We start from the raw sequence: 57671 nt of genomic DNA, 5'->3' as shown, positions 1-57671 counted from the left end.
TTCAGCCACAACATCACTTTCCACTGTGACATCAAAAGCTTCCCCTGATTTAATCCGGACCAGTTCCCCTACAGCCGTATGCGGGATGAAATCTTCCCCGATAAATTCAGAGGATCCATCTTTCGGATTTTCTTTATATAATTTAAATCTTCCTCGGGGCAGTGGAAAACCGAGTCCGTTTGCGGCATCATTTCGGAACGTAAAGTACACGGTTGGATGATCACTGTACGCGTTTACTTCATACACCGTTTGGGATTTAATCTGATATGCAGAAAAAAGCTGAATTTGCTTTTGTTGACGATTAGTCAGCGTCAGTCTTTCAGGCAGCGTATATAAGTAATACTCACCGAATGCTTGACGTTCAGGTTCTATCTCAGACACATTCTGCTCAAAAGCCATCGTTTTTTGCCTAAGCATTGGTGCTCGACTCACCGTACCAGCCATTAATTTTACTTTTGCTTCGTCAAACGTCATGCCCGAATTGTTCGTCATCGTGACCCATCCAGTTAGGTCGAAATCATTTTCCCTGATTTGTGCCACATAGTCCGCATCCCAGCTAAGTCCTGGGGTTAAATACGTAACGCGTACATCTTCTGCTGTCTGTTCTTTAAATCGCCAGACGAGTGTAGGTTTTAACATCACTTCTTCCGGACCATCCGGCAAACGGATTTCGCCTTCGGCATCGAGAACAATTTCTCTTGTCACCATATCCGCAAGAACCAGACCATTTTGGACATCTAATAAAAGATAGGTCTTTTCCTCGCCAGTTTTTTTGTTGACGAGTCTGATTTCATGACCGACATACTTTTCCAGCAGTTTCATTCGATCCATCAAATCATATTCATACGTGAGCTCGACGACTTTGAGGCCTTTTACCTGTACGGAATTTGACTCAATTCGTTCTGGCACGTCCGTATAATAAACGATGTGATCGTCTGAAAGTGGAGGAATGGAACGGATTTCTTGAACTAACGCAAATCCATCATTGTAAACTGTCAGCGCCAAGTCTTTCCTCCGGCTCGCCGGGATATTGGTCGGCATAAGCGGCACCCCCTCATTGTTTTTCGAAAGTATATCATGATATGCGACGTTTAACATTTGGATTCGCCACTGTTGGTCCGAGCGTGATTATAAATAAAGTGTAGGGATATCGCGAAAAGTTAAGATGATTTCAAGACAAGTCCTTTACATATCAAGACAAGCCATGTCGATATCAAGAAAAGTCCTTCACATATCAAGAAAAGCCATGTCGATATCAAGAAAAACCCTTCACATATCAAGAAAACCTAAAAAACCCGCTTCTCAATAGAAAGAAGCGGACAATGTTTACAATCCCATTTTCTTCGCGACAATCACTTTCATGATTTCATTGCTACCGGCATAGATCGCAGCAACGGGAATATCGCGGTATCGACGGGCAATTTTATACTCTTCCATATAGCCGTATCCCCCGTGCAATTGCAGGCATTCCCCGGAAATTTTCTTGGCAGTATCCGTCAGCCAATACTTCGCCATCGACACTTTTGAGACAATGTCTTTCCCGGCCATATGATCTTCAATCAACGATTCAAGGAATGAATGACCCAGTTCGACTTCCGTGCTCATTTCCACTAACTTAAATTGTGTATTTTGGAACGCTCCGATTGGCTTGCCGAATGCTTTGCGGGACTTCACATAATCCAACGTCATCTCGACCATATCTTCTGAAGCAGTTTGAGCGGAAATGGCTACCATGAGTCGTTCTTGTTGCAGCTTCTCCATTAAATAAGTAAACCCTTTTCCTTCTTCGCCTAGCAGATTTTTAGCTGGTACCCGGCAATCTTCAAAATACAATTCAGCTGTATCCTGCGCGTGCATGCCGACTTTGTTCAGTTTGCGTCCACGGGTAAATCCAGCCATGCCTTCTTCAATCACGAGCAAACTGATCCCCCGGTGCTTCGGCTCAATTTGCGTATCGGTTTTCACAACGACTACAACAAGATTCGCATTGATGCCATTCGTAATAAAGGTTTTGGAACCATTCACGATATAGGAATCGCCATCACGAACCGCAGTAGTTTGAATTGCTGCGAGATCAGATCCCGCTCCAGGTTCTGTCATAGCAATGGCCGTGATATGTTCGCCTGTGACGCAACCTGGTAGCCAACGCGCTTTCTGTTCGTCATTCGCGTAAGCTTCTATATAAGGAACCACAATATCATTGTGCAGTCCAACACCCGTCAAGCTAGCACCAACTCGTTCCATTTCTTCACCGATAATGACCGCATAGCGAAAATCAACTTCAAGTCCGCCATATTGTTCTTCCACTTGCGGACTTAAATAGCCCATTTCCCCGAGCTTGCGCCAAAACGATTTAGGAATCATACGATCTTCTTCCCACTGTTCGTAATGAGGAACAGCTTCTTTTTCCAAGAACTTGCGAAGGGACTTACGGAACATCACGTGCTCATCTTTCTCAAAACGATATTTCCCCATTATGATTCCTCCTTATTTTGGCTGCATGCGAATGGCACCATCTAAACGGATCACTTCGCCGTTAAGCATTGGATTAATTAAAATGCTTTCTACTAATTGCGCATATTCACTCGGTTTTCCTAGACGATTCGGGAACGGTACAGAACTTGCCAAGGAAACTCGTGCAGGTTCCGGCAATCCTTCAAACAACGGCGTTTCGATCAATCCAGGGGCAATCGCCATGACACGGATGCCGTCTCTAGCAAATTCACGCGCAATCGGTAACGTCATGCCAACGACACCGCCTTTAGATGCACTGTATGCCACTTGGCCGATCTGTCCTTCAAAAGCTGCGACGGAAGCGGTGTTAATAATAACGCCACGCTCCCCTTCTTCATTCGGTTCATTTTGTTGCATCGCATGAGCAGCAACGCGCAATACGTTAAACGTCCCAATCAAATTCACTTGAATGACTTGTTCGAAACGGTCCAGTGCTAGCGGACCTTTTTGCGATACTACTTTGCCTGGTGTCGCAATCCCAGCGCAGCTGATTAATGTATTCACTTTCCCATAATGAGCTATTACTTCTGCTACTTGTTGTTCAACTTGCTGAGCATCCGTAACATTCGTTTGAAAGTACACTACATGTTCATGACCCAATTCTTCAACCAACGCTCTCCCACGTTGTTCATTCAAATCAAAAATGGCGACTTTCCCACCTTGAGCGACCAGCCTTCTCGTGGTAGCTTCTCCGAGTCCAGATGCACCACCAGTTACGATTGCAATGACTTCAGCTGTTTTCATGAACGTTCCTCCGATTCTGGCAATCTCTCAATAATGGTTGCGTTCGCCATACCCATTCCTTCACAAATCGCCAGCAGTCCATAACGGCCATTTGTGCGTTCTAACTCATGAAGCAACGTGACAAGAAGTTTCGTTCCAGATGCACCAAGTGGATGACCAAGTGCAATGGCACCACCATTTCGATTTAACTTAGCCGGATCAGCACCAATATCTTTTAACCATGCAAGCGGCACAGGCGCAAACGCTTCATTAACTTCGTAAACATCCATGTCTTCAATGGTTAAATTCGCTTTTTCCAATACTTTTTGTGTTGCGGCAATAGGACCCGTCAGCATAAGCGTTGGGTCGGATCCAACAACCACTCTGGTATGAATGCGTGCGCGTGGTTTTAACCCTAATTGCCGGGCTTTCTCAAGCGACATCAACAGTACTGCTGATGCACCGTCACTCATCTGACTCGCATTACCAGCTGTAATTCGTCCATTTTCATCAAACACTGTTTTTAATCCGCCCAGTGTTTCAATTGTAGTTCCTGCTCTTGGACCTTCATCAATAGAGAACAACTCCGTTGAACCGTCTTCATTAGTCACTTCAATTCGCACAATTTCTTTTTCGAAGCGGCCCTCTGCAATCGCCTGAATGCACGTTCATGACTTTGAACCGAAAAGGCATCCAATTGTTCCCGCGATAAATTCCATTTTTCTGCAATTCGTTCGGCCGACAATCCTTGATTGATGATTTCGTATTGCTCCGTTAACTTCTTGCTTGGTTTGGCATCTCCCATGTTTGAAAACATTGGCACGCGTGTCATGCTTTCCACACCACCTGCAATGACGATGTCCATATCACCTGAAGCGATTGCCTGTGCAGCAAAATGGACCGCTTGCTGACTTGAACCACATTGACGATCAATCGTAGTGCCAGGCACCTTTGTAGGAAAGCCAGCAATCAATCCTGCTGTTCGGGCAATATTTCCTCCTTGCTCACCAGCCTGTGAGACACAACCTAATATGATATCCTCTACGTCCCCTTTATCAATTCCGGCACGTTCGATTAATTTCTCTAAAACAATTGCGGCCAATTCATCCGGTCGCATTTGGGCAAACTTTCCTTTTCTCCGACCAACTGCAGTTCGTATTCCTTCTATAATCACGACTTCTTTCATCGTCACACCTCTTTAATCGGAATTGAATGAATATTCACTCACTATTATTTTACATAACTATCCCTAAATTTTCTACTCTCTTCTTAGAACCTTCTACGTCTCTGGTCTTAGTAAAAAATGCATTCCAAGCCCGTTTGGTGAATCACGTTCAGTTGGTACGATTAACTTACAATTTGAAAGGAGAGACAAACACATGAAAAAATTTGGATTAATCGTAGTTGGCGTAATCGCAGGCATCGTGGCACTGGTCAATTTGGGACCACTTTTAGGTCTTGCATTATCTGCACTGCTTGTGTTCGCAGGAATGCATTTCTATTTAAAGGGAGGATCAAAACTGGCTAAAATTTCTTGGATTGCCGTTGGACTGATCGGATTACTGACAGCTGTAGCAAATGTGCCCGGTTTCTTCGGTATTCTAGCGATTGCCGGTTTATGGTATGTCATTCGCGAATGGAAACAACAACCGATTGCTTTCCCTACACAACTGACTGCAGCATCTTCAGACCCGTTTATTAACTTTGAAAAACAGTGGAACGAACTAAACAAATAGGAGGCACTACACATGACAACATTATGGAAACGATTCAAGCATGCATTTGAAGCAGATCTTCACAACGTATTCGACAAAAAAGAACAGAAAAATCCCATCGCTATGTTAAATCAATACATTCGTGAAGCAGAAAAACAAACCGAACAAACAGGTAAATGGATTGAGCGCCAAGCACAACTTAAAGCCCAACTTGAAAAAGAATTGCAAGAAGCAATAGACATGCAGGCTAAACGCACCTCACAACTGGAGCTTGCCCGTCAGACAAATGAAGGTGAATTAATTGTTTTTGCCGAAGCAGAAGTTACAGCCTACACGAACCGTAAAGACGTATTACAAGCGAGCATATCTCGCACAACTGAGGAGTTATTTGGGCTTGAACAAAAGTTCGAAGAAATGAAACACAAACTGAAAGATATGAAAGTTCGCCAACTACAGCTTATGGGCAAAGAAAATGTTACTCGTGCCCATCACCAAATGGACCGAGTCCTTCAACCTGAAGCATCAAAAAACGGTGAAAAAAGATTATTGGCCTTTGAAGAAATGGAACAATACATCGAACGTCTAGGTCAACGCATTGAAAAACAACATGATTTATCATCCATGGAACGCAGATTAGACATGCTAGAAAAAAATGCACAACCGCAACAAGAAATTGTGTAATATTAATAGAAAAGCACTGCTCTAGCACTGTTACTGAAAAGTCACTGTTAAGTGCTTGAAAGTAAAAACCAAAATAAAGGAGAAGGCACTTGTCTTCTCCTTTTAACTAAGATTAATTACAACAGTGGTTACTTGTTAGTCGAGGAATCCGTTACGAAAAAGGAGGAATAGCTTTGCAACGATTTTCAACTGAGCGAATTACATTTTGGCTATTGGCTGCCTTGCTACTTATATTTATCGAAGCGATGTTCTTCCATAATGGAAGTGTGTTATTCGTTCTTTTTGGTATCGGGTTAATTTATATCAGTCTTCGGAAAAGAAGCCGCTTGTTTTTCTGGAGCGGCATTGCTTTCTTAGGGGTTGCCTTACTTTCCATGTGGAGCTTGCGCTTATTAATCGCAGCTACAATGGTCTATATTTTAGTGCGACTTTGGAAAGGCGATGAAACACAACAAGTAATTGAACCATTTCTCGGTGACGTAGAAACACCGAATGCCATCATTCAAAACAAACTCTTTTCTGTTCAAACTACACCTTTTCAGGCATATGAATGGCAAGATGTGCACGTTCAAGGGATTTACGGAAACATCACCATAGATGCGACTCAAACGGTGTTGCCAAAAGGAACTTCTTTTGTTTCCGTTCGCCAGGGAATCGGGAAAATCAGCGTGCTTGTTCCTTATGAAATTCCTGTTCGTATCCATTACACGACGTTACTTGGAGATGCCCGACTTTTTAGTGCCAGTAAAAAACGTTTATGGAATCAATCGATTGTCCTTCAAAATGGGTATGCAGAAGCTCAAGGTAGTGCCACTTCCGAATTAGTCATTGCTGTATCAACATGGCTTGGAGATGTTGAGGTGATTCGCAAATGAGTGGATTTATCGGACGTACAATCCTATTATTCATAATTCTTACTGCTTTCCTCATGGGGTTATTAACGTATCTTATAGGATGGCCATCATACGATAACTGGTACCTTCTCCTATCAGAAGAAGGCGATTTGCCTATAGCGATTTGGATCGCTATTTCATTACTTAGTATTAGTATGGGAACAGCTATTTCCAGCACGACTCTGGCGAGAAAAAGAGAGCGAGCGGTCGACAACTATTTACAGGCAGTCACAAATACCGATCAACAAATTGATGGATTGTCCGCTCCAAAAGTATCGTCGAAATTACATAAAACTCTAGGTGATGTTTCGACGCTGATCACTACACAAAAAAGAAGTTTGCAACGAATGTCAGACGAACGGGCTGAAGGCGAAGACAAGCGGATTCAGGAACGCATTATTCAGGAACGCCAGCGACTAGCAAGAGAACTTCACGATTCTGTGTCGCAGCAGTTATTTGCTGCCTCCATGTTGCTATCAGCAATCACGGAACAGCAGGAGAATGAAGTCCCGAAACCATTGGCTCAAGCTGAAAAAATGGTGCAGCAAGCACAACTTGAAATGCGTGCCCTCCTTCTCCACTTACGTCCTGCAGCACTTCATAACAAATCTTTGGCTCAAGGTCTTGAAGAATTACTGTTTGAATTGCAACAAAAAGTACACTTCACCATCCGCTTCCGACTGGAGGATATCTCTCTTTCCAAAGGTGCGGAAGACCATTTATTCCGCATTGCACAAGAAACGCTATCCAACACATTGCGTCATGCAAATGCAAGTGAAGTCGACATTCTATTTGTGGAGAGAGATGGACTCGCTATTTTCCGTGTACAGGATAATGGCATTGGATTTATGAATGATGAAGGAAAAACAGGTTCTTACGGGTTACATCACATACAAGAACGGGCAGTCGAAATGGGTGGCACCAGCAAAGTGGTCTCCGTCCCATCACAAGGAACGATCGTGGAAGTAAAAGTACCGGTTGAGAAAGGATTGGAAATTGATGATTCGAATCGTACTCGTTGATGATCATGAAATGGTCCGGATAGGCGTGTCCGCTTACTTACAAGCACAGCCTGATATGGATGTAATCGGAGAAGCCGTCAACGGCAAGGAAGCTGTTGATCTGGTATTATCACTGCGTCCGGATATCGTGCTGATGGATATGGTGATGCCCATTATGAATGGCGCAGAAGCCACAAAAGAAATCATTTCCAAATGGCCTCAAGCAAAAATCATGATTGTCACCAGTTTCCTTGATGATGATAAAGTGTACCCAGCCCTTGAAGCTGGTGCTGTCAGTTATGTACTGAAAACATCTAATGCGAAACAAATCGCAACTGCGATTCGCGATACATTGTCTGGGCAAGCTGTTTTGGAGCCAGAAGTCACGAACAAAATGATGAAACGGATGCGCCAAGGTCAAACTCGTCCGCTTCACGATGAGTTGACTGAACGCGAGCACGAAATCCTAATGTTAATGGCGAAAGGTCGTAGCAACCAGGACATTGCTGATGAATTGTTTATTGCATTGAAGACCGTTAAAACACATGTCAGCAACATCCTTTCCAAACTCGAGGTGCAAGACCGCACACAAGCCGTTGTGTATGCGTTTCAACAAGATTTAGTGCCTAAAACATAAAACAACCTTCCAATTGGGAGGTTGTTTTTTAGTGGTTTTCTCTATTTCTTGATACGTTATTGGAGATTCATTAGAACTACGTCTAAATATATCCATATTTTATTAATATTCGTTAAAAATTTGATTCTAGTGAAATTTTGTACAACCTGGAATGCGAAACTGTCTACCTGGAGGACCAATCTGTCTACCTGGAACCGTGCTTTGTCTACCTGGACCACAAAAATGTCTACCTGGACATAAAAGCTCATATTTTCTACGCGGGCCATCACATCTTCACATATTGAACGTGCAAAAAAGTGGCTTTGACATGTTTTCAGTCAAAGCCACTCCTATCTTGCTTTTTTTACTCTAAACCAGCCGTCATTTTATTCAAAGCAAAAATGATGCCTGCATGAATTCCTTCATGCCATATCACAAATTGAATCACTGCCTCAACCGTTGCCATGTCGTGGAATTTCCCAATCGACATAACATCAGGCATTTGTTGATCTAGTTTACCTGTCAGGAATTCTTTGACCCGTGCAGGTTGTTCTGCCAAAGCAGTCAGTAACTGTTCGTTCGTTGGAGGGTCAACTGTCCAATCAGAGGGTTTTGTTCCTGGCGCGAACAAAGACATCCATTCGGGATGAGAAATCTCGTATTCAGGTACTCCACGATGGATTAAACTCTCCATCGATACAAATATATGACCGACATTCCATCGGATTGTATTGTGAAACCCTTCCGGTTGGATATCCCATTGCTCATCTTTTACTGATTGCAATCTCCCTTGCGTATATATTCGCGCAAAGTTTAATTGACCTAATGTCTCCATGTTTTAATCCCCTTATCGATACTTGATAAATTAAGGGTAGCTGAATCTATTATAAAAAGAAACAGAAAAATCGAAAATATATTATTCAAACGCCACATTATATCGGGCTAAATCTTGATTTGTCCTTGTGTTATTTTATTTGTTTGAAAATAGTTTCATACTGATTCACGTTTTTCACTATAAAACATGGTGTTATGAAAACACGGAATGGGGCTGCCGATGAAACTAGCAGCCTTTTCTGTTGGCATACGGCTTTTTTTCAGACGTGCACGACAATTTTTCAGACGTGAAGACAATTTTTTCAGACGTCATCCCCCGTTTTTCAGACGTGAACGGCTTAAAGTCAGACTGAGCCGTCATTCACTCAATAAATCCATTTTCTTCACACAAAAAAACAGCAACTCCAATAGATGGGAGTTGCTGCTTTCAAAACTTAATTAAGGTCTAAATGGATCGTCTTTAGGTTTCGTGCTATTCCAACTGTCGTGTGCATCTTTGTTAAATGAAGACCCTTCATTTGGTGGAACTTCATCATATGGATGAACTTCGTCTGGTGAAGGTGTGTTGAAGCCCTCATCAACTGGTCTCACAGAGTTAGCTGGATTCACTTCGTCTACATGTGCATTGAATCCACGTAAACTTTGTTCTTTTGCTTGTTCAGGCTTAAAAGATTCTTTTAAAGATTCTTTAATCGATTCTTTTTCAGCTTTATAGTTTTCTTTTGACACTTCAGCATTTTGCAAACTCTTTTCCATCTTGCTTAAATAACGAGAAGCATGTTCGCGTCCGCCTAAACCGAATGCTAGACCGAATGCTAATGCTACGCCACCTAAGATAAGGATGAACGCAGAGTTAATAATTGAAGCTGCAATGCCTAGTTGATCTAATGCCATAAAGAATGCGAATGCAAGAATTGCATATTTCGCAACATAACGTAATACATGTGGTGTACCTGAAGAATGGCTCATCACACTGCCCACTAATTGTTCTGCCATATTTGCTAACCAGAAACCAACTGCAAGAATGATGATAGCAGCAATAACTGATGGCAAGTAAGCAAAAATACCTGTTGCTAGTGTAACCATAAATTCAAGTTCAAGTAATTGTAGCGCTTCTACAACAAACAATAAGATGATGATAACTTGTACGACTGTACCTAATAGTGAAGCGAAAGATGGAGCTGATCCAGCACCTGATTTGAAGCCCATTTTACCGAAAATTGAGTTGACACCCATTTTTTCAAGCAATGACACAACAATATCTTTCACCCATCTAGCTGCAACAATCCCTACTAAGATAAGGATGATCGCAATTGCAATTTTTGGCAACATAGCTAAAATGTCATTCAACATACCTACTGCTGGACCAGAAATTCCATCTAAATCTAAAATTTCAAGTGCAGTAATCGATACTGGAATCATGATTAAAATAAACGCGATAATTCCTACAACTTTTGAAAGGCTAGTCCCTTCAAAGAAAGAAGAAATATTTAAACGTTCTGCCAAGCGGTCTGCTCCTGCAGATTGTAAAAACTTCTCAAGTAGGTTACGAACCAGTTTCGCAACAAACCAACCGATGAAGAATACTAATGCTGCAGATACTAGTTTAGGAATGAAGTTAAAGAAGCTTGCAAGCATTCCTTCAAACGGTCCACTTAGTCCATCAATTCCAAGAGCGTTTAATACGGCTGGAATGAATAATAAGAAAATAAGATAATACGCAACGTTAGCTGCTGTATCTGTCCATTTTGCTTGATCGGCAGGATTTGCATCCATACCTGTTTTCGACACATATTTGTTCAAGTTCAGCTTGTTGCCAGCCATTTGGATGACTTTTTTAACAACCGTAGCTAACACCCAAGCAAATAGTAAGATTAAACCTGCTTTCAAAATGTTAAGGAAAGCACCCGTTAAGCCTGAATACATGGAAACAAAAGGCATTGCCATAGAATTCAAGTTTAAGATATTAAAGAATAGTACAAATGCAAGAATCAACACGACGAAGAAGACTACTTTACTGATAATCTTTTCGACTGTCCACTTTTCATTTTTGTTTCCTAGTCGTTCATTAACACGTGCTTTACGTAACATTTTGTACGTAAGGTTTTCCAGGAACTTTGCCACAAAAAATCCGATTAATAATACCAACAAAGCTAGCAAAAGTTCTGGTAAAAAAGAGAGAGTGTCTCTCCAATAGTACTGATCCATCATAGCGTATCCTCCTTAGACAATTCATAATTATTTGTATTTCATAACAATCTTCATTTACCCTTTGCATTTCTTTTTAAACGCTTCGCTCGTATCTTTCTCCCCATATATGATTAAAACATCTTCCTTCTTCAACACTTCATCTGAGGAGGGATTGCTAATGAGTTCCTCTCCACGACGGATTGCCAGAACAGTTACACCCATCTCATTACGTATCGCGGATTCTTTTAAAGATTTCCCGATGTATGTACAGGCTTCCTCAAGCGACACTTCTTCGAGGGACTGCTTTTTTTCTTTTGTATGAATTAGAAGATTCACTAAATCTGTACCTTCTGGACGTAGTACGGAACTTACTAATTCCCGGCCACCAATTGTAGAGGGATTGATTACTCGACTGGCACCCGCACGCAACAATACTTCTTCAGAGCCTGCGTTTTCCGCTCTTGCCACCACTTCAATCTTTTCATTTAAGGCTTTCGCTTTGATGGTGATAAACACATTATCTGAGTCACTCGGTAACGTCGCAATCAAGCCTCGAGCTTTTGCCACATTCGCTTCTTTCAAGATATTTTCCTGCAATGGACTGCCAACGATACGAAGCGTTCCTTCCGCTAAGTGCTCCACCATTTCTTCTTCGGAGTCATGGATGTAAATGACAGGGACATCTTCTTCTTTTAATTGCTCATAAACCTGTCTTCCCACTCGCCCTAATCCACATACGACAATATGATCTTCCAAATGTTTAATTGCATGTTCCATACGTTTATTCCACACCTTTACGGATAGTTGATGTTCAATGAAATAAGAAGCCACTGCTCCCATTGCGTACGTGACAAATGCCACACCTAATGGAATAAGTAATAATGCGAATTTTTGCCCCGCTTCCGTTTCGGGAACTATGTCACCATAGCCCACCGTCATCAGCGATATAATTGTTAAATAAAAGGCATCAAAGAATTTGAGATTTTCCAATGCCATGAAACCAGCTGTGGCAACTGCGACCAAGACAATTAAACCGATAATGGCAAAGAGTATATGACGGAAACGAATGCGAAGATCCATCCATTTTGATGTGTTCATTGATTCACCTGCTTCATTTGATTGATTCATTACTATATCTACCCCTTCGCAAACCTTTTAACACGAATTTCGTCTATTTAGTGAGGTGGAAAAAACATGAAAAAATGGACTGTACTATTTCCCTTGTTCTCGATTTTGTTTCTACTGTGGATTGAACAAGGTATTGAAGTTTCTTATGTATGGAAAACACTTGCTAAAGTATTAGTTTTTGTTGTGTTTCCTGTACTTTTATTGAGAAGTTTCACATTTGATTTTCTGCAAATACGAAAAACACAAAAAAAGAGTATTTATATAGCACTAGGGCTAGGCTTATTAGTCGCAGGTACAATTTTAAGTACTTATATGTTGTTGAATGACTTGATTGACTTGGTCGCTTTACAAGAAGATTTGGAAAAGCGTGTTGGCGTTACAGCTTCAGTATTCCCATTTGTTGCAGTTTACATATTGTTGGGTAATTCTTTTTTGGAGGAATTTTTCTTTCGTGGCTTATTAGTGGATTTATTAAAAGAATCGAGATTGAAATGGTTTCTGCCAAGCCTCTTTTTTGCCATTTACCACATCGCGATTTTCTTGCCATGGTTCGAGTGGCCAATTTTACTGTTAGCAGTCGCGGGTCTCTTTATTGGCGGTCTTGTATTTCAATGGATTAATGAGAAGAGTGGAACCATTTATCCTTCCTGGATCATTCATATATTTGCGGATATAGGGGTTTTACTAATTGGTGTTTATATGTTTTATATCAAGTAGGTTTTGTAGACTATTTCTGAACACAGGTATTCGAAAATTCTCTACATCCCTAAACAATAAAAACGTCTAAGCATGGGCTTAGACGTTTTCTTTGGTTTGACTGACAACCTGGTTAAGTTCCGCAGTCAATTTAGTATATGCAACTTGAAGAATTTGATTACGGATTTGACCTGTATGTTTCGCAAAAGGTGAGGGGAAAAATCCCTTTCATATTATCAATCCGTTTTTATCGATACAGTGACTTTGAATAAGTCACCATCTACGTTTATGCGTAGTGAGCCACCGTGTAAGTCGACAATGGACTGCGCAATTGCCAATCCAAGACCAGAGCCTTCCGTATGACGGGATGTATCGGCTCGTTTGAAGCGTTCAAATAATTCGTCCACGTTTTCACCAAGTTCGTATTTTGTGACATTTTTCACGATAAATTGTGCATACCCACCCGCTTCTTTCAATGTCACATAGACGCGTGTGCCGGGCAATGTATATTTGATCGCATTTACAATTAAGTTATCCAGCATTCTCCACCATTTCTGTCCATCCACCACAGCATATAGTGGCTTTTCTGAAGAGTCTATGCGGAAATCAAGACCAGATGCTTTAATATCTTCTTCGTGTTCTGCAAGTGCTTGTTGCATCAGCTGTGTTAAATCCACCCGTTGCTTGTGCAGTTCCATATTGCCACTCGCCATTTTGGATACTTCGAACAAATCTTCAATTAATGTTTTCAATCTCTGAGATTTACGATCTAAGATTGCCACGTATGACAGACGTTCTTCATCTGTTAAATCAACCTTTTTCAGTAAATCTGTATAGGTAATAATCGATGTCAGAGGTGTTCGTAAATCATGACTGACGTTAGTGATTAATTCAGTTTTTAGCCTTTCACTTTTTGCCTGTTCTGATTGCGACATCCTTACGCCTTCACGAAGCATGTTCAAGTTTTTGGCATGTTCTGCTAACACCGATTTTCCGCTGATATGAACATCACTAATCAAACGCCCCTGTGCTAATTGTTCCGTAGCAATCGCGACTTGATTGTACTCTCCTACTCGTTTGAACAGAAGGTACAGAACTGGCAGTAACACTACCACAAAGAGTGGTGCATATGCAACAATCAGAACTGGCGCTATAATTACGCCTCCCAACCCTAATCCCGCTAAAAATATGACCATTATTAAGATTAACAGTTGAATGCCTGAAGAACGTTTTAAAAATGTATCTTGCATCCTGCTCATGATTCTTTCAATCCAACTATTCTTCCATAAAAGATGAATGCCATCATTTCGAATATCTCTTATTAACCAAATGACTTGAACGATGATTAATGTTAAAAACACCACTGCCAAAATAAACAGCCCAATTGTATTTACAATATTTTCGCCCAAGTTAAAATGGTATGTCATCCCGTTAATATGGCTTCTAAAAGAATAATACGTGTTTAGATAGCAGATGAAGACTACAATAATCCCAATCAGTCGCACTTCTAGCTTCATTTCTTTTAGTTTTTGAGGAATGGGTAGATTTAGCACTTGCTCTTTTCTGGTTCTGAATAGCCAGTAAGCTCCTGCTACCGACAGCAATCCCAATAGACACGTTAGTACGTAGAACCATTTACTTTGTTCGAACGCATGAATTTGACGTAATTCATGATTGCTTACCATGTTTTTAGGTATCGTAATCGTTCCAGTAAATTGCGAGGTTGTGTCCCCGACCATGTCATGCAATGTAGGTAATGGGAAGTACTGCATCTTCTCGCTATACATATACTCTTCTTCAAAATGCGGGTCCAATGACGAAATGGTCAAGTAACCTTCACGATCGTCGTACACTTTCTTGTAGGCGTTGTCATCCGTAATATCCCCAAACTCAAAAGTTTCTCCTGTTTCAACATTAGTCAAAACATACGCCAATGATTTTTGTTGTGCTTTCACAGATGACTCAGTTTTCTTGAGATACGCATCATAGCTTTGCAGTACTTCTTTTTTGTCATTCAATATTTTCTCACTGACAGCTTCGTCATCGGAAAAACTTTCGCGAATATCTTTAATTTTGGTGTCGCGAGCTGTTTCTAGTTCAGCCTTAAGCGCAGTATCGTTATCGCGCACTGCATTTTCAATTAAATCCCGGTATTGGTCTTGGATAGACATGATTTGATCAAGTTCAGACCCTTGTGAATTGCGATATTGTTCGATTTCGTATGGTTCCACTTGAAGATTTTCAATCGCCTCTTCCACATCTAATCGACTCAGTAATACTGGACCTATTTCTTGTAGTCTGTTCTCAATGGACCATTGAAAATCTTCTGATTCATAATACGATATCCCTATATTTCCCGTTCCAACTGACAAGAAAATCGCAACGGCTAGAGTTGCACTACTAATCAAAGCAATAAAAAGCCATGAAAATCTATTCATCGATTAAGCCCCTCCTTTTATCATGCGAGTCAATTGCACAAGCATTCGGCTCGTTGAAAAGTAATCATTTATCAACTCTGCGATAAAAGAATAGCAATACATCAGACTGAGCATGGCAAGTGCAAGTGCGACAATGGAGAACCAATGAGTAGCTTTACTTTTCGATTTTGTAGCCAATGCCCCACACCACCTTTACATATCTCGGATTTTTCGGATCCGTTTCAATTTTTTCCCGAATTTTACGTATGTGTACAGCGACGATATTTTCGGCATTGTACGCAGGCTCGTTCCATACACGTTCATAAATTTCCCCAATGGAAAACACTCGACCAGCATTGGTCATCAGCAATTCAGTAATTTTGTATTCAATCGGCGTCAGTTTCACCCATTCGCCATCAAGCGTCACTACTTTTGCTTCCATATCCAGAACAAGTCCACCGATTGCGACTGTGGCATTCTGTTCTTTGAACGTACCGAGATGGACATACCGACGCAACTGCGACTTCACTCGAGCCATCAGTTCCATCGGATGAAACGGCTTCGTTACATAGTCATCAGCTCCCACGGATAAACCGTGAATTTTATCCGAGTCTTCCGCTTTTGCACTTAACATAATGATTGGGATATTACGTTCCGAGCGAATTTTGAACGTTGCTTGTATGCCGTCCATATTTGGCATCATAATATCGAGTATGATTAAATGAACTTCATTCATTTCAAGTAGTGTCAATGCTTCGAGTCCATCTGCTGCTTTCAGTACGCGGTACCCTTCATTTTTCAGGTAGATCTCAATCCCATCACGAATGTCCTGGTCGTCATCCGTTACAAGAACCGTAAATTGTGTCATCCGTTGCACCTCATTTCTACTTCTTATGATACCAATTATATCTGCCAATTCTTAACAAACTCTTAGGATAAAAATGAAGAATTTCTTAAGAAAATGTTTTATTCATCCATAACCCGGCCGAGCCTTGGTATCACAAGCCCGAAGATTCAATCGATAAATCAGCAAAGAAACTGCACTCTCGCCGTCAGAAGTGAATTTTAATGTAATTCCTACGTGGATGCCGATTTTTCCTACGTGGACAGCGATAATTCCTACGTCACCTACGTTTTTTCCTACGTGATGGTCAATTATTACAACTGAGCAATCGCTCAGCACATAAAATGATATTATTTAGATTTATAATCATGGTGTATTAATCGGCATCACCTAAGTTTCACTCCGTTTTCAACACAAAAAAAGCATCTCTAGTTAAAGAGACGCTTTCCAATTACTCAATATGCTTTACTCTTCTTCTCCCACTAAACGTGAGGACGATAATCCCACCGAGCAATAGTAAAACGCCAACCCAGGAAACAGGACTTAATACTTCTCCTACGATAAAGACGCTCAACACTGCAGCCGTTAATGGTTCTCCTAAAGATAACGTTACAGCTGAAGAGGAAGGGACTTTTTGAAGCCCAAATAAATATAGGATGTAGGCTACACTCGTCGTCATAAACCCTAAATACAAAATCGTCCATATATTAGACGGTTCCGTCACCCATGAGCTGTCGAAGATAAACAAGAATGGCATCAACATTAATGCGCTCATTGAAAATGTCATGGCAACTGCCGGGATGGCTTCTACTTTAGAAAGCAAAGCTTTACTGACAATGGTATAAATAGCAAAAACAAATCCGGCAATTAACGACAATGTAACTCCTAATGGATTGACTGTAAGTGAGTCTTTATTGAGAAATAACAGGCCGCATCCAATGACCGAAAGAGTTGTCGCCAATACCCATGCACGAGATGGCTTCATTTTAAGAAACAGCCATTCTATCAAACCCGAAAATATCGGCGCACTGCCAATGGCAACAACTGTGCCAATCGCAATACCTGTTACACGCACGGAAGTGAAAAATAACGGTTGGAATAAAGCCATACACAATGCACAAATTAACGTGATCAGCCATGGCCATGTTTTGAAATTAATTTTTTTCATCGCAATCATGATTATTAATAAGGAAAATCCACCAATCGCTAACCGTGACGCACCGATTGTCAAAGGTTGCGCATTTTGTGGCAAATAGGTTTGAGCTGTTCCAGTCGTGCCCCATAACACAGCAGCTAATAACACAAGGAAGTAAGGGATCACCGTTTTCATATCGTCACCTCTAGTAGTTGTTGACTGTACTTTACCATATTTTATACATATTGAGATACAACATTTCGTCATCTATACTGAAGAAAAAGGAGTGTTGCTCTGTGTATTTAACAATAGAAGAAACTGCTGAATTTTTGAGCATGCCTGAACAACAAGTGCGCCGATATGTTTTAGAAGGTCGAATTAAATCTGTACATGACGGAGAACAATATTTAATTAATCAAACTCAATTTGATCGCCACCTAGAACAAGTAGAAGACGTGAAACGCCAAATTGACGAATGGCGAAATACACCTATTCCAGAAGACATAGATGTCAAAGATGAAGACTGAACTGGTCCAACATTGATCTTATTTCAAGCCATTATGCAAAAAAGTTTAATTCCCTTAATTTTCAAGGTTTAAAACCCCTGAAAACAGGTATTAATATCTAGTCGGCTTTTAGTTGGAAATGACTAAAACCATTGATTTTTACGCACACTTTTAGAAGCTGGTCATTTGACATCGTCTAAGAACTTGCGTAAGGTGAAACATTGTGTCACAAAATCCACTAGAGACTTGAGGGGGAAACATGAAGAAAATTACAAATGTATTTTGGTTTGCACTCGCTTTGGTAGTGTTGGCCGTAGGGTATGGTGCACTCGCACCTACTAGTTTTGAAACAGTTATGGGGAAATGGCAATCATTTATTACGACCTCTTTTGGTTGGTATTATTTAAGTGTTGTATCAATTATGGTTTTATTCACGATTATTGTCATTATCAGCCCATTTGGCAAAATTCGTTTGGGTAAAGATACCGATCGACCAGAGTATTCAAGAATTTCTTGGTTCTCTATGTTATTTTCAGCCGGTATGGGTATCGGTCTTGTTTTTTGGGGTGCTGCTGAACCGCTTTCTCATTATGCAATTGATCCAGCAAGTGCAGAACCAAATACAAGAGAAGCCTTCCGTCAATCTATGCGCTACACGTTTTTCCATTGGGGATTACATGCATGGGCCATTTATGCGATTGTCGCTTTAGCACTCGCTTATTTCCAGTTCCGCAAAGGCGAACCTGGGTTAATTTCCGCAACATTGAAGCCGATTTTCGGAGACAAAATGAACGGTCCTTGGGGCGTTTTGGTAGATGTTTTCGCCGTTTTTGCAACAGTAGTAGGTGTTGCTACAACACTTGGCTTCGGTGCTGTTCAAATTAACGGTGGATTATCTTACATTTTTGGCATTCCGAATGAGTACTGGGTACAAGTTGTGATTATTGCTGTAGTGACTGTCCTGTTCCTTATGTCGGCTTGGTCTGGCTTAAGTAAAGGAATCAAGTATCTATCCAATGCCAACATGGTTTTGGCTGTTGCGCTTTTGGTTTTGGTCGTTATTTTAGGACCGACATTATTGATTTTCAATATGTTTACTGATTCATTAGGTGCATATTTACAAAATATCGTTCGCATGAGTTTCAGTTCTGCTCCACTTAATAAAGAAAATCGTGAATGGATTAATGGTTGGACCATTTTCTACTGGGCATGGTGGATTTCTTGGTCACCATTCGTTGGTATCTTCATTGCCCGCGTGTCAAAAGGACGTACCATTCGTGAATTCTTGATTGGTGTTCTCATGCTTCCATCTTTAGTGAGCTTCTTCTGGTTCGCTACATTTGGTTCAACGGCAATTAACGTTCAACAGAAGTTCGCTGATTTAACTGGCTTAAAAACGGAAGAGACGTTGTTCGCTGTATTCAATGAATTACCTCTTTCGATGCTTCTATCAATTATTGCGGTTATTTTGATCAGTACATTCTTCATTACTTCTGCTGATTCCGCTACATTCGTGTTAGGTATGCAAACCACGAACGGTTCATTGGATCCATCCAATATGGTAAAAGTCATTTGGGGACTTGCACAATCCGCCATCGCAGTTATCCTATTATCTGCAGACGGTCTAGATGCTTTACAAAGCATGCTTATTGTAGCAGCCTTCCCATTCTCCTTTATCATGTTGCTGATGATGATTTCCTTGTATAAATCTTTATCCGATGAAGCGAAAAAAATGAAAATCAATAAATCATAAAGAAAATCCAAGCATTCTGTTATTACAGAGTGCTTGGATTTTTTATTTATATCAGTATGCATTTCCTCGATTTCTTAATTCAATGGCTCTTTCAAGTGTAATTAACGTTGCTGGAGATACCATTACAAGAAACAACCCTATGAAGAAAGTAAGAATGGCTACTGTTACCCATGGTGCAGCTTCTGTGGCAAGCATATAAGCCCATAAAACACTGGCTTGGGGTTTCAAACAAATAATATTTTGAAACTTTTACCAACACTAAAACGTTTAAAGAGTGAGAGAAAAAAGGGGTTGGGGATATGAATCTTGCATTGTGGGTGCTCGGCGTCTTATTGTCAGGGTATTTAATTGGTTGTCTCCACGGTTCTTATGTGGCGCAACGGCTTTCTGGGGTGAATGTAAAGGAACAGGGAATAAAAAATGCAGGGGCATCGAATGCCACTATTGTATTGGGTAAGAAATACGGGGCACTCGTCGCGTTTATTGACATTGGTAAAGGCATACTTGCTATTGGTCTTTTGCGCCTTATATTAGGATCTACTGCTCTTTCCTTTGAGGTTCAATGGATTCTTTTATTTCTGATGGGGGCATCTGTGGTTATTGGTCACAATTATCCATTTTGGATGGACTTTGATGGCGGCAAAGGAACAGCGTCTGTTATTGGCGTGATGTTAGTACTGGATTGGAGAATTGGATTGGCAGGACTTCTCTTACTAATTGTCATTTCATTGGTGACAGACTACTTATTAATCGGTGTACTGTTTTTATATATTACATTTTTCATTTTGGCCGTATGGGTTACAAACAGTACTTTGCCACTTGTTATAACCAGCGCACTATTCTTACTCGCCTTATGGAAACATCGCGAGAATATACAACGTTTGAAAATCGGGACGGAACCACGAGTTTCTTCGGTTTTTAAAAAGAAAAAAGCGGTATCCACACAGTAATTTCGAGTGGGTACCGCTTTTCTTATTTTGTCTCTAGATGTAATGTCATCTTCTTCAGACGTTTTGAATACTTCATCATTTCAATTCTTTCTGGATTGTTGCGTTTGTTTTTAGTAGTGATATAGTTTTTATCGCCTGATTCTGTACAAGCTAAAGTGATGTTCACTCTCATAATAGTAAGTCCCCCTCCCGTAAATAGTAATGATTACTATTTATAATACCATATTTTATTTTTAATGGTCAATCACCCATGATCTATATTCCTAGATGATTCTGAAAATGATATATTAATACTAGATTCATTGAAATTAAGGGAGTGGACTGTCATGCAAGAAATATTAATTGAACGTCTTGTGCGCTACGCAAAAATCGATACACAATCTGATGCAAACAGTACAACTTGCCCATCAACGCCGGGACAGTGGGATTTATTGCATGAACTTGAAAAAGAGTTGGCTTCTATCGGAATGGAAGACATTTCACTCGATGACAATGGTTATTTATTTGCCACATTGCCTTCAAATACAGAACGTGAACTGCCGACAATCGGCTTCCTAGCCCATGTTGATACAGCTACTGACTACACTGGTAAAAATGTAAACCCACAGCGTATTGATTGCTATGAAGGAGGCGATATTCGTTTAAATGAAGAAACGGTCATGTCTCCTAACGATTTTCCAGAGCTTAATAATTACATCGGTCATACTTTAATTACAACCGATGGCACGACTTTACTGGGTGCCGATAACAAAGCAGGAATCGCTGAAATTATGACAGCTATGGAATTCCTCATTAAAAACCCTGACATTAAACATGGTAAACTTCGAGTTGCCTTTACTCCGGATGAAGAAATTGGTCGTGGTCCACATAAATTTGATGTGGAAAAATTTGATGCCAAGTATGCTTATACAATGGATGGCGGACCGCTTGGAGAACTTCAGTTTGAAAGTTTCAATGCAGCTGGAGCTAAAGTAATCACACGTGGGACGAGTGTTCATCCCGGTTCTGCTAAAAACAAAATGGTCAATGCTTTGACAATCGCAATGAAGTTTCAATCTTATATGCCTGCTGATGAAGTACCAGAGAAAACTGAAGGCTATGAAGGTTTCATCCATTTGATGAATTTCAACGGGCATGTAGAAGAAGCAAAATTGTCTTACATCATTCGTGACTTCGATCGAGAAAAATTCGAAGCGAAAAAATCATTATTTGAAGAAGCTGCTGCGAAAATTAAAGCTGAATATGGATCAAATGCTATTTCATTAGAATTAAATGATCAATATTACAACATGGGTGAAAAAATTGAACCTGTAAAAGAAATTGTCGACATTGCACATGAAGCGATGACGAATCTTTCTATTAATCCATTAGTCATTCCAATTCGTGGAGGCACAGACGGTTCCCAACTATCGTATATGGGCATGCCTACACCTAATATTTTTACGGGTGGAGAAAACTATCACGGAAAATATGAATACATTTCAGTCGATAACATGGAAAAAGCAACAAAAGTCATGATCGAAATGATTCAACTGTTTGAAAGACAAGCTCAATAAAACAAAACAAGCACGGACTGTCCTCCTGACAGACTGTGCTTGTTTTTTATGGAGTTTCCACTGGTATTGAATTTGGAAAAACACGAACTAATTTTATTTCCTTCTGCATATATTCTATAGGTTGCTGATAACACCTTCTCTAGGGCTCGATGTTTCTTGTCCCCACTAACTTCACAATTTTGTAAAGATTCCCTTGATAAACAATGAAAATCATTCTCATTGATTGGTGAATATGTGGTATGATGTTCTGAGTGAGAATACCTATCAGTTAGTTGGAGGTTACAATAATGCATACTGCTGTTAAAGCTGAGTCCCTGTCAATTGGATATACTGATCATTTACTATTCGAGAATTTAAATTTACATATACCCCGTGGGGAAATTTCTGTTTTTGTTGGCAGTAACGGATGCGGTAAGTCCACTCTTCTTCGTTCAATTGCCCGATTGTTAAAACCGACGACCGGTTCTGTTCTATTGGAAGGAAAAGATGTACACCGCATGTCTTCGAAAGAAGTAGCAAAAAAGATGGGCATACTGCCTCAATCTCCCGTATCACCAGAAGGATTGACGGTTTATGATTTGGTTAAGCAAGGCCGTTATCCCCACCAATCATGGTTAAAACGCTGGACGGAAGAAGATACGGAAAAAGTAGAAGCTGCAATGGAAGCAACGCGCATTAGCGATCTACGAGACCGAGCAGTTGATACATTGTCAGGTGGCCAACGTCAACGCGCATGGATTGCCATGACACTTGCTCAAGATACAGATGTCATCCTACTTGATGAACCAACCACTTATTTGGACATGACGCACCAAATTGAAATCTTGGATTTGCTTTTTGAATTAAATGAGAAAAAAGATCGCACCATCGTCATGGTATTGCATGATTTGAACTTAGCTTCCCGTTATGCACACAATATCATTGCCATTAAAAATGGTGAAGTACATGCTCAAGGAAAACCGGAAGATATCATTACATGCGATTTAGTACGGTCGGTATTTGGGATGGAATGCCAAGTCTCGAAAGATCCGATGTTCGGCACTCCGCATTGTATTCCTTATGGTCGAGGGCGCTGTGTAGTTCCAGAATTGCGTGTCTCTACGGGTGCATAAGGTATGAAGAATTCACTCAACCGACTTTCTGTTTTTGTCGATGATGAACGTCCACCCCTTTTGACACTTGATGAAGTTCAGACAGTACACGGACTCACAAGATTCCTTCAAACCGTTCGAGACTTAACGGATGCACCGACGGATACCGTGGCTGCGTCTGTTTTTTTTCGTCGAATCGGATTTTTACTAGCTGCTCAATTCCATATCATTGCTGTACACAAGAAACTGTTTGCCGGACCTTTAAGTCAAGTTGGCATTATTTACGAAGACTATACATTTAAGTTCACTGTACCGAGTGAAGGTTTTATCGAAGTGCAAGAAGAAGAGCAAGCCTTGCGATTCGTACTGGAAACCTATGGTCATCCCCTTGTAGAGTTCTTTAGCTTACACGCGAAGATTCCAAAGTTGATTTTATTGGAAAACATCTGGGGCTATGTCATATGGGCTTACAGTCAGTTAATCCAGGATGGTATTTTAAGTGCCTCCGAGAATTTGGAGTTTTTATTGCTCGACAGCACCTGGAAACCGCAAATGAGACGCTCTCCTTTTAAGCAATTTTTGCAAAACCAATCTGCACTGGAAGCGATGATAAACTATAAACGGGTCACATGTTGTTTATTAAAAGAAATGCCAAATACCCATAAATGTTCTTATTGCCCACACGCTGAATAAGCGTGTTTTTTTATTTTGTCAGAAAATTATGGGTCTACCCCCACAAGTTATGAATATATTTCGAAAAGTATATTAGCATCTTTGAGATGCAAATTTATTAAGAGGTGACGAAAATGAAAAATTGGAAAAAAGCAAGCGCTGCTATATTAGCCGCAGGACTTATTACGACTTCTGCAGGACAAGTTTGGGCCAACGAAACTGAGAAAGTAGATTCTCCTGATGTAGAAGCTGTTCAAGTAACTCCTGTTACAGCTGAAGATTTAGAAAATGCTTCACTAGTTCCAACTGGTTATACTGCCAACAATATTTTTGCCCTTTCTAAAAACATTGAGAAAATTAGTAATCCAACAGCAAAAGCTGCATTACAAAAGAACATTGACAAAGCATTAGCTAAATGGGCTGAGAAAAACGCTGAAACACCAGAAGCTCCTGAAGTAGAACTTCCTGAAACACCAGAAGCTGAGCTTCCTGAATCTCCAGAGACAGAAGTTCCTGAAGTTCCTGAAACTCTTGAAGTAGAAAATCCTGAGTCAGAAGTTGTAGTTCCTGAGACAGAAGATGAAACTCCAGAAGTTGAAACTCCTGAAACTGAAGTTGAAGATGAGAATGAACTAAACGAAAAAGCTGCAGCTGCTCTAGCTAAAGCTGAAGAGAAGAAGGCTGCTGCTCTTGCTAAAGCTGATGAGAAAAAAGCTAAAGCTCTAGCTAAGGCTGAAGCTGCTAAAGCTAAAGCTGATGAGAAAAAAGCTGCTGCTCTAGCTAAAGCTGATGAGAAAAAAGCTAAAGCTGAAGAGAAGAAAGCCGCTGCTCTTGCTAAGGCTGAAGAGAAGAAAGCTGCCGCTCTAGCTAAGGCTGAAGAGAAGAAAGCTAAAGCCGAAGAGAAGAAAGCTGCTAAAGCTAAAGATGGTAAAGAATAATACGCTGTAATTAAGTTGCATCATTGCAATCGAATATAGTAAAAGCCGGAAAGAATTGAATGAATTCTTTCCGGCTTTTTTTGTGTAATTATATATTCAATTTTGTAGTTTGTTTTTCATCTACTCAAAGTGATTTTTCAACCCTTCAATGCACGTTTTCGTCCACTCACCTACCGTATTTATCCATGCGCATACACGATTTTTCTGGAGAAAGACATTGGATCCTATATTAGATTGGTTTGGGTAATGTTCTGGCATGTTAAGCTATTTTATTTTCCATTGATAGTATCACTGTGAAACCAAAATATATCACAAAAAAAACCCATGCACGAGTGCATGGATCACGTAATTTTGACTAACACAACTTAACGGTGAGGGGGGTTAAGTATGTGTTTTAGAATCAGCGTCGATTTGGAGAAAAGTCGCTGACATGGCTTCTTCCCTGATTTTCAGAAAGAATATGTTCTGTATACGATAATGATAATCATTATCACTTAATATGTCAACGCATTCTCTGTTAATTTTTTGTATACTACATTTATGACTACTTTAACGAACGATCAAATCCGACAATTAAATATGTATAGCACGTATATCACACCTCCTGCTCATCCCTTGTTTACACGTAAACAAATGGAAAACATCGATTTCCTGGCAGTGGTACAAACGATAACAGGCATTAGCAATAAAACAGTTGCTGCTTCCTACCTTATGCGTCGCTTTGGAATGTTTGTATCCACTCAATTTGTTATGTTGGCTACTTACGATGAATTATGGATGGGTCAGCATGAAGACTTGATGTTTGCCGCAAATGTTGAATACGGGGTTAAAGGTATTAGTATGTATATCGATAAAAATGATTATTGTGATGTGGAAAATCTTCCCCGTGAAGCGATCATTCAAAAAATATTAAATGAACATATTTATTCGTTGATACTTGAGATCCGAAAGCACTCCTCTGTCTCTCCTTTAACATTGTGGGAAAACGTTTTTGGATTTCTGTTATGGCATTATGCCGTTCTTCTTGGAAATCCAGCTACTGAAAAGCAAGCTAGAATCGATTTCGAGATTTTAAAATCTCCAACTGTGTGGCAAGGAATCTCCAGGCATTCATTGTTCCAAGTCTATCTAAAAAATCTTGAACCTGCTCAATTACTGAATTCTCCAGTACGGACAACTTGCTGTTTTTCTAAGGATGTACCTGGATTGCAGAAGTGTGGTTTTTGTCCTCTTTAATAGTTAAAAATACCCATTTGCACATTGGCATGTTTTAGCAATGCGTAAATAGGATAAACCTATCATTAAGAAGATGAAAAGGAGCGTGTCAATGACATGGAAAACATTCAAGGTAAAGTTCAAGAGGAATTAAACAACGTGAGTCCAGAAAAGAAAGAAGAAATTTTAGCGAATTTTTCAACCTTTAAATCTTATTTAGGCGATAAAGTAGCATTGGGAGAAAAATTAGGTCTTGGTGAAGAGCAATTAGCGAAGACAGCTGAAAAAGTTGCAGGCTATTTAGCAAATAATGAAGAGCCTCGTAACAGCGAAGAAAACTTATTACAAGAACTTTGGAAGTCTGGCGATAAAGACCAGCAACATGCTTTAGCTCACATGTTAGTCAATATGGTGAGAAAATAAGCATTTGAAAGGTGTGGATTCGTATGACGAACAAACCTTTTGAGGATAAAGAACGTGAAAATCAAAAAGGTCGTAAATTAGACAATCCAGATGTTGTGGAAACAGATAAGGAAAGCCTTTTCGATATGCATGAAGACATGCAAACCGTTGATGCTGTTCCTGTCGAAGAACTGAACCAAAAAGTAAAAGATGAAGAAAACAAACGTCACTCAAAAGATACTTCTTCTAGCGAAGAACGTTATCCAGAGTAAAAAAAATCCGGATTCTCCCTTTGGAGAACCCGGATTTTTTCACGTTTATTTAATTACTCTTCTTCAACTGTTGATGTTGCAGCTTCTTTAATTTCAGATCGTCTTGCATAAGCATTTTTTAAGATGGTCTTAATCACTGCGTAGGTCGGAATCGCTAAGATAATTCCCCATAAACCTGCGATATTTCCTGCAGCCATAATGATTGTAATAACAGTCAATGGATGAATATCAAGAGCTCTTCCCATTACATTTGGTGAAATGAGGTTACTTTCAATTTGTTGGGCAATTAGCATAATCACTGCAACGTAAATGACCATTTGAGGCTCTTGCACATATCCGATGATTAAAGCAGGTATGACCGCTATAAATGGTCCTAAAAATGGAATGACATTCGTTAACATACCGAAAAATGCCAATAGCAGAGCATAGTCCAAATCAATAATCATATAACCGATTAGTAGCATTATCCCTACAGCCACACTCACTAGAAGCTGACCTTGAATATATGCCTTCAATGTCAGATCAATATCATGCAATGTTTTGCGAATCCAAGTCTTGCGTTCGCCACTGAAAAAATTTGCAATAAACGGGGCAAATTTTTCATGATCTTTCAAAATATAAAAAAGGAAGAATGGCACTAAAATTAATGCAAATAACCCCGAGGCAAAACTTTGCACAAATAATACTACCCAGTTACTGAAACCTTTAGCAAAATCGCCGACTTTACTAGACTGGTCATCAATTGATTGTTCAATCGCTTCAGGAAGTCTGTTTTTTTGATCCAGTACATACTTCACCATGTTTTCAACATCCTGTGTAAGAGCAGGAGCATCCTCAACTAAAGAGTTAACTTGTTTTGTAATGGCAGGTCCGATTATTGCAGAGAAAATCCAAAAAACGAATGCCAGCAAAACAAAAATGGCCGATAAGCTTGTCCATCTTTTCCATCCTCTTTTATCCAAAATATTAAGTAATGGTCGAGTTAAATAGAAAAGGACGCCACCTAATAGTAACGGGAGGAATATGGTTTGGCCGATAATTAGTAACGGAGAGAAAATCCCTTTTACTTCGATAAACATTCTTATAATTAATAAGGCCAACAAAATTCCGACCCCTACTTGAAACCAAAGCTTTTTCGTCAATAAATTCACGTCCTTGAATATGTTTGTTTTTCCTTATTATAAGTTATTTTTGGTAATAACGGGTATACATACTTAAAAATGGCTAAGAGAGGACGTTAGTAATGGAATTTTACCAAGAACTTCGACAACAAGTAGACCATCGTCCCCTTATTTTACCGGGAGCAGTTGTCATTATTCTTAATGATAAAAATGAAATACTTTTACAAGAACGTAAACCTGGCTTATTTGGGTTGCCCGGTGGATTAATGGACTTAGGTGAAAGCTTGGAAGAAACCGCTAGACGAGAAGTATTCGAGGAAACAGGGCTGAACATAATGAATTTGGAATTATGTCAGGTTTTTTCTGGACCAGACTACTATTTTAAAATTGATAATGGCGATGAATTTTATTCGGTTACTGTCGTCTATCAATCGAAGAATTTCACTGGAAATCTTCAAATACGTGAAGATGAGACACTGAGTTTAGGATTCTACCCTTTAGATCAGTTACCAACCCAACTTTTGGCGTCAAACAAGAATTTTTTAGAAAAATGTTTAAAAATATGATTTTAGGGTATTTATAATACGGAGGATTTTCTCGCCTAATTTGTTCCTCTTATTATTCTGCAACAAACAAAAACTCCAGGCAAAATTCTATTTTGGAAGGAGACTGTTTAATTGAATTGGTATGAAAAATTAAATCAATATTTCCCAGTCGAAGAAATGAAATCAAAAGAGCATATGGAAACTCTGCTTGCTGAAAAAGGCAATGTTTATATAAAAGATGAGGGTCCTAAACACGTGCTTATGTATGTTGAGTTTGAAAATTTTGTATTTGTGGATTATCTATTTGTTTCGAAGGAAGCCCGTGGTGAAGGATTAGGCCGCAAACTTCTGAACAAATTAAAAGAAAAGAACAAAGCAATTCTACTTGAAGTAGAACCCGTAAATTATGAAGATACCGATACAGAAAAACGCCTAAAATTCTACGCTCGTGAAGACTTCAAACACGCATCCCGCATTGGGTATACACGCCGATCTTTAGCTACCGGCGAAAATACCGTTCTTGAAATACTCTACTGGTCACCAAACGATCAAGATGAAGAAGAAATTTATAATGCAATGAAGTGGACTTACGAAAACATCCATACATTTAAAGATGAGCAGTTTTATGGTGATTCATACGACCCTTCAAGTGAAGTTCTTGTCTTTAAGACTGACAAAAAACCGAATATGCTTAAATCTTATTAAGTACAAAAAGACGAAAGAACCGCTTATGGCGGTCATTTCGTCTTTTTTTGAATCTGCTTATTTAACTAACCTGACCTGTTTATTGAATATGAGAAGGGCTTTACCCCCTTGAAGTAATGCCCCCTTTAGTTAAATAGCACCTTATTTATAAATTCTGTTTTTGCTTCTGTATAGCTCTCACGGTCATTATTAAATTCTTGTGCTAAATGGCATTTAATTGTAGCGTATTCCTCTGCAAGGTGTGCATTAGTTCTTAATTTATTACGAAATTTTAGTTGTTGTTCCCAACGTTCTTCTCCTTCTTGCATTAAATGTAAATGTGCTACTCGTTTGTCGTTCTTCACTTTAACAAAAAATCTTCTCCAAGGCTGTTTGTCTAATTCGGGAGGAACATAATGCCATTCGTGTAAAGATAGGTTTTCAACTATTTCGTGGATAAGCTCTAATGAAGGAATAGAAGCCATTAAGTCAATAATTGGTTTAGCGGGCAAATTAGGAATTGCTGTACTGCCAATATGTTCTACTTGCTTAACACTAAAAACTGAAAGTAAATTGTATAGTTCTTCTTTCTCTCGAACCCCTTTGTCCTTCCAAATAGGGTCTGGCTTTTTTAACTCAATTGTTTCAAATGCCCAAACCGGGGTATTTTTATGCTCATTACTATTGCCCATTAATTCTATCCCCCCTCTTATTTTCTTCAACAAGACTTGAATAGGCAGTTTTCAAGATAAATTATTTTATGTTTTTAGTTCTGCTTAATAATTCTGAAACACCTATTGCTATACTTGCATTAAGCATTGCAAATATAGAGATAATCATAGCTGTACCATCATATTCCCCTAGAAAATTCATTACAAAAAATATGAAACTTAAGAAAAAAACAAGTATGCCAAAAATAAATAGTAATCTATCCATTATTATCACCTCATACCAAAAAGAATCTTTTAAGACAGTACGTAAGCTTCGAAACATGAAATTACATTGAACGGAAATCAATGATAAAGATAGTAATCTTGCGCGTGCACTACTTCAAAACCGACAGATTCATACAGTTTTAAGGCATGTGCATTTTTTGTTTCCACTTCAAGATGCACGGAGTGTCCGAGCATGCTTTGTTTTTTGACGACATTTTGCAGCACTTTTCGGCCAGTACCTTTGCCTTGGAATTCAGGTAGAATGGAAAAGCCATAAATCCATGCTTGGCCGTCTTCACGTTTCACGCGGATTTTCCCGATTGTTTGATTGTTTACTTCGATCATCAACATATCAGTATCTTCATCACTATCAATTCTGCTTTCCATTGCTTTAGCGTCTTCTGCAGGTATACTAAACGCTTCAATGTCTAAACGAATTCTCATGTCAAGATCCTCAATCGTTGCTTCTCTCAAAGTAACATCTTCTACTTCATTAAGTGCTCTTTCCTTCCACTCCATTTGATGTTCTGAGAATGCGTGTATAGCACCATGTTTATTCAAAAAAGCTTTTGCTTCTTCAGACCCAGCAGGTGCATTCAACAAAATCTTCTTATAGTTATTTCGCGCAATTTCCATGGCTTCTAAAAACAAACGATTAAAATGACCTTTTCGACGTTCACTTGGTTTGACCATCCCGCAAACTTCCGCAGTCGAACCAAATGCGTAAATCCCTAAAAATGCAACGAGTTCATCATTTTCATAGTCAAGAAAATCCAATTCGTCTGATTCACGTGTTCTGAGCATTTCCCAGTTCAGTTTCAGTTGGATGCCGTCATGTGCTTCACATTCTTTTTGTAGCTTTTCGATGTCTTGTAATTGTTCTTTTGTAAGCATATATTTCTCCTTCTATTCTGATTATTTCACCTAAAAATAGCTTCCCACAATTTCCAGTGGGAAGCTACTGATTATTCAGGTTTTTTATAATTTGCTATGGCTGTAGCAATTTGATCTTCAATTGGTGTAACAGCCGCTAAATCATTATTAATCATAATGGAGAATGTGAGTAACTCTCCGTCTTTCGTTGTGGCATAGCCCGATAAAGCCGAAACGGCCGTTAAAGTTCCGGTTTTCGCTTTTACATTTCCAACTGTAGGTGCTACTTTCATGCGATTACGTAAAGTTCCACCGACAAAACGATCACTCGCCCCGGCTACTGGTAAGGATGATAAGAACGTTTGATACCATGGCTCCGTTTGAACAGCCACAAGAAGATTTGTTAATTCATTTGAAGGAATCAAATTGACATGAGACATACCCGAAGCATCCCGAATCATTATGTTTTTCATGTCCAGGCCGAGTTGTGCTGAATTCTCTTCTATCACTTGAATCCCTTTCTCCCAACTGCCCTCCCCGTGTACCACTTTTCCCATTTCCTTTGCCAATACTTCGGCGTGTCCGTTGTTGCTGAGTTTCATGAAAGGAATGAAAAGTTCTTTCAGAGTCATGGAGTATTTAAACGCTAGAAGTTGAGCATCGCTTGGTGCCTTCGCCAACGTGATTTTTGACTTACCTACAAATTGAATTCCTTTTTCCTCTAATGATTTTTTGAATAAGTCCAATGCATAGTAAGAAGGCTCCCAAATCGCAATCCACTCACGAGTGACTGTACCGCCCACTGGGACTGTGCCTTCGATAATGACATTGTTCGATCCATGTTGTCTTTCAATTGTGAGCTTTTTCGTTTGGTCGGCACCAACCGTTTTAGAACGATTGATAATGTTGACCACATCAGTGGCAGGCGACACTTTAATTGTAGCCGGCTCCCCGGCAATTGAATTTGGACGTGCTTCTACGATTACTGTCCCGGCATCATAATCCGCATTTGGGGATGCCGTGAGTGCCGACACTTGTGCAGCATAATAATAAGATTCGTCCGTCCACGTAATATCCTGTGATAAACGAATATTGTCATACCACGTATCGTCCCCAAGCAAGTTCCCATTTATCTTTTTAATACCCTGTGCTGCAAGATTTTGCGCAAATACATCGAAGTCCTCCTTTAACAACGTTGGATCTCCTTTGCCTTTCAAATACAAATCTCCAAGTAATATGCCATCTTTTACAGTGCCATCGGTCAAAACTTCTGTAGAGAAACGGTAATTTTCACCGAGTGTTTCAAGAGCAGCCGCTCCAGTTAGGAGTTTCATATTCGAAGCAGGATGCAATCTCGTTTCACCGAAGTGGTCATAAATAAGTTCTCCTGAGGTGGCTTTTCGGATACTCACGCCCGTCGTTGCTCCATCGAGACGTTCATCCTGAAGAATTTTATTGATGCTGATTCCCAATTGGGCATATTCATCTGTTGCAATAGCGGTTTGTGGTTTCGTGCCATCGGTAAATGGATAAATCGCCAGCACCGCAATCAACAAAAAGAGTAGATATTTTTTCAATTTCAAGATGATGTTCCCCCTTACAAGATATTTTAGACGAGCATATCATAAAATTATTTGAATATTATGGCATTTTTAACTAATTTATAAAAAGCATTCTATTCTCATAGGCGCTTTGTCGAATGTCTATTTCTATATATGTACGTTAACTGACAGATATGTAATCGAAAGAGTAAGCCTTACACCTTTCGTCGCACAAAAAAACTCACTTCAGTAAAGTGAGTTTTGGACGAGTTGTTAAATATACTCCACATAATATGATGAGTAATCCGATGATCATGTGTAAGGTAATAGGCTCTTTCAATAAGAAATAGCCCCAAAAGATGGCTGATATCGGGATTAAATATGTTACGGATGTCGCGAATTCCGCGCTTCGTTCTTTCATTATGTAAAAGAATAATAAATGGGCAATTCCTGAACCAAAGAATCCAAGCCCAATAATGGCAAATACAACTTCCCCGTTTAAGTTTTGTGTAAGTGTATGTAATTGATTAGGATTCGTTAGTAACATCATTATACCGCCTACCACTGCGCCTATAATCAGTGTACAGGTTGTAATAAAAATGATTCCAGCCTCTCTCAAATGTTTACGAACATAATGCGACGAAAAGCCGTAGCACATAGTTGCCAAAATCATCGTTCCTATTCCCACAAAACTTTCACCGAATAAAAGTGAAAGATCGAAATCCATGATAATCAGAATTCCCACAAACCCAAGTGCAATGCCAATCCACTGTTGTTTAAGTAAAATCGTACCAAAAAACAATAAGCCAATTAAACCTGTAAATATCGGCGTAAAAGCATTAAGAACTGCAGCCAGACTGCTGTTGATTTGAGTTTGACTCAATGCAATCAATCCCCACGGCAAACCGGCATTTACAATGCCAACCACCACTAATGCTTTCCAAGGAATCGGTTTGATTATTTCTTTTCGCTTCAACCAAAGCATCGGGAGTAATAACAAAGCACCCGCAATACAACGGATAAAAACGGTCCCCCATACACCCGCCGGCTCACTAAGAATTGAAATGAATACGAAAGATAACCCCCAAATCAAACTTAGGGTTATTAGTGCTATGTATACGCGCATATGTACTACTTCCTTTACTGAACTTTCGTTCGATAGTATGTAGGGGATTCCCCCGTATGTCGGTGAAACACTGTTGAAAAATGCGCGGCATTAACGTAACCGACAGTTTGAGCAATGTCGCAGATAAGCAAATCCGTTGTGCGGAGAAGATGTTTTGCCTGATCCATTCTTGATTCCAATATAAAACGTGCAGGTGATATCTTCATTTCTTTCGTAAATACTTTCTGTAAATAAGTCGGAGAAACAAATAATCGCTCGGCTAGTTTTTTCAGTGTAAGGGGTTCATCTAATTTTGTTTTGATAATTTCAATCGCTTCATTGACGATTTGTGAACGCGAATGAACAAATGACAGAACTTCTGGACGGCATCTTTTGCATGGACGATACCCTGCATCGATGGCAGCACGTTGCGATAAAAAAATAGAGACATGTTGACGAAGCGGAACTTTGGATGGACAGGATGGCCGACAAAAAATGAGCGTAGTTGAAACCCCGTAAAAGAACTGACCATCAAAACGACGATCATTTTTTGATAGAGCTAACCATTCTACTTCTTTCATCCGCATTCCCACCCTTTTTTTCCTAATAGTAACACATTCCTTCAGCTTGAAAATTGAATGCCAACAATAGAAAAGCAAAGAGCTTGAATGTTCATTATAATTAGTTGTAGGAGGTGTTCATATGTACAGAGGTTATACGGAATCACCGATTGGTCTCATTGAAGTAACCGCGACAGACACCGAACTTGTCTCTGTCTTATTTGTTGATGAAAAACAACAGAGCCATGAGAATGAAATCATCCATCATTTCCTTCATGAAATCGATGCTTATTTTAAAGGTGATTTAAAACAATTTTCTATTCCTCCAATGAACGGAACCGCTTTTCAAAGTGGAGTTTGGAACGAGCTCATCCACATCCCCTACGGTAATCGATTAAGTTACTCTGAAATTGCTCAACGTATTCAAAAACAAAAAGCTGTGAGGGCAGTCGGAACGGCTATCGGTAAAAATAAATTAGCACTCATTGTTCCCTGTCATCGTGTGGTCGGTAAAAATGGAGCACTGTCTGGATTCGCTTGGGGCTCGTGGCGAAAAGAATGGTTACTAGAACATGAAAAGAACCATTCACAAAAGTGAACGGTTCTTTATGTTCAGTTATTTCCCACGATATCCGAAATTCATATGTTGATAGCGTCCTCGAATGATTTGGTAAATACCATACAAAATCAGACCTACAGCTACCACCCCAAGGATAAACTGGCCAAATGGTTGACTGGCAAGTTCGGATAAAGCGCCTCCGAGACCTTTCGAATGGTTAGGATCATGCGTAAAGGCAGTGCGAATAAAGAAGAAACCAACCATTGTTAACACCACTCCGCGTGCAATTAATCCAATTTTCCCAGAAATACGTGCCAACTTCGTTTCTTTCTCGTTCATTTCATACGTCTTGAATTTCTCCATAAACTTTTCTTTCACTCCACTGAAAAGCTCATATAGTCCATATCCGATGATGATGGCTCCCACTAAACCAACTAACCAAACACCAAACGGTTGCTCCATCAATTTGGCAGAAATCGTCTTTTCGCCACCGCCTCCAGCTGTGCCGGTGTGACTTGCCAGTTTGATTGCACCAAAAGCCAAGTTACTATAAATTACACCACTTATAAAATAACCAGTTCGCTTAATTAACCCTTTTGCATCCGTACCCTCATTTTCAGGGTCTTTAAAGGCCTTTATGAAATCCCACACGATGTAACCAATCAAACCAATACCTATAATCCATAATAAAATTTCGCCGAATGGCATTTCCGCAATGGATTGTAGTGCTCCTGCTGTGCCAGTTGTATCTCCACCTGGTCCGAAAGCTGCAAGTGCTGCCAGGATTCCAATCATCCCATACACAACACCTTTCGCCATATAACCGAATCGACCGAACCGACGAATCCAAGGTTTCGCTTCCCTCATTTTTTCTTTTGCATGTGCGGTTGATGTGTTCATCTGGCCACGTCCTCTACTTTTACTGTTACTTCATAAGTTCCCCTTCGAGTGAAATTGGAAACCTGCTAGCAGAGGCGTTTCAAATAAAATCAGAAATAATTTCTGGTTGTAAAGGATAACTTTCTAAATTTTAGAAATATATACTAATATATTGTGCAATCAATTATACTTTTCTGGAATCGATTTAAAGGAGACCGTCCATTTGAAAAAAATAATTGCATTATGTGTCTTAACATTATTAATTTCAGGTTGTTCTGATGAGGTAAATTCTGAAGAACCAACACAGCCTCTAAGTGAACTGGATCAAAGCATTTCGAATTCCATTATGGAAAATTTCGGTCACCGTCATGAATTTACAGAAGATGCAGTCGAGCTCCTGGAGTTCGATGAGACTACTGGCAAAATGGAAGTCATAGCTTTAACCTATATCTTTGAAGATGAGTCGTATGCAGATTTTAAAGCTGAAATTCTCGCAAGTTGTGCCAGTGTATTACAAGATATCAAAAGACAATCCGAAGTAACAGAAGTTGATTTTATCGTTGCGGTTCCGGTCTTAGATGAAGACGGAAATCAGATGAAAAATCTAGAGGGTAAACCAATGGACAACATGACCATTTTCAATATGGAGTTTGAAAGAAAGAACTTGAAGAATATTAACTTTAATGAATTAGATCCTTTAAAACTGAAAGAAAAAGCCAACTTCTATTTTGAAGCACTTCATGAATGATTCTATTTTGGAAAAGCTACAAAGTGGTGGCTTTCGGTATTGTCGTCTTGCAATAAGTTGAGTTAATCCACATGAATAAAGACAGGGTCTAGACCCTGTCTTTTACTTTTTAGAATGAGCAATCCAGCCACCAAATAAAGTGGTGGAAAAGAATTGGGTTACGCGTTCAAATCCAGCTTGCTGTAGAAGTTCTTCTATTTGACTGGCCGGAATGAATGATAATTCACGAACCGACTCTTCCATCGCCTCTACATCTTCTTGCGTTAAATCCGTTAAATCCAGCCAGATTGATTTCCATAAATTCATTCTTTCATCAAATTCCGGATGTGATTGATCACCAAACATTGACACGAGAACAAAGGGAGAACCAGGTTTCAATCTTTCTCTTACTGTTTTCAATAAGCTCAACTTTTCTTCGATGGTTTCAACGAAATGGAGCACAAGCAAGCAAGTCGCAGCATCAAAAGTTTCATTAAACTCTATTTCTTCAATTGTTCCTATATGGATGGAGACACGTTCTTCGATACCTTCATTTTTAGCTTTTTGCAGAGCAACTTCCAGCATGGCTTCCGATGGGTCAACACCACTGAACGTCCAAGTTGGATTCGCTGTTCCAAAAGTGACAATTTCATTTCCTCCACCCGCTCCAATTACCAACACATTTGCGGAGTCTTCCACATTGGCGCGCAAAAATGACTGTACCATCCTAAACAAAGCATCATAGGTAGGCAGAGCCCTGCGAATGCCTTTATCGTATTCTCTTGCCATCTCCATATCAAATTCCAAATCGTCTTTCACTGTGTTGCCCCCTTAGAAATTGCACTTATTACTTTCTATTATGAGTCAGTTTTTTGAAACTTTCAAACCGCCACATATTCGCTATTTTAAGAGAAAAAATGGTACACTTTGACAAAACACATGCCCATTGGAGGCTGATATAGATGGAAAATATGAAGATGAAACGTTCTCTCGGTCACACCGATTTGCAACTTTCCCCCCTGGGACTGGGGACTTGGCAATTCAGTAAAGGTTCAGGTGTCGTGGGTAAATTTTGGGGAGCTCTGGATGACCAACTAACCGAAGATATCATTAAAACTTCATTAAAAGGCGGAATCAATTGGTTTGATACCGCAGAAGTATATGGCAACGGGGAATCCGAAAGAATATTAGCGAAAGCGCTTGAAAATATAGGTGTCACTCCTGAAGAAGCACGCATCGCAACCAAATGGTGGCCTATGCTACGAACAGCAGGTTCCATATCGAAGACTATTGACGAACGGAAGGAAGCACTACGACATCGCCCAATCGACTTGTATCAAATTCATCAACCTTATTCACTTTCATCAGTTGAAAAGCAAATGAAGGCGACGATCGAACTAGTAAAAGCCGGTCATATCAACCATATCGGTGTCAGTAATTTTAATGCCTCCGCGATGGTCAATTCACATCGCATTCTAACTGAAAACGGGCTAAGTCTTGCATCCAATCAAGTGAAATACAGCTTACTCGATCGACGTATGGAGGAAAATGGCGTTTTGGAAAGCGCAAAGGAATTAGGCATATCCATCATCGCTTATTCGCCACTTGAACAGGGGTTACTGTCTGGTAAATTCCATGACAATCCAGCATTGATTCACGATGCAAAAGGACCCCGCAGGTTCCAGCGTAAATTTAAGGAAGCAGGGTTGGCGGAATCTAAACCACTCATTGCTTTACTGGATGCTATTGGTGAAAAATACAATGTCAGTGCCAGCCAAGTCGCTTTGAACTGGACCATTCATTATCATGGCGAAACCGTATTTGCGATTCCAGGTGCTACTAAAGTTCACCACGCGCAAGATAATGTTGGTGCCATGACGTTTAAACTGGATGCCGGTGAACTCGAAGAAATTTCACGAGCTTCCTGGAAAATTCTTCAAACATAATAAATTTCCTTTCGAGGAGTGACATGATGTTAGAAAAATTTGTTGAAAATGCTACTGGAAAAAGAATCAGAAAGTGTGCCTCCTTAAAAGGTGGCATATCTTCTGAAATGATGAAATTCGAGCTTTCATCGGGTGAATCAGTAGTATTGAGGCATATTACGAATTCAAATTGGCTAAATGAAGAACCAGATTTAATCGAGCATGAAAAACAAAGTTTATTAATCATGAAGTCTATGCCAGTACCTACGCCGCACTTCCTAGCTGCCGGAACACCAAAAGTTGAAGCCCTCTTGATGAGTGAAATACCAGGCAAAGTAGACTTGGAGATTATTCATTCTCCCGATGCTATAAATCAGCTGGCAACTACACTGCACGCTATACATCAAACGCCAATAATGGAACCATTTAAGTGGACCTATTCTTCCTATGTAGATCTCACAAACGTATCAATCCCATCATGGACCACTCAACATCAAGCTTGGTCAATGGCCATAAACTTTGTCCAGACCACTATGCCTGAGTTCCATCCTGTTTTTATTCACCGTGATTACCATCCGACCAATATTTTATGGGAAGGAAATCAATTGAGTGGCGTGGTTGATTGGGTTAATGCCTGCAAAGGTCCCGCTTTAGTAGACGTGGCTCACTGTAGAATGAATTTAGTAATGCTGTACGGGCTGGAATTAGCCGATCAATTTTTAGATGCTTATCTACAGCTATCAAATGAAACGTATACACCTTATTGGGACATTCTTGGTTTCCTTGATTTTGTGGATGAGGATTTAGATGTCTATGATGGTTGGACCGATTCTGGATACTCCATCCTAAACCGACAGATGATGCAGCAACGTGCCGACGAATATATACATAACTTGACTGCTAAACTAGACGCCTTGTAGAAGTCGTTTTTTTGTTGTCCATAATTAATAGAAATAAATTGTTAGAATAATTAAAATTGTACTTGTAATTAGATTATTCAATATTGTATAGTCTTATACAAGAATGAATAAAGGAGCACTTCATGAATACAATGTTATTACTTCCCAATACCGATGAAGAAATAATGGATACGCACGATGAAGATATTATCATCACGACTCGGGAAGGGAAAATCATTAAAGTTACCCAAATTAGTGGAGAACACTATGGTCTTACGCCTAGTGACCTTTTAGGAAAGTCCGTTTTCGATTTGGAGGCACAAGGGATTTTTTCACCCGCGATTACTCCGGAAGTTGTGGAAAAAAAGAAGAAAATTGTGACGGTCCAAACGACGCCATCAGGTCGAAAAGTATTGATTACCGGCATTCCCCTTTTCAATGAAGAACGTGAAGTCGAGTTCGTCATTAGTTATTCATACGAACTGTCAGAGCTGATTGTCATGAAAGAGTATTTACAAGATTTAGAGACTGAAATGTCCAAGGTCAAAGAAGAACTTGCTCATTTAAGAAACCAGCATATTCAGATCGACGGCTCCATTATGGAAAGTCAATCTTCTGCTCGCGCTGTGAAAACTGCCCTCAAAATGGCTCGTATTGATGCGCCGATTGTCATTCAAGGCGAACGCGGGGTTGGCAAATCTACATTGGCGAAATTTATTCACAGTCAAAGCAGTCGCAGTGAAGGGCCTTTTATTGAAGTAAATTGCAGCACAATTCCTGACGCTGTATTTGAAATCGCTTTCACTGGTCAAGGTGAAGGAAAGCCACCTGGCTATTTCTCACTAGCTTCAGAAGGTACGCTTGTATTGAATGAAATTGACCAAATTTCACTTGCTTCCCAGTGCATGCTTTTAAAGTATCTACAAAAAAACGACTCAATCAGAATTATCGCTATAAGCGAAACCTCGCTTGAGGAACTCGTTAAATCAGGTTCTTTCCGTGAAGATTTTTTCTACTTTTTACATCTCGCATCTATTCAATTAAAACCTTTGAGAGAGAGACCGGAAGATTTAGAACAAGCCGTATCTCGGACATTAATGAGTTTAATCGCTAAATATAAAGAAGAAAAGAAACTGGCAGTAGATCTTCATTTACATCTCCTTCAACTCGAATGGACCGGCAATTTCCGGGAACTGCAAAATGTACTGGAACGCAGCTTCATTGAATGTGAGACAGACATCATTACACTGCAAGATTTACCTATTCAATACCAGCCGACTGAAGACGAACAAATCGGTATTGAAATTGAGGGACAAACCCTCCCTCATATCTTGGAATTTGTCGAAAAGAAGGTTTTATTAAATGCACAAAGACGCTATAAAACAACAACGGAAATGGCACAAGTACTTGGAATCAGCCAACCTTCCGTTGTTCGGAAGTTAAAAAAATATGTGAATTCACCTCTAGGAGATGACATCGAATGACAACTGCTCAACAACAAGATTGGCAACATCTAGTCGGATCAATCGCAAACTTGCTTGCACCAAGCATGGCGAAAGACCACCCAAATTTACCTGTCGTTAAGGCAGAAGGCTGTTATTACTACGGAGTGGACGGGAAAAAATATCTGGATTTCACATCCGGAATTGCTGTCGAAAATGTAGGACATCGTCATCCGAAAGTTGTTCAAGCCATTAAAGACAGTGCAGACACATTGATTCATGGCCCTTCTGGCGTCATCATCTATGAATCTATTTTGAAACTGGCCTACGAGTTGCAACAAATCTTGCCACCTAAATTGGATAACTTCTTTTTCGCAAATAGCGGCACTGAAGCGATTGAAGGCGCTATTAAATTAGCAAAATACGCGACCCAACGCCCATATGTCGTGTCGTTTACCGGATGTTTCCACGGACGGTCAATTGGGGCGTTAAGTGTGACAACTTCCAAAAGTAAATATCGTAAGTTTTTACAACCCTCTTGGTTAACTTATCAGTTGCCTTATGCACATCCAGATGAATTACCTGAAGGTGCAGTTCCAGAAATTTATTTCCCTGAAAAACTGGAACGGGATGTTGAAAAATTATTCAATCATCAAGTAACACCTGAGGAAGTGGCATGCATAATCTTGGAACCTGTTCTAGGTGAAGGGGGTTATATTATTCCCCCGCCGGAATGGCTGGCAAAAATTCGCGAGATTTGTAACCGTCATGGTATTTTACTAATTTTTGATGAAGTTCAAACAGGCTTTGGTCGAACTGGCAATTGGTTTGCTGCACAAACATTCGGAGTCACGCCAGATATTATGGCAATCGCAAAAGGAATTGCTGCAGGTCTTCCTCTGAGTGCTACTGTTGCATCCAAAGAATTAATGGCAAAATGGCCACTCGGCACACACGGTACAACGTTTGGTGGAAATCCTATCGCTTGCTCTGCCGCACTTGCATCACTAGAGGTATTGAAAGAAGAAAGGTTACTTGAAAATGCTGCAACGATGGGCGCATATGCTCTTGAGCAACTCGAAAAGTTAAAAATGAAACATGATGTCATAAAAAATGTGCGCGGTGTCGGTTTAATGATTGGCATTGAACTTCAGGTTCCTGAAACCGGGAAACCAAATGGCAAAGCTGTCATGAACGTATTGGATGGATGTTTAGAAAGGGGTGTTCTATTTTATCTGTGCGGAAATTCGGGAGAAGTCATTCGGATGATTCCCCCATTAACCGTATCAAAAGAACAAATCGACACAGGGATTGAAGTTTTAGATCAAGCATTAACTGCTTACACAAACTAAAAGGGGGAAATCACGTGACAACGATTTACAAAGGGGAAACAACGATTTCATCGTCAGCAACATGGAAGTTCATCATTCCATCGCTTATTGGAGCTTTATTATTTTTAGTTCCTGTTAAGTATGATGGTCAAGTAACGATTGGTGTAGGTATATTAGCTTCATATTTACAAACTGCATTCGGTGAATGGCTTCCTGCATTTATTTTACTATTACTCGGATTTTCAGCAGTCGCTACTATAACCGCAACTGCTTTAAAACCTGCTTTTGTTCAAAATTCACCATTTATGCGCTCGATTTTCATTACGGGTCCATTTGGTCTGATTGTCCGTATTTTTGGATTTGCTGTCGGGATTATGGCTTACTTTGAAATTGGCCCTGAAGCAATCTCTTCTCGTAATACAGGTGGCGTCGTGTTATACGATTTGGCACCCGTTTTATTAACTTGGTTTTTGTTCGCTGGTATTCTATTACCTTTGTTAGTAGAGTTCGGTTTGATGGAGTTTGTGGGTGCTTTGGTCAATAAGATTATGCGTCCTGTATTTACATTACCTGGCCGTTCATCGATTGACTGTATGGCTTCTTGGATGGGTGCTGCACCAGTTGGTGTTTTGGTAACAATGAAACAATATGATGAAGGGTACTACACTAAACGTGAAGCTGCAGTAATTGCGACAACATTCTCGATCGCTTCTGTTGCTTTCAGTCTCGTAGTGGCGAACGTGGTTGGAATCGGCCACCTCTTCTTACCTTTCTATATCGCCGTATCACTGGCTTGCGTTGTGGCAGCAATTATCATGCCCCGCATCCCGCCATTGTCTCGTAAACCTGATACATACTACGAGCCAGTCGGTAAACAGATTGATGACAATATTCCTGAAGGTGTGTCTTTAGTAAAGTGGGGCTTTAAAGAAGCTCGTCGAAAAGCTAGTGAAGCTGGCAGTGCAAAACAACTTGCTAAAACAGGGGCAGAAACCGTTCTCGACATATGGTTGGGATTAATTCCTCTTGTTATGGCACTTGGAACCTTAGCACTTGTTATTGCCGAATATACACCTATTTTCAAAATCATTTCATACCCATTAATTCCTGTGCTCACATTAATGGGCTTGCCAGAAGCTGCTGAAGCTGCCCCAACTATTTTGGTTGGATTTGCTGATATGTTCTTGCCGGCAGTTTTAGGTAGCGGCATCGAAAGTGAATTAACAAAATTTGTTCTAGCTGGCGTATCTTTAACTCAATTAATCTACATGTCTGAAATCGGCATCTTAATTTTACGCTCTAATATCCCAGTTAACTTCCTGGAACTTGTCTTAATTTTTGTATTACGTACAATCATTACTTTACCGGTTATCGTGATTTTTGCTCATTTATTTGTCTTTTAATTAGTTTCCCAAGGAGATGCTTCTATAGCATCTCCTTTTTTGTTTTATATTAAATAGATTTAAAACCTACTTCTAAATTTGTTATGAGTTTCATAAATTACTACATGCCCTGGCAGACTTAAAATGAGTAAATGGAAGGAGTGTATTTCATAATGACAGATCCCCTTCATATCATGATTCAATTGTTGCAAACTTTAATCCCTCTTACCCTAGGTACGATACTCTTTTCCAGCACTCTGATGTCTCCGAAAAGGTGGCTAATCGCCATCGCTTTGTTTATAGGCATTAGCGCACCATTCATTTATTCCCTTTTTGATGAAGAAGTTCATCCAACGATTGGCGCTAATATTGGTCTCGGACTCTCCATGCTTTTTGTTTGGGTTTGTTCAGGTATGTTAGTTCTTCTTGCTCTTATCCGCATATATTTCAAAATTAAACAACAAAAAAACTAGAATCATGAGACTGTAGTCGTCTGATTCTAGTTTTCTTTCTTTTTGTCTACTCATTAGTTCACGCTAACCAAGAAAACCATTAAAGGAGTTGCACAGAAATTGAAAGAAAGGGATATTTCAATTCTGATCATCACTACGATTACAGTCTTATCTTTGTTTGTGTACAACTCACCGACAGACACTGGCATCGCTATTAAAAAAGAAATGAAAGATATCTTTTCACCTGAGAAAGTGGTTAAACAAAGCATTGAAGGAATGGACGAAGAGATACAGATGAAGTTAAACGAAGGGCACCGTTCTGAATATGTGATGTATGTAGATGAAGAACGTTACATGCTGACTCACGGTGAAAAATCAGATGTTATTACCCCTCTTCACCCCGCACCTGAAAATTATCCAGAAGTGACAATGGAAATCGAACAGTTTCCCAATGAAAAACCACTAGATTTAGTCGAAATAATTGAAGCCCAACTTCATAAGGAATTCACCAAACTAGAAGTTGCAGAAATAACGAATCCGATAAAAGGATATCAAATACATGGTGCAGCCGGAAATAAAGCCGACAGTAAAATCGTTAATGCCTATGTCATCAGTAATGGAAAAGAAGGAAGTTTTGTCATCACGCAGTTCTACTTCCTCGAAGCAGCAGAAGGACATGGCGCAAGACTGCACCACATGTTGGAAACATTTAAAATCGTTGAATAAAAAACCTTTAAGAGGTCAGGTCGATCTTTTCCTCTTAAAGGTTCTTTAGCATTAATAATTGTCAGTCCCGAACTCGTTAAACAAGCTTCAGAACATGTGTAGTATCAGGTGTATCATGTGTCTCTTCAAATCCGTTTGCCCGGTAGAAAGCATCTGCTTTTGCGGATTCAGTACGACATGTGATTCTTGAGAAATTACCTTTTGCATGGTTCACAAGCTCCTGCAACAGTTGGGAGCCTACCCCTTGGCGTCGAGCATCTCCAAGCGTATAAAATCTCCTTAAGCGAGCTTCATCTTTATTTTCAGTATACGGATTTTGATTGATGCCGCCTATTGCAACTAACTTCTCTGGTCCTTCCCACACTCCGAAAAGCGCTTCACCGTCTTTACTGAATGTGTTCGATCCATCTTCAAAATCATTCACTAAACGAGTCAAGAAACGGTAACCTTCTTCTTCACTTTCCGTTACCAACTGCGATACGTCTACTTTCTTCAAATCTTCTATTCGTTGAACTTTGAACGTCATCTGAGTTTCTCCCCTTTAGTTAATAATTTAATTATTCTAACTATATACTATTTCGATACTTATGCGTCCATTCCCTTTATTTTAGACACATAAAAAAAGAGTGGGACATTCCCACTCTTTAAGCATTACATTATACTTCCACTGTATTTCAACTCATCTACAGATAGCTGATCCACCTTACCTTCTAATATCGCCTCTACGTCTTGCAGTGTTTGTGACAATGCCACTGATTGGCCTTTTTGTCCTGTTACCGATTCTGCAACAAAAAATGGTTGAGTGAAATAGGCTTCTAGTCGTTCTCCCCGTTGATATGTTTCCAACTCCGCAGCAGGAATTTTCTCCATGCCATGTACAGCAACCACCGAACGCAACTCACGATAGCGGCGTAATAATTTTTGTGCGCGCTGCCTCAAGTTAAAATGACGTTGGTCCAAATCAATTCCTTCCAAAATCGAAGACGTGGAGTAGATCGGGTGGACCGCCGGGTATTGGTGGCGACTCGCCAAATCGGCATCCAGTTGCCATAACGTTTCTAGCGGACCATAAGGCAAGTCTTCATCCACCACTTCACCGGACAAATCAACAAGAATGGTAGTAACGTTTTGAACACGCTCTGCCACCAATTTCTCTTGTAACTCCAGGAGTTCACCGGAAACGATATAACTCTTATCTGTAATGAAAATCACTTCTTCATTTTGGGAAGTTAAAGTGGAGTAAGTTTCATCGATTGTAGTTGTCACAATGTCAGCCAGCTCCGTTGTACCTTCAAGTTCAGGATGATTCCCAGTTGGTAGTAAAAAGACAGTCGTAAGGTCGCTTTCTTTGAAACGATGCATCAACTCAGCCAGAATAACTACTTGCCCCATACCAGGACGAGCCACTATCCCTTTTCCGTGGGCTTGGCTTCAGCCACCTACGGGGGTCTTCAGCTCAAGCTATTCCCACAGGAGTCTTCGTGGGCGGTCCCTGCCTTGCCTTTTTTACGAGTATGAGACAACAATGCTATCCTCTACCACTAGATGACGAGTTAGAGAAAAGCGAGTAATCAAAATCCATTTGAAACCTATAACCACACATCATTTCTAATGAATATACTAAAAACCCCATGAACGCTGGGTTCATGGCACATCAAAATATAAAAAAGCCATCCTCTAAAGGACAGCTTTCATAAATTAATGTGTAAATTTTTTATCGACATTGTACTTCGCAACAAATTTGTTGATTGCGTAAGTCTCATAAATTTCACGTTCCATTGCATCGTCAACGTAGAAAATCTTAATTTTCGCCACTTCATCACGGTGCTCTTTAAGTGGTGACACATTATCTTCAAAATGTTTTTTCACACGTTGTCTTACTTTACGTGCTTTGCCTACGAACAGAAGCTCATCTTCTTTGTTGTAAAACATGATGATGCCGCCTTTGTCGCGTGCAATCTGGTGGAAGTCGATGAACCCATAAATTGAAGGAATCTCTGGCTCTTCGTTTGATCGGTCTTGTTCACGTTGAACAATTGTTAGGTCTGGTTTTGGCATTTCAATTTTAATCATATTCAGTCACGTCCTCACTTCTTTAGAGTGTAATGCTATCACAAATAGCGGTAAAAATCTATCAGATATACATTGTTGACCTTTAGAGAAAGTTTTAGCCAATCCAATAACGTTTAATCACATTTCCATCATCTTCAACAAAGTCCGTGTCTTCAATGCCACCATTATTTTGAATGGTTTTTTCTGAACCGACATTTATCGCATCACACACAACTAGGACGCGATCGATTCCAAGCTCTCTTGTTTTTTCTAAAGCCAGTCTCAATAGTTCAGTTGCAAAACCTTTTTGTCTTTCTGACGGACGAATACCATAGCCAATATGTCCTCCAGCGTTCATCAAGTGTTCAGTTAATTTATGACGAATATTGACCACGCCAAGAATGCGGTATTCTTCGTCGATTAACCAATATGTCGAATCAGGTACCCATCCTTCTGGTAAACCAATCCCTTTTTCAGCTTCGAGTAAAGACTGTACCATCCCTTCAAAATCAGACGGATCTTTGCCAATTACCCAAGGAATCATTGCCTCACCACTTGCTTTCCATTCCTCGTAAAAAGACATGTAAGCAGGCTTTAAATCAATCGTTGGCAGAACCAATTTCACCATATTTTTCACCTCTTACATTATCTAACGCTTTCAATTGCTTGCTTCACGCTGCCATATGTATTGAATGATGTAAAATCAATACCAGCTTGTACAACTGCCATCGATAAATTCGGTCGAATTCCTGTGAACATGACATGAATCCCCAATAATTGCAATACATTATGAATCGTGAAAATATGTTGTGCTACTTCTGAATCAATCGTCAAAATACCCGAGAAATCGATAATTAAATGATCCACATCCAAAGATGGAATAGATGGCAGAACATTGTTCAATAGATGTTGAACTCGTGGGTAGTCAATTACTCCGATTAACGGTAAAACAGCGATACCATGTTGTATCGGCACGATTGGTGCAGATAATTCGTTGATTTCTTTTTGGCGATCTTTTAGTTGATCATCACGGTAAGCCTCATATGCAAAAATGGTTTCAATCATACTGACATCTAGCAGATAACTGATACGATTGCTGATTTTCAAAACATCTTCCGTCGATAAACCATGATCCATAGCAATTTGAGTAATGTTCTGTAAATACATCAAACGATTTTCTGCATACGGCTTAATCATTGTCGATAATTGAGCTAGCATAGCTGCTTGTTGTTCGCCATTTTTTTTACTCCATTTGATTAATTCAGCTGCCGCTACTTCGTTGCTAGCTTCAAATGAATTGACCAACATGTTTAAAAATTCGACATTTAGTTTGATTGATTGCTGAATCATTTCTTCGGTGACTTCGAATTCCGCTCGTTCAAGTGCAGGTCCAATCATTGATGTCACGATTTCTTCTGCATGATCCACCAGATATTTACCTACTTTTAAAATACCGTCCATTGTATTGCACATCCTCAGTTTTTATTGTCAGCTATTACTCTATAAGAGAATATTACTATAAACACAAGAGGAAAGCATGAATATTCAATAATTTACTAAATAAATAATAAAACCCACTCCAAAGAGTGGGTTACATCACTTTTATAGTTAAATACTTTGAAGAGCTTGACCAATCTTCGTCTCTGTTATGTTCCAATGGGAAGCATGCCAAATTGGTTCTTCATTCGACAAGATGAAAATCTGTGGCGATTGATGCTGCACGCCTAAGTTACTTTCGATTTCATTCGATACTGGACGACTTTCAATGACTTTTACTAAATAAGCGTCCACATCCGATTCAAATGACGTGAATTCACGGTAAGCAGCAGCACTTACAGGACAAGTAGTACTGTGTTTAAACAATAAGACTGGTTTTTCTTTTGATTTTTGAAGAACGTTTTCCCATTCAGGTAATGTTGTAATTTCAGTATATGTGGCCATTAATCATCATCCTTTCAATAGTTAGTTTTCCTATTATCTCGAATTTCAAACCGTTTCGCACGTATATTGCTTATGTCATATAAGTTCTCTACTGTTAATGTAGTGTTCTTGTCATGATCAAGTCCACTTGCTCATCATCACCCATATAAAAAGAGTGTGCGCCAGTTTGGACAAACCCCTTTTTCTGATAGAACGCAATGGCATTTTCATTTTCTTCCCAGACACCCAGCCAGATTTTCTTTTTCTTCTGTTCCTGCGCAATTTCCAGTGCTTTATTTAGCAACTGCTTTCCAAGCCCGTGCTTTTGGAATTTCTTCTTTACATAAATCCGCTCGACTTCAAGTGAGCCAGCACCCATTGCTTCCGACTGTGCCTCATTGGTATTGACCTTCAGGTATCCAGCGACTTCCTGATTGAGATAAACAAAAAAGAATTGCGAAGAACGATTGGCTAATTCCTGTTCTAGTTGTTCCAAGTTATATGCCCTTTCCAAATAGGCATTCAGGTGTTCGGATGAATTCTGATCCTTGAAAGTCTCGGTGAATGTTTCTACACTGATTTTTTGAAGTTCGCGTAAATCTTCGAGCATACATTTCTTTATCGTCATTGTCATTTCAATCGGTCTCTCCTTCAGCTCATTAATATTCTCTCTTGTTACCCTTTTTTACAAATTCCCATTCTTTCTCGACATTTTTCCTGATTCGCTGCAACAAATCGAAAGTGGTTTCTGCTTCCTTTTCGGAAAATCCCTCTAGTGCTACTAGATTTGAATAATCATTTTCTCTTTTGATGAAAGGGTATACCGTTTTCCCTTTCTCCGTTGGAAAGAGTCTTTTAATTTTTTTGTTGTGTGGATCTTCTTTCTTTTCAATAAAGCCGTTAATTTCTAATTTTTGGATAGCACGAGTTGCTGTAGACCGGTCCACCTTGATCATCTCCACTAAATGTTCCTGAATGGTTCCCGGGTTCTCACAGATTCGCACTAAGTACAAATACTGCCCTTTAGTGAGGTCAAATTCTTTAAATTCTATATTGCTAATCGAATCCAATGCTCTTGCTATCATGCCGATTTCACGCAGAATTTCCTTCATAAACAAACTCCTCAGTGAGTTTTTTTATTGCAAATGCAACAATAAAGATTTAGATTCAATTTAAACTATTTTTATTGCATTTGCAATAAAAATAGTGGCAAAGAGGCGGAGAAAAATGAATTTACAACGTGAACCCCGATTTTTCCTACGTCAACGCCATTTTTTCCTACGTGAACCTCGATTTCTCCTACGTGAACGCCGAAAATTACAACCAAGAATCGTCTCTCTCAAAAAACAACACAAAAAAAACCTCGACGAATATTTCTTCGTCAAGGCTTCATTTTATTGATCGATTAAACTGACAGATACTTTCACATCGAGCTTGTGGTTGCCGCCTCGGTAAACCCCTTGAACCGGACTGACATCGCCGTAATCGCGTCCCACACCAACACGAATGTGGTTTTCAAGAGCTTCCACATTATTTGTCGGATCAAGGCCTACCCAGCCGATACCTGGGACCATGACTTCTACCCAAGCATGACTTGCTGCGTCCCCAACCAATGCCGAATTTTCTCCGACATACAAGTAGCCGCTGACGTATCTTGCCGGAATGTGTTTATTGCGTAAGATTCCAAGCATAACGTGAGCGATATCCTGGCAAACGCCTTTCTTCAAGTCAAAGGATTCCACTGCTTTCGTTGAAACATTTGTCGAAGAACCGTCATACGTAAAACGATTGAATAAATACCCCATAACATCGATGGCATATTGGACAGGATTCGCCATTTGCCCTAAGTCTTTATCAACTTGTTCCATTTGTTCTGGTGTTAAATAGGTGTATGACGTATTACTTAAATAGGCTAAATAATGATTGCTGAATAATTCGGAATGGAAAATGGCATGCATTTCCGGTGAATAATCAATACGATGAATCCACGGACTCTTTTGAATGCTGACAACGGATGTTGCCTTAACTTCCAAGTGCTTGTGGTGATCCGCGATAAAAAAGGATTCGACACTGTTCCCCCAAATATCCACATGTTCTTTCGTTAGAGCTACAGGTGTAATATCCGTTCGATATGACAGCAATCGTTGACACTCATCCGTACGGGGTTTTAAGCGGATTGAGTTCATACTTTGATCCACCCATGAATCGTAATCAAAAATGTTGGTATGTTCGATTCTATATTTCATGGAAGAAGCTTTTTCTTTCATCGGTTGTTGAGTGAATTCGGACAACTGAGTTTGTCGTTGTGTACCAACCGGTTCGATTAAATAGTAAGTCTTCGAGAAAATTTGGCCGATTTCGTTACATTTGTTTTGGAACGTATTTAAAAATGCTAACATATCGTCTGAATTCAACTCTTGAATGGACATTTCATCGAATTCGTTCTTTAAATTTTCAAGAGCATAATATAATTCGGAAGAATAATGTGCAATTTTTGCATTTTCTAATAAATCAATCGCTGACCTTACATGGTTGATATTGTAATGAATCGATCTTGGAAACGATTCGTCAGTAATTAGAAAAGTTAAGATGGTCTTCGGGTCCATCTTAGGACGGTTTACTTTTAAATAGGCTTCATATCCATTCAACATGCGAAGTGCTGATAACCACGCATAGTAATCGTCACCTTTGTAAAGCAACTGGGTTTCCCGTGTCTGTTCACAAACCACGTTTAAAATACGTGCTGTTTTTTCTGCACGCTCCAGCCATTTCCCGATTTTAAGCATTCGGTAAGCGACACTGCGGGACATACCCGATTCAATGATTCCTTGTGCTGTCAAACACGTCAACTTCACTTTATGCAAAAATGTTCGCAAGTGATGGATTGAAAAAATTTCTTGTTCAGCTTGAATCGTAAACAGATACAAGTCATTCCATACTTCAAATAGTTCGTTCGGCAAGTGATCCCGGCTTTGACGGGCATTTTCCCGCGCGACACGAACGCAGCTATAGATGGAATTGAGATTATCTGTATGAAAAGCTAAATAGCGTATATAATCTTCATCCTGAGCATCTGCATTGTTTTGAAGTTTTTCAAGTTCGTCTTTCGTTGAACACGCCTCAAACATTATTTGCCAGTGTTTTCCGTCTAACAAATCTTCACTCGAAGTCTCAACCATTTGTGTTAAATGAACGTCCAAAATACGCGCATTTGATTCTGTACGTTCAATATTGCGTGCCATCCAATAGAGTGAATCTGCTACACGACTTAACATTAGCTCATCCCTCCTGACTTCATGACCCAAGTATCTTTACCGCCACCACCTTGTGATGAGTTCACGACAAGGGATCCTTTTTTCAGCGCCACTCGGGAGAGTCCCCCCGGGAAGACATGCGTTTCTTTTCCTCTCATGACAAACACTCGTAAGTCCACGTGACAAGGATAAAAATCTTCCCCTTGATATGCAGGGGCTCTCGATAATTTTATCGTCGGTTGGGCGATATATTGATGAGGGTTCTCGAGGATTTTCCCACGGAATAGCTCGATTTCCTCCAAGGTTGCGTGTGGTCCTACAAGCATGTCGTATCCACCTGAAGCTCCAACATTTTTAACGACCAACTCAGGTAATCGTTTTAGCACCCAATCCCGCTGTTCTGGATCATCCAGACGGTAAGTCATGACATTATCAATAATTGGCTCTTCTTTCAAGTAGTAACGAATCATATCCGGCACATACACATACATCGCCTTATCATCCGCCACTCCGTTGCCAATTCCGTTCAAAATCGCCACATTCCCTTGACGGTAAGCTTCAAGCAAACCATCAACACCTAAAGTTGAATCCTCGCGGAACGCCAGTGGGTCCAGGAAGTCATCATCAATTCGACGATAAATGATGTCCACTTTTTCAAGGCCACGGATCGTTTTCATATAGACAATGTTGTTGGCGACCATTAAGTCACGGCCTTCAACCAGTTGAAGCCCCATTTGTTGTGCTAAAAAAACATGATCATAGTAAGCGGAGTTATAAATACCTGGAGTCAGTAGAACTGCTCGAGGATTGTCCACTCCTTTTGGCGCATGGTCCATAATCGCTTCATGTAAATAGGTCACTTGATGCTCCAAAGTTTGGACGGAATGTTTTGCAAAAAATTCAGGGTAGACTTGTCGCATTACATAGCGATTTTGGTAGACATACGAAATGCCAGAAGGATTTCTCAAGTTGTCTTCTAATACTAAGTACTTGCCATTTTCATCCCGAATTAAATCAATCCCGGCCAGGAAAATGTGGTTATTCAATGGAATATTTATGCCTTGCACTTGCTTAGCGTAATAGTAAGGGTTGTCCACGACTAATTCTTTTGGAATGACCCCATCTTTAATGATTTGCTGCTCATTATACACATCATGTAAAAAGCAATTGAGTGCATCCGTACGTTGTACCATTCCTTTTTCTATCGTTTCCCAATCTTCTGGAGGGATGATGATCGGCACAAAGTCAAAAGGCATTGTGCGTTCAGCGCCCACATTATTATGATAGACCGTAAAAGTAATGCCTTGTCTTAAAAAAGATAACTGGGCTGTTTCATGTTTTTCCTTCAACTCATCGGCAGAGAAATTATGTAACATTTCATAAAACTTTTGATAGTGATCTTTAGGTTTCCCGCTTGCCTTTAACATTTCATCAAAAAACGGCTTTACTTTATACGTTGTAAACATGAAAACACCCTCTCTATATATGAAGTTGGAAAATTAAGAAAATAGTACATTAAGTTTATCATATCTTTCCTCTTTTCCTTACCCATTCTCCTACTTCCTGAAGCTTGCTTTTAAAAATATTATATGTTACCTTTTAGTCACATTATAAAATATAAGGATGTGGGCAAGCGAACTTATGATTAATGAAGAAATAACTCATCTTTTTAAAGCATTATCCCATCCAATTCGTGTAGACATTCTTGATCTATTGAAAAAAGGACCGATTTCCACAGGAGAATTAAGTGAACAATTCGATGTATCAAGATATGCAATCATGAAGCATTTAACGATTTTGGAAGAAGTCCATTTAATTGTAGTAAGGCGACAAGGACGAACTCGGCTGAACTTCCTGAATATCATCCCACTACAAGAAGTGTATAACCGTTGGGTCAGTAAATATGAATCCAAAATGGCAACATCCTTAACTAATTTAAAAACAAACCTAGAAGCTGGAGGAACAGAACTGATGAAAAAGGAAATTAGCTCATTTCAAATCGAACAGGAGATTGAGATAAAGGCACCGGTTGAACGTGTATTTCAGTCACTCGTCAACGACATCAACACTTGGTGGGAGTTTCGATTGCAAGCAGAAAACTCACATTTGACACTGGATTCGACTGTTGGTGGATTCTTTAAGGAAGATTGGGGAAATGGACAAGGAGCAATTTGGGGAACGGTTCTTTATTACAAAGAGAATGAAGAAATTCGTTTGCAAGGGTTACTTGGGATGACAGGCGCAGTGAACAGCCAATATGGATATGTATTAGAAAATCGCGGTGACTCAACGATTGTCAAATTATCACATAGTGCAGTGGGTTTACTTGATCCTAACTGGGAAGAAGCACATTCACAGGGATGGACATTGTTGTTGAACAATTTGAAAGAACAGGCAGAAAAGCAATGAGTAGCTATATCAAGACATTTCAAAATGCTGCATCAGCTGAAAAAATATACGAAGCTCTAACAACTGAAAAAGGGATAAAAAGTTGGTGGACAGTCGATTGTGATATAAGTACGAAGGTCGGTGGCGTCCATTCTTTTCGCTTCGAACGATTGCTATTTAATTCAATGAAAGTCATTGAACTTATACCAAATGAAAAAGTTCACTGGAAATGCGTGGATGGCTGGAATGATTGGAAAGGAACCGAAGTAATATTTACGCTTAGTCCACAGGAAGATGGAAAAACAGTTTTAGAATTTCAACATATAGGGTTAACTCCTTCCTTATCATGTTACAACATGTGTTCCAAAGGATGGGATGACACACTCCTGCACCTCCAACAATACGTAGAGACTGGAGAAATCACAGCTCATGTACCTAAGTCCGGTATAAAAGGCGTCTTAGCGCGATCAGCTTTCAAATTCTTTTCAAAGAAGTATATGTAGTGTCGCCTTGAAAATCAGTTAAAAAAAGGGCAGCTTCGACGTGATGAGTTTCCTCACGTCGAGCTGCTCTATATAAAATTAGTAAGAATACCGCCAACTTGGAGTTCCCTACTAATGGTTACTCGTATTGCCCAATAATTTCTACAGCCTTTTCCGTTATATCCGTATCAATGGCTTCATCAAATTTGAAGTCGCCTCGAATTGCACCGTTTTTCTTGTACAATTCATACTGATCACGAATGTCTCCTATGAACATTTTGCCATCTGGATTAAGCCCTGTTACATTTACGTCTTCCCATACAGCAGCATCTTTTAACGCTGTGTATTGCGTCATGATGTCAATGATCTCATCTTTGCCTTCCCCTTTTTTGAAGGCGTCGTTATAATCCCGTACCCCTTTCAGGTAAGCAGCCATGAAACGTAAAGAGACATCTTGCTCTTCATTCATAAACTGTGGTGAACCCAGTACCATGGCAATCTGTGCTTCAGGTGCGAAATCAGTGGCATCACCAAAACGTACATGCATCCCTTTTGCAACACCTGTAGTAATCAGCGGCTCGATGTTTAATGCGGCATCGATTGAGCCATTGTCTATTGCTGCAAGCATCGTTCCGAAATCAGGCATGAGGACGAACTCGACATCGTCTTTCGTCAGTCCTGCGTGATCAAGCATCAGATGGAATATATAATCGTCTACTCCGTTCTCGCCGGAAACCGCAATCCGTTTACCTTTTAAATCACTATACGTTTTAATTTCATCCTGTTTATCTGCACCAATCACAAATGTGAAGTAGGATTTTCCTTTTACATTATGACCTTTATCGGCCACAATTTTCACATCGATTCCTTGCGCAATTGCATTAAAGAAGGCGGCTGAAGAAATGCCTCCCGCAATATCTACTTCTCCCGAAGCAAGCGCAGGTAACATGTCATCGCTATTTGCGAATGTGGCGAATTCTACTTCGATATTATAGTCAGCAAAATAGCCTTTCTCATTCGCAATATAGAAACCAGCTCCAGACGCAGCCCCATCTTCCGCTACGACAACTTTTGTTTTCTCCTTCAATGGCGCTAAATCCCCGGAAGGATTATCTTTATTCACATCGTCATTCACTTTCACCGTTTCCTTATCGGAGCATCCCCCAACAAGTAATATCAAAACGCCTAACATTGCTAACCACTTCTTCATTTATTCACTCCTCGTTTACAATCTTGACCCTTGTACCTCTACTTGCAAATGACGCCAGATGGCCAAAAACTTCGAAGCCATTTCTGGATTCGATCTAAAATCTTCTAGTTTTCTTGGACGCGGCAAATCTATTTTCATTTCTGCCACGATTTTTCCGGGTTGCGCACTCATCAGTAGGACACGATCACTTAAATACAATGCTTCATCGATGCTATGTGTGATGAACAGTACCGTTTTCTTAGTCTCAGACCAAATGGACAATAATTCCTCTTGTAAGATGTATTTGTTCTGTTCGTCTAGAGCGCCAAACGGTTCATCCATCAACAAGATTTCAGGGTCGTTCGCAAATGCTCTCGCAATGCTGACGCGTTGCTTCATGCCCCCAGAAAGCTCATTTGGATACATTTTTGCGAATTTCCCAAGACCTACTTTATTTAAAAAATAAGCTGTTCGTTCTTTAACAATTGCTTTTGGCAAATGCCGCATTTCAAGTCCAAACGCTACATTTTCCTCAACCGTCATCCAGGGAAGGATGCCTCTTTCTTGAAACACCATCGACTGACTAGGTCGATCTTCGTCACCCGGTTCGATTGTAAACTCCCCGGAACTTTGGTTTTCTAGCCCTGCCAGGATTCGAAGTAACGTTGTTTTACCACATCCGCTCGGTCCAACGAGACACACAAACTCCCCGTCTTCAATATTGAGAGAAATATTTTCAAGTGCTGTGACACTGTTATCTTTCTTATAAAATACTTTCGTCAAATCTTGAATCGATATTTTGGGTTTTGAGCTCACGTCGTCACCTCCACGGTACTAATTTTCGTTGTAATCCTCTTAATAACAATGAAAAGATATAACCAAAGAAAGAAATCAGGATTAACCCGACAAACATCTCTTTTAATAAAAACGCACTGTAGGAAGTCCAAATTAAATAGCCAATTCCTGAAGTTGCGCCCATCATTTCAGCTGCGACAATGGTTAGCAACGCAATTGCCTGCCCCATTTGAATCCCTTCGAGCATGACCGGAAGCGAACCTGGTAAAGCTATTTTCAAGAAGAAATCCTTTCTGCTTGCTCCATAATTTTTCGCGACATCCAAATAAATAGAGTCGATCGAAATGACACCGGCTACAGTATTAATCACCACTGGAAAGAACACACTTCCTGCAATCGTAACTACTTTAGACACTTCACCAATACCGAAAATGATTAAAATAATCGGCAATAAAGCAATTGTGGGGATTGGCATCAGAGCCATTATAATCGGAGAAATAAAATGGCGGATCGGTGCATAGAGACCCATGCATAAACCGATGAGTATTCCAGGAATAACACCAAGTAAGAAACCAAATCCTATTCGAAACAATGAAATGTTAATGTGGTGGAACAATTCACCAGACGTGAGCAATTCAATAAATGTGGAAACAATAGCAGTTGGCGGAGGGAAAAACCTCGCATCAATCAGTCCGCTTTGAGAAAGAAATTCCCAGACGAGCAAGAGACAGACGGGAGAAAAAATGGTTAGCCACGTTTTCAATCGATTCTGGTTTTGCTGCTTTTTCCATTCCTGTTGTTCCGTTTCTATTGGATCTTTTATATCCCTCATTTTTCACCACCTCTTCATCCAAATAATATGTAGGCTTGAGGAAATGTGTGCTCACTGAACAACGAAAGAAACCGTTCGTTTTCAGACGTCACTGATGATTTTTAAGACGTTAATCTTGTTTTTTTAGACTTGGCTTCTTTGTCTCGCGTTTCATACGTGAAGTAGAACATGATGTCTCTTTGTGACGTAGGAAAAAACGGGGACCACGGTTTGGCCCCCTCTATTTAGACACCATCTTTAAAAATTAAAGACTAATCTTTTGTGAATGGCCATTATTTTCTTGAAAACGTCTTAAAAACTGGCAAGGTGAAAGATAATTTAAACTTCCATG

The 57671-nt window shown here is 39.9% G+C and carries 63 protein-coding genes and 1 pseudogene (1 of these 64 running past the window's edge); 29 read left to right on the top strand and 35 right to left on the bottom strand.

All coding sequences use genetic code 11. The features are described 5' to 3' along the window. From M9R32_RS13420 to M9R32_RS13405, 4 genes and pseudogenes are all read right to left on the bottom strand, one after another. On the bottom strand, positions 1-1041 hold the 5' portion of the coding sequence (locus tag M9R32_RS13420) for a DUF4139 domain-containing protein (RefSeq protein ID WP_269927254.1). The gene continues 246 nt to the left of window position 1, outside the view; only the first 1041 of its 1287 coding nucleotides appear in the window; its start codon is at positions 1039-1041; its stop codon lies off the left edge, out of view. Positions 1042-1326: 285 nt separating this feature from the next. Then, on the bottom strand, positions 1327-2475 hold the full coding sequence (locus M9R32_RS13415) for an acyl-CoA dehydrogenase family protein (protein WP_269927253.1): 1149 nt from the start codon (positions 2473-2475) through the stop codon (positions 1327-1329). A gap of 12 nt (positions 2476-2487) precedes the next feature. Then, positions 2488-3258, bottom strand: a complete 771-nt coding sequence (locus M9R32_RS13410; RefSeq protein WP_269927252.1) for a 3-hydroxyacyl-CoA dehydrogenase — start codon at positions 3256-3258, stop codon at positions 2488-2490. After that, positions 3255-4423 (bottom strand): annotated as a pseudogene (locus M9R32_RS13405) (thiolase family protein). Before M9R32_RS13405 ends, M9R32_RS13410 begins: the two are co-directional and overlap by 4 nt. Before the next feature lie 193 nt (positions 4424-4616). Between M9R32_RS13405 and M9R32_RS13400 the strand changes: the two are divergent. The 5 genes from M9R32_RS13400 (at position 4617) to M9R32_RS13380 (ending at position 8164) form a co-directional block, all read left to right on the top strand. Beyond that, positions 4617-4973, top strand: a complete 357-nt coding sequence (locus M9R32_RS13400; RefSeq protein ID WP_269927251.1) for a lmo0954 family membrane protein — start codon at positions 4617-4619, stop codon at positions 4971-4973. Positions 4974-4985: 12 nt separating this feature from the next. After that, positions 4986-5633 carry a PspA/IM30 family protein gene (locus M9R32_RS13395; RefSeq protein ID WP_269927250.1) on the top strand — a complete coding sequence of 216 codons (648 nt, stop codon included), beginning with the start codon at positions 4986-4988 and terminating at the stop codon, positions 5631-5633. Positions 5634-5806: 173 nt separating this feature from the next. Further along, positions 5807-6508, top strand: coding sequence for a cell wall-active antibiotics response protein LiaF (gene liaF, locus M9R32_RS13390; protein WP_269927249.1), 702 nt, complete (start codon positions 5807-5809; stop codon positions 6506-6508). Beyond that, positions 6505-7548: a sensor histidine kinase gene (locus M9R32_RS13385; RefSeq protein ID WP_269927248.1), complete on the top strand. Its 1044-nt coding sequence runs from the start codon at positions 6505-6507 to the stop codon at positions 7546-7548. The genes liaF and M9R32_RS13385 overlap by 4 nt, the downstream gene beginning before the upstream one ends. Beyond that, positions 7526-8164 carry a response regulator transcription factor gene (locus M9R32_RS13380; protein WP_269927247.1) on the top strand — a complete coding sequence of 213 codons (639 nt, stop codon included), beginning with the start codon at positions 7526-7528 and terminating at the stop codon, positions 8162-8164. Before M9R32_RS13385 ends, M9R32_RS13380 begins: the two co-directional genes overlap by 23 nt. 343 nt (positions 8165-8507) lie before the next feature. Here M9R32_RS13380 and M9R32_RS13375 read toward each other — a convergent pair whose 3' ends face one another. From M9R32_RS13375 to M9R32_RS13365, 3 genes are all read right to left on the bottom strand, one after another. Beyond that, the gene (locus M9R32_RS13375) at positions 8508-8978 is read right to left on the bottom strand and encodes a DinB family protein (protein WP_269927246.1); all 471 of its coding nucleotides are present in this window, start codon (positions 8976-8978) and stop codon (positions 8508-8510) included. Positions 8979-9415: 437 nt separating this feature from the next. Beyond that, entirely contained in the window at positions 9416-11188 is a 1773-nt protein-coding gene (locus M9R32_RS13370) for a mechanosensitive ion channel (protein WP_269927245.1), read from the bottom strand. A 54-nt stretch (positions 11189-11242) separates the two neighbouring features. Then, on the bottom strand, positions 11243-12295 hold the full coding sequence (locus M9R32_RS13365) for a potassium channel family protein (protein WP_269927244.1): 1053 nt from the start codon (positions 12293-12295) through the stop codon (positions 11243-11245). A 66-nt stretch (positions 12296-12361) separates the two neighbouring features. Here M9R32_RS13365 and M9R32_RS13360 point away from each other — a divergent pair, with 66 nt between their 5' ends. Beyond that, positions 12362-13012: a CPBP family intramembrane glutamic endopeptidase gene (locus M9R32_RS13360; protein WP_269927243.1), complete on the top strand. Its 651-nt coding sequence runs from the start codon at positions 12362-12364 to the stop codon at positions 13010-13012. A gap of 215 nt (positions 13013-13227) precedes the next feature. Here M9R32_RS13360 and M9R32_RS13355 read toward each other — a convergent pair whose 3' ends face one another. From M9R32_RS13355 to M9R32_RS13340, 4 genes are all read right to left on the bottom strand, one after another. Continuing rightward, positions 13228-15429 carry a sensor histidine kinase gene (locus M9R32_RS13355; RefSeq protein WP_269927242.1) on the bottom strand — a complete coding sequence of 734 codons (2202 nt, stop codon included), beginning with the start codon at positions 15427-15429 and terminating at the stop codon, positions 13228-13230. Between the two features lie 3 nt (positions 15430-15432). Beyond that, positions 15433-15606, bottom strand: coding sequence for a hypothetical protein (locus M9R32_RS13350; RefSeq protein ID WP_269927241.1), 174 nt, complete (start codon positions 15604-15606; stop codon positions 15433-15435). Next, the gene (locus M9R32_RS13345) at positions 15584-16276 is read right to left on the bottom strand and encodes a response regulator transcription factor (RefSeq protein WP_269927240.1); all 693 of its coding nucleotides are present in this window, start codon (positions 16274-16276) and stop codon (positions 15584-15586) included. The genes M9R32_RS13350 and M9R32_RS13345 overlap by 23 nt, the downstream gene beginning before the upstream one ends. A gap of 427 nt (positions 16277-16703) precedes the next feature. Then, a complete protein-coding gene (locus M9R32_RS13340; protein ID WP_269927239.1) occupies positions 16704-17582 on the bottom strand; it encodes a DMT family transporter in 879 nt (292 codons plus the stop codon). Positions 17583-17683: 101 nt separating this feature from the next. On the opposite strand from M9R32_RS13340, the gene M9R32_RS13335 reads away from it, so the two are divergent. Further along, on the top strand, positions 17684-17914 hold the full coding sequence (locus M9R32_RS13335) for a helix-turn-helix domain-containing protein (RefSeq protein ID WP_269927238.1): 231 nt from the start codon (positions 17684-17686) through the stop codon (positions 17912-17914). Positions 17915-18152: 238 nt separating this feature from the next. Next, complete coding sequence (locus M9R32_RS13330) at positions 18153-19646, top strand: glycine betaine uptake BCCT transporter (RefSeq protein ID WP_269927237.1); 1494 nt, start codon at positions 18153-18155, stop codon at positions 19644-19646. Between the two features lie 51 nt (positions 19647-19697). Here M9R32_RS13330 and M9R32_RS13325 read toward each other — a convergent pair whose 3' ends face one another. Next, a complete protein-coding gene (locus M9R32_RS13325) occupies positions 19698-19841 on the bottom strand; it encodes a hypothetical protein (protein WP_269927236.1) in 144 nt (47 codons plus the stop codon). Positions 19842-19945: 104 nt separating this feature from the next. Here M9R32_RS13325 and M9R32_RS13320 point away from each other — a divergent pair, with 104 nt between their 5' ends. Then, the gene (locus M9R32_RS13320) at positions 19946-20596 is read left to right on the top strand and encodes a glycerol-3-phosphate acyltransferase (RefSeq protein ID WP_269927235.1); all 651 of its coding nucleotides are present in this window, start codon (positions 19946-19948) and stop codon (positions 20594-20596) included. Between the two features lie 22 nt (positions 20597-20618). On the opposite strand, the gene rpmG is transcribed toward M9R32_RS13320, so the two are convergent. Continuing rightward, a complete protein-coding gene (gene rpmG, locus M9R32_RS13315; protein WP_269927234.1) occupies positions 20619-20768 on the bottom strand; it encodes a 50S ribosomal protein L33 in 150 nt (49 codons plus the stop codon). A 154-nt stretch (positions 20769-20922) separates the two neighbouring features. Between rpmG and pepT the strand changes: the two genes are divergently transcribed. The 7 genes from pepT to M9R32_RS13280 all read left to right on the top strand — a co-directional run bounded on the left by pepT (position 20923) and on the right by M9R32_RS13280 (position 26742). After that, the gene (pepT, locus tag M9R32_RS13310; RefSeq protein ID WP_269927233.1) at positions 20923-22152 is read left to right on the top strand and encodes a peptidase T; all 1230 of its coding nucleotides are present in this window, start codon (positions 20923-20925) and stop codon (positions 22150-22152) included. 287 nt (positions 22153-22439) lie between these two features. Next, entirely contained in the window at positions 22440-23264 is an 825-nt protein-coding gene (locus M9R32_RS13305) for an ABC transporter ATP-binding protein (RefSeq protein WP_269927232.1), read from the top strand. A 3-nt stretch (positions 23265-23267) separates the two neighbouring features. Continuing rightward, on the top strand, positions 23268-23936 hold the full coding sequence (locus M9R32_RS13300) for a hypothetical protein (RefSeq protein WP_269927231.1): 669 nt from the start codon (positions 23268-23270) through the stop codon (positions 23934-23936). Positions 23937-24049: 113 nt separating this feature from the next. Then, complete coding sequence (locus M9R32_RS13295; protein ID WP_269927230.1) at positions 24050-24853, top strand: hypothetical protein; 804 nt, start codon at positions 24050-24052, stop codon at positions 24851-24853. A 540-nt stretch (positions 24854-25393) separates the two neighbouring features. Beyond that, positions 25394-26089 (top strand): IucA/IucC family C-terminal-domain containing protein, encoded by a 696-nt coding sequence (locus M9R32_RS13290; RefSeq protein ID WP_269927229.1) that lies wholly within the window; start codon positions 25394-25396, stop codon positions 26087-26089. A 96-nt stretch (positions 26090-26185) separates the two neighbouring features. Continuing rightward, positions 26186-26491 carry a DUF3243 domain-containing protein gene (locus M9R32_RS13285; protein WP_269927228.1) on the top strand — a complete coding sequence of 102 codons (306 nt, stop codon included), beginning with the start codon at positions 26186-26188 and terminating at the stop codon, positions 26489-26491. Between the two features lie 23 nt (positions 26492-26514). Then, positions 26515-26742: a hypothetical protein gene (locus M9R32_RS13280; RefSeq protein ID WP_269927227.1), complete on the top strand. Its 228-nt coding sequence runs from the start codon at positions 26515-26517 to the stop codon at positions 26740-26742. Between the two features lie 53 nt (positions 26743-26795). Here the strand turns inward: M9R32_RS13280 and M9R32_RS13275 are convergent, their stop codons facing one another. Beyond that, positions 26796-27884: an AI-2E family transporter gene (locus M9R32_RS13275; RefSeq protein WP_269927226.1), complete on the bottom strand. Its 1089-nt coding sequence runs from the start codon at positions 27882-27884 to the stop codon at positions 26796-26798. A 101-nt stretch (positions 27885-27985) separates the two neighbouring features. Between M9R32_RS13275 and M9R32_RS13270 the strand changes: the two genes are divergently transcribed. Together M9R32_RS13270 and M9R32_RS13265 are read left to right on the top strand one after the other, a co-directional pair. Next, positions 27986-28429, top strand: a complete 444-nt coding sequence (locus M9R32_RS13270; protein WP_269927225.1) for an NUDIX hydrolase — start codon at positions 27986-27988, stop codon at positions 28427-28429. Between the two features lie 111 nt (positions 28430-28540). Beyond that, positions 28541-29113 carry a GNAT family N-acetyltransferase gene (locus M9R32_RS13265; protein WP_269927224.1) on the top strand — a complete coding sequence of 191 codons (573 nt, stop codon included), beginning with the start codon at positions 28541-28543 and terminating at the stop codon, positions 29111-29113. 125 nt (positions 29114-29238) lie between these two features. Here the strand turns inward: M9R32_RS13265 and M9R32_RS13260 are convergent, their stop codons facing one another. The 6 genes from M9R32_RS13260 to M9R32_RS13235 form a co-directional block, all read right to left on the bottom strand. Next, complete coding sequence (locus M9R32_RS13260) at positions 29239-29784, bottom strand: GrpB family protein (protein ID WP_269927223.1); 546 nt, start codon at positions 29782-29784, stop codon at positions 29239-29241. A gap of 61 nt (positions 29785-29845) precedes the next feature. Next, positions 29846-30028 (bottom strand): hypothetical protein, encoded by a 183-nt coding sequence (locus M9R32_RS13255; protein ID WP_269927222.1) that lies wholly within the window; start codon positions 30026-30028, stop codon positions 29846-29848. A gap of 77 nt (positions 30029-30105) precedes the next feature. Beyond that, entirely contained in the window at positions 30106-30921 is an 816-nt protein-coding gene (locus M9R32_RS13250; protein ID WP_269927221.1) for a GNAT family N-acetyltransferase, read from the bottom strand. Positions 30922-30992: 71 nt separating this feature from the next. Beyond that, entirely contained in the window at positions 30993-32483 is a 1491-nt protein-coding gene (gene dacB, locus M9R32_RS13245; protein ID WP_269927220.1) for a D-alanyl-D-alanine carboxypeptidase/D-alanyl-D-alanine endopeptidase, read from the bottom strand. A gap of 199 nt (positions 32484-32682) precedes the next feature. After that, the gene (locus tag M9R32_RS13240) at positions 32683-33567 is read right to left on the bottom strand and encodes a DMT family transporter (RefSeq protein WP_269927219.1); all 885 of its coding nucleotides are present in this window, start codon (positions 33565-33567) and stop codon (positions 32683-32685) included. A 14-nt stretch (positions 33568-33581) separates the two neighbouring features. Next, complete coding sequence (locus M9R32_RS13235; RefSeq protein ID WP_269927218.1) at positions 33582-34127, bottom strand: bifunctional transcriptional activator/DNA repair enzyme AdaA; 546 nt, start codon at positions 34125-34127, stop codon at positions 33582-33584. A gap of 121 nt (positions 34128-34248) precedes the next feature. Here M9R32_RS13235 and M9R32_RS13230 point away from each other — a divergent pair, with 121 nt between their 5' ends. Continuing rightward, entirely contained in the window at positions 34249-34704 is a 456-nt protein-coding gene (locus M9R32_RS13230) for a methylated-DNA--[protein]-cysteine S-methyltransferase (RefSeq protein ID WP_269927217.1), read from the top strand. 18 nt (positions 34705-34722) lie between these two features. On the opposite strand, the gene M9R32_RS13225 is transcribed toward M9R32_RS13230, so the two are convergent. After that, positions 34723-35565 (bottom strand): DUF1206 domain-containing protein, encoded by an 843-nt coding sequence (locus M9R32_RS13225; RefSeq protein ID WP_269927216.1) that lies wholly within the window; start codon positions 35563-35565, stop codon positions 34723-34725. Positions 35566-35767: 202 nt separating this feature from the next. Between M9R32_RS13225 and M9R32_RS13220 the strand changes: the two genes are divergently transcribed. Further along, positions 35768-36292 carry a hypothetical protein gene (locus tag M9R32_RS13220; RefSeq protein WP_269927215.1) on the top strand — a complete coding sequence of 175 codons (525 nt, stop codon included), beginning with the start codon at positions 35768-35770 and terminating at the stop codon, positions 36290-36292. Positions 36293-36394: 102 nt separating this feature from the next. Here the strand turns inward: M9R32_RS13220 and M9R32_RS13215 are convergent, their stop codons facing one another. Next, positions 36395-37090, bottom strand: a complete 696-nt coding sequence (locus tag M9R32_RS13215; protein ID WP_269927214.1) for a class I SAM-dependent methyltransferase — start codon at positions 37088-37090, stop codon at positions 36395-36397. 143 nt (positions 37091-37233) lie between these two features. Here M9R32_RS13215 and M9R32_RS13210 point away from each other — a divergent pair, with 143 nt between their 5' ends. From M9R32_RS13210 to M9R32_RS13180, 7 genes are all read left to right on the top strand, one after another. Then, positions 37234-38217 (top strand): aldo/keto reductase, encoded by a 984-nt coding sequence (locus tag M9R32_RS13210; protein WP_269927213.1) that lies wholly within the window; start codon positions 37234-37236, stop codon positions 38215-38217. Positions 38218-38243: 26 nt separating this feature from the next. Beyond that, the gene (locus M9R32_RS13205; protein WP_269927212.1) at positions 38244-39116 is read left to right on the top strand and encodes a phosphotransferase family protein; all 873 of its coding nucleotides are present in this window, start codon (positions 38244-38246) and stop codon (positions 39114-39116) included. A gap of 122 nt (positions 39117-39238) precedes the next feature. Further along, positions 39239-40579 (top strand): sigma 54-interacting transcriptional regulator, encoded by a 1341-nt coding sequence (locus M9R32_RS13200; RefSeq protein ID WP_269927211.1) that lies wholly within the window; start codon positions 39239-39241, stop codon positions 40577-40579. Then, complete coding sequence (locus M9R32_RS13195) at positions 40576-41889, top strand: aspartate aminotransferase family protein (protein WP_269927210.1); 1314 nt, start codon at positions 40576-40578, stop codon at positions 41887-41889. The genes M9R32_RS13200 and M9R32_RS13195 overlap by 4 nt, the downstream gene beginning before the upstream one ends. Before the next feature lie 14 nt (positions 41890-41903). Further along, the gene (locus M9R32_RS13190) at positions 41904-43271 is read left to right on the top strand and encodes a YjiH family protein (protein WP_269927209.1); all 1368 of its coding nucleotides are present in this window, start codon (positions 41904-41906) and stop codon (positions 43269-43271) included. Positions 43272-43423: 152 nt separating this feature from the next. Further along, the gene (locus tag M9R32_RS13185; RefSeq protein ID WP_269927208.1) at positions 43424-43723 is read left to right on the top strand and encodes a hypothetical protein; all 300 of its coding nucleotides are present in this window, start codon (positions 43424-43426) and stop codon (positions 43721-43723) included. Positions 43724-43822: 99 nt separating this feature from the next. After that, a complete protein-coding gene (locus M9R32_RS13180; RefSeq protein WP_269927207.1) occupies positions 43823-44428 on the top strand; it encodes a hypothetical protein in 606 nt (201 codons plus the stop codon). A gap of 76 nt (positions 44429-44504) precedes the next feature. Here the strand turns inward: M9R32_RS13180 and M9R32_RS13175 are convergent, their stop codons facing one another. From M9R32_RS13175 to M9R32_RS13130, 10 genes are all read right to left on the bottom strand, one after another. Beyond that, the gene (locus M9R32_RS13175; protein WP_269927206.1) at positions 44505-44954 is read right to left on the bottom strand and encodes a GNAT family N-acetyltransferase; all 450 of its coding nucleotides are present in this window, start codon (positions 44952-44954) and stop codon (positions 44505-44507) included. 125 nt (positions 44955-45079) lie between these two features. Next, positions 45080-45820, bottom strand: a complete 741-nt coding sequence (locus M9R32_RS13170; RefSeq protein WP_269927205.1) for an ATP synthase beta subunit C-terminal domain-containing protein — start codon at positions 45818-45820, stop codon at positions 45080-45082. A 306-nt stretch (positions 45821-46126) separates the two neighbouring features. Then, positions 46127-46501, bottom strand: a complete 375-nt coding sequence (locus tag M9R32_RS13165; RefSeq protein WP_269927204.1) for a nucleotide excision repair endonuclease — start codon at positions 46499-46501, stop codon at positions 46127-46129. 94 nt (positions 46502-46595) lie between these two features. Continuing rightward, entirely contained in the window at positions 46596-47108 is a 513-nt protein-coding gene (locus M9R32_RS13160) for a GNAT family N-acetyltransferase (protein WP_269927203.1), read from the bottom strand. 17 nt (positions 47109-47125) lie between these two features. Next, a complete protein-coding gene (locus tag M9R32_RS13155) occupies positions 47126-47941 on the bottom strand; it encodes an STAS domain-containing protein (protein ID WP_269927202.1) in 816 nt (271 codons plus the stop codon). Between the two features lie 147 nt (positions 47942-48088). Then, positions 48089-48421, bottom strand: coding sequence for a bacillithiol system redox-active protein YtxJ (gene ytxJ, locus M9R32_RS13150; protein ID WP_269927201.1), 333 nt, complete (start codon positions 48419-48421; stop codon positions 48089-48091). A 94-nt stretch (positions 48422-48515) separates the two neighbouring features. Next, a complete protein-coding gene (gene paiA, locus M9R32_RS13145) occupies positions 48516-49034 on the bottom strand; it encodes a spermidine/spermine N(1)-acetyltransferase (protein ID WP_269927200.1) in 519 nt (172 codons plus the stop codon). Positions 49035-49059: 25 nt separating this feature from the next. Further along, a complete protein-coding gene (locus M9R32_RS13140) occupies positions 49060-49512 on the bottom strand; it encodes a MarR family winged helix-turn-helix transcriptional regulator (RefSeq protein WP_269927199.1) in 453 nt (150 codons plus the stop codon). A 282-nt stretch (positions 49513-49794) separates the two neighbouring features. After that, positions 49795-51675, bottom strand: a complete 1881-nt coding sequence (locus tag M9R32_RS13135) for an alpha-E domain-containing protein (RefSeq protein ID WP_269927198.1) — start codon at positions 51673-51675, stop codon at positions 49795-49797. Continuing rightward, entirely contained in the window at positions 51675-53120 is a 1446-nt protein-coding gene (locus M9R32_RS13130; RefSeq protein WP_269927197.1) for a circularly permuted type 2 ATP-grasp protein, read from the bottom strand. Before M9R32_RS13130 ends, M9R32_RS13135 begins: the two co-directional genes overlap by 1 nt. A 175-nt stretch (positions 53121-53295) precedes the next feature. On the opposite strand from M9R32_RS13130, the gene M9R32_RS13125 reads away from it, so the two are divergent. Continuing rightward, the gene (locus M9R32_RS13125; protein ID WP_269927196.1) at positions 53296-54063 is read left to right on the top strand and encodes a metalloregulator ArsR/SmtB family transcription factor; all 768 of its coding nucleotides are present in this window, start codon (positions 53296-53298) and stop codon (positions 54061-54063) included. Beyond that, positions 54060-54545 (top strand): SRPBCC family protein, encoded by a 486-nt coding sequence (locus M9R32_RS13120; protein WP_269927195.1) that lies wholly within the window; start codon positions 54060-54062, stop codon positions 54543-54545. The genes M9R32_RS13125 and M9R32_RS13120 overlap by 4 nt, the downstream gene beginning before the upstream one ends. Before the next feature lie 118 nt (positions 54546-54663). On the opposite strand, the gene M9R32_RS13115 is transcribed toward M9R32_RS13120, so the two are convergent. Genes M9R32_RS13115 through M9R32_RS13105 form a run of 3 tightly spaced genes read right to left on the bottom strand, consistent with a single transcriptional unit; the run spans position 54664 to position 57340 of the window. Next, entirely contained in the window at positions 54664-55734 is a 1071-nt protein-coding gene (locus M9R32_RS13115; protein ID WP_269927194.1) for an ABC transporter substrate-binding protein, read from the bottom strand. 15 nt (positions 55735-55749) lie between these two features. Further along, positions 55750-56529 carry an ABC transporter ATP-binding protein gene (locus tag M9R32_RS13110; RefSeq protein ID WP_269927193.1) on the bottom strand — a complete coding sequence of 260 codons (780 nt, stop codon included), beginning with the start codon at positions 56527-56529 and terminating at the stop codon, positions 55750-55752. Between the two features lie 4 nt (positions 56530-56533). After that, entirely contained in the window at positions 56534-57340 is an 807-nt protein-coding gene (locus tag M9R32_RS13105; RefSeq protein WP_269927192.1) for an ABC transporter permease, read from the bottom strand. Between the last annotated feature and the right edge of the window lie 331 nt (positions 57341-57671).

The sequence above is a fragment of the Paenisporosarcina quisquiliarum genome, from assembly GCF_027563315.1.
Lineage (GTDB): Bacteria > Bacillota > Bacilli > Bacillales_A > Planococcaceae > Paenisporosarcina > Paenisporosarcina quisquiliarum.
The sequence above is the reverse complement of the archived record's forward strand: the minus strand, read 5'-3'. Positions and strand labels throughout refer to the sequence as shown.

Excerpts from the sequence above, each read along its gene's own strand:
- M9R32_RS13415 (WP_269927253.1), bottom strand. The coding sequence starts at position 2,475 with ATGGGGAAATATCGTTTTGAGAAAGATGAGCACGTGATGTTCCGTAAG.
- M9R32_RS13410 (WP_269927252.1), bottom strand. The coding sequence starts at position 3,258 with ATGAAAACAGCTGAAGTCATTGCAATCGTAACTGGTGGTGCATCTGGA.
- M9R32_RS13400 (WP_269927251.1), top strand. The coding sequence starts at position 4,617 with ATGAAAAAATTTGGATTAATCGTAGTTGGCGTAATCGCAGGCATCGTG.
- M9R32_RS13395 (WP_269927250.1), top strand. The coding sequence starts at position 4,986 with ATGACAACATTATGGAAACGATTCAAGCATGCATTTGAAGCAGATCTT.
- M9R32_RS13385 (WP_269927248.1), top strand. The coding sequence starts at position 6,505 with ATGAGTGGATTTATCGGACGTACAATCCTATTATTCATAATTCTTACT.
- M9R32_RS13380 (WP_269927247.1), top strand. The coding sequence starts at position 7,526 with ATGATTCGAATCGTACTCGTTGATGATCATGAAATGGTCCGGATAGGC.
- M9R32_RS13375 (WP_269927246.1), bottom strand. The coding sequence starts at position 8,978 with ATGGAGACATTAGGTCAATTAAACTTTGCGCGAATATATACGCAAGGG.
- M9R32_RS13370 (WP_269927245.1), bottom strand. The coding sequence starts at position 11,188 with ATGATGGATCAGTACTATTGGAGAGACACTCTCTCTTTTTTACCAGAA.
- M9R32_RS13365 (WP_269927244.1), bottom strand. The coding sequence starts at position 12,295 with ATGAATCAATCAAATGAAGCAGGTGAATCAATGAACACATCAAAATGG.
- M9R32_RS13360 (WP_269927243.1), top strand. The coding sequence starts at position 12,362 with ATGAAAAAATGGACTGTACTATTTCCCTTGTTCTCGATTTTGTTTCTA.
- M9R32_RS13355 (WP_269927242.1), bottom strand. The coding sequence starts at position 15,429 with ATGAATAGATTTTCATGGCTTTTTATTGCTTTGATTAGTAGTGCAACT.
- M9R32_RS13345 (WP_269927240.1), bottom strand. The coding sequence starts at position 16,276 with ATGACACAATTTACGGTTCTTGTAACGGATGACGACCAGGACATTCGT.
- M9R32_RS13340 (WP_269927239.1), bottom strand. The coding sequence starts at position 17,582 with ATGAAAACGGTGATCCCTTACTTCCTTGTGTTATTAGCTGCTGTGTTA.
- M9R32_RS13330 (WP_269927237.1), top strand. The coding sequence starts at position 18,153 with ATGAAGAAAATTACAAATGTATTTTGGTTTGCACTCGCTTTGGTAGTG.
- M9R32_RS13325 (WP_269927236.1), bottom strand. The coding sequence starts at position 19,841 with ATGCTTGCCACAGAAGCTGCACCATGGGTAACAGTAGCCATTCTTACT.
- M9R32_RS13320 (WP_269927235.1), top strand. The coding sequence starts at position 19,946 with ATGAATCTTGCATTGTGGGTGCTCGGCGTCTTATTGTCAGGGTATTTA.
- rpmG (WP_269927234.1), bottom strand. The coding sequence starts at position 20,768 with ATGAGAGTGAACATCACTTTAGCTTGTACAGAATCAGGCGATAAAAAC.
- pepT (WP_269927233.1), top strand. The coding sequence starts at position 20,923 with ATGCAAGAAATATTAATTGAACGTCTTGTGCGCTACGCAAAAATCGAT.
- M9R32_RS13305 (WP_269927232.1), top strand. The coding sequence starts at position 22,440 with ATGCATACTGCTGTTAAAGCTGAGTCCCTGTCAATTGGATATACTGAT.
- M9R32_RS13300 (WP_269927231.1), top strand. The coding sequence starts at position 23,268 with ATGAAGAATTCACTCAACCGACTTTCTGTTTTTGTCGATGATGAACGT.
- M9R32_RS13295 (WP_269927230.1), top strand. The coding sequence starts at position 24,050 with ATGAAAAATTGGAAAAAAGCAAGCGCTGCTATATTAGCCGCAGGACTT.
- M9R32_RS13290 (WP_269927229.1), top strand. The coding sequence starts at position 25,394 with ATGACTACTTTAACGAACGATCAAATCCGACAATTAAATATGTATAGC.
- M9R32_RS13285 (WP_269927228.1), top strand. The coding sequence starts at position 26,186 with ATGGAAAACATTCAAGGTAAAGTTCAAGAGGAATTAAACAACGTGAGT.
- M9R32_RS13280 (WP_269927227.1), top strand. The coding sequence starts at position 26,515 with ATGACGAACAAACCTTTTGAGGATAAAGAACGTGAAAATCAAAAAGGT.
- M9R32_RS13270 (WP_269927225.1), top strand. The coding sequence starts at position 27,986 with ATGGAATTTTACCAAGAACTTCGACAACAAGTAGACCATCGTCCCCTT.
- M9R32_RS13260 (WP_269927223.1), bottom strand. The coding sequence starts at position 29,784 with ATGGGCAATAGTAATGAGCATAAAAATACCCCGGTTTGGGCATTTGAA.
- M9R32_RS13255 (WP_269927222.1), bottom strand. The coding sequence starts at position 30,028 with ATGGATAGATTACTATTTATTTTTGGCATACTTGTTTTTTTCTTAAGT.
- M9R32_RS13250 (WP_269927221.1), bottom strand. The coding sequence starts at position 30,921 with ATGCTTACAAAAGAACAATTACAAGACATCGAAAAGCTACAAAAAGAA.
- M9R32_RS13240 (WP_269927219.1), bottom strand. The coding sequence starts at position 33,567 with ATGCGCGTATACATAGCACTAATAACCCTAAGTTTGATTTGGGGGTTA.
- M9R32_RS13235 (WP_269927218.1), bottom strand. The coding sequence starts at position 34,127 with ATGAAAGAAGTAGAATGGTTAGCTCTATCAAAAAATGATCGTCGTTTT.
- M9R32_RS13230 (WP_269927217.1), top strand. The coding sequence starts at position 34,249 with ATGTACAGAGGTTATACGGAATCACCGATTGGTCTCATTGAAGTAACC.
- M9R32_RS13225 (WP_269927216.1), bottom strand. The coding sequence starts at position 35,565 with ATGAACACATCAACCGCACATGCAAAAGAAAAAATGAGGGAAGCGAAA.
- M9R32_RS13210 (WP_269927213.1), top strand. The coding sequence starts at position 37,234 with ATGGAAAATATGAAGATGAAACGTTCTCTCGGTCACACCGATTTGCAA.
- M9R32_RS13205 (WP_269927212.1), top strand. The coding sequence starts at position 38,244 with ATGTTAGAAAAATTTGTTGAAAATGCTACTGGAAAAAGAATCAGAAAG.
- M9R32_RS13200 (WP_269927211.1), top strand. The coding sequence starts at position 39,239 with ATGAATACAATGTTATTACTTCCCAATACCGATGAAGAAATAATGGAT.
- M9R32_RS13195 (WP_269927210.1), top strand. The coding sequence starts at position 40,576 with ATGACAACTGCTCAACAACAAGATTGGCAACATCTAGTCGGATCAATC.
- M9R32_RS13185 (WP_269927208.1), top strand. The coding sequence starts at position 43,424 with ATGACAGATCCCCTTCATATCATGATTCAATTGTTGCAAACTTTAATC.
- M9R32_RS13175 (WP_269927206.1), bottom strand. The coding sequence starts at position 44,954 with ATGACGTTCAAAGTTCAACGAATAGAAGATTTGAAGAAAGTAGACGTA.
- M9R32_RS13170 (WP_269927205.1), bottom strand. The coding sequence starts at position 45,820 with ATGGGGCAAGTAGTTATTCTGGCTGAGTTGATGCATCGTTTCAAAGAA.
- M9R32_RS13165 (WP_269927204.1), bottom strand. The coding sequence starts at position 46,501 with ATGATTAAAATTGAAATGCCAAAACCAGACCTAACAATTGTTCAACGT.
- M9R32_RS13160 (WP_269927203.1), bottom strand. The coding sequence starts at position 47,108 with ATGGTGAAATTGGTTCTGCCAACGATTGATTTAAAGCCTGCTTACATG.
- M9R32_RS13155 (WP_269927202.1), bottom strand. The coding sequence starts at position 47,941 with ATGGACGGTATTTTAAAAGTAGGTAAATATCTGGTGGATCATGCAGAA.
- ytxJ (WP_269927201.1), bottom strand. The coding sequence starts at position 48,421 with ATGGCCACATATACTGAAATTACAACATTACCTGAATGGGAAAACGTT.
- paiA (WP_269927200.1), bottom strand. The coding sequence starts at position 49,034 with ATGACAATGACGATAAAGAAATGTATGCTCGAAGATTTACGCGAACTT.
- M9R32_RS13140 (WP_269927199.1), bottom strand. The coding sequence starts at position 49,512 with ATGAAGGAAATTCTGCGTGAAATCGGCATGATAGCAAGAGCATTGGAT.
- M9R32_RS13135 (WP_269927198.1), bottom strand. The coding sequence starts at position 51,675 with ATGTTAAGTCGTGTAGCAGATTCACTCTATTGGATGGCACGCAATATT.
- M9R32_RS13130 (WP_269927197.1), bottom strand. The coding sequence starts at position 53,120 with ATGTTTACAACGTATAAAGTAAAGCCGTTTTTTGATGAAATGTTAAAG.
- M9R32_RS13125 (WP_269927196.1), top strand. The coding sequence starts at position 53,296 with ATGATTAATGAAGAAATAACTCATCTTTTTAAAGCATTATCCCATCCA.
- M9R32_RS13120 (WP_269927195.1), top strand. The coding sequence starts at position 54,060 with ATGAGTAGCTATATCAAGACATTTCAAAATGCTGCATCAGCTGAAAAA.
- M9R32_RS13115 (WP_269927194.1), bottom strand. The coding sequence starts at position 55,734 with ATGAAGAAGTGGTTAGCAATGTTAGGCGTTTTGATATTACTTGTTGGG.
- M9R32_RS13105 (WP_269927192.1), bottom strand. The coding sequence starts at position 57,340 with ATGAGGGATATAAAAGATCCAATAGAAACGGAACAACAGGAATGGAAA.